General features: G+C 33.3%; 70 protein-coding genes and 1 tRNA gene (2 of these 71 only partly in view). 27 read left to right on the top strand and 44 right to left on the bottom strand.

The genetic code is table 11. From position 1 onward, the window contains the following. The 5 genes from OLM52_RS08375 to OLM52_RS08355 all read left to right on the top strand — a co-directional run. Positions 1-384, top strand: the 3' end of a protein-coding gene (locus OLM52_RS08375) for a sensor histidine kinase (RefSeq protein WP_264548085.1). The gene continues 810 nt to the left of window position 1, outside the view; 384 of the gene's 1,194 nt are visible here — the last part of the coding sequence; its start codon lies off the left edge, out of view; the stop codon is at positions 382-384. Positions 385-458: 74 nt separating this feature from the next. After that, positions 459-659 carry a hypothetical protein gene (locus tag OLM52_RS08370; RefSeq protein WP_264548084.1) on the top strand — a complete coding sequence of 67 codons (201 nt, stop codon included), beginning with the start codon at positions 459-461 and terminating at the stop codon, positions 657-659. After that, on the top strand, positions 646-1,215 hold the full coding sequence (locus tag OLM52_RS08365; protein ID WP_264548083.1) for a LytR/AlgR family response regulator transcription factor: 570 nt from the start codon (positions 646-648) through the stop codon (positions 1,213-1,215). The genes OLM52_RS08370 and OLM52_RS08365 overlap by 14 nt, the downstream gene beginning before the upstream one ends. A gap of 20 nt (positions 1,216-1,235) precedes the next feature. Next, positions 1,236-1,628 carry a response regulator gene (locus tag OLM52_RS08360; protein WP_264548082.1) on the top strand — a complete coding sequence of 131 codons (393 nt, stop codon included), beginning with the start codon at positions 1,236-1,238 and terminating at the stop codon, positions 1,626-1,628. A 245-nt stretch (positions 1,629-1,873) separates the two neighbouring features. Beyond that, the gene (locus tag OLM52_RS08355; protein ID WP_264548081.1) at positions 1,874-3,019 is read left to right on the top strand and encodes a glycosyltransferase family 4 protein; all 1,146 of its coding nucleotides are present in this window, start codon (positions 1,874-1,876) and stop codon (positions 3,017-3,019) included. A gap of 148 nt (positions 3,020-3,167) precedes the next feature. Here the strand turns inward: OLM52_RS08355 and OLM52_RS08350 are convergent, their stop codons facing one another. Further along, positions 3,168-3,917 (bottom strand): hypothetical protein, encoded by a 750-nt coding sequence (locus tag OLM52_RS08350; RefSeq protein ID WP_264548080.1) that lies wholly within the window; start codon positions 3,915-3,917, stop codon positions 3,168-3,170. Between the two features lie 873 nt (positions 3,918-4,790). Between OLM52_RS08350 and OLM52_RS08345 the strand changes: the two genes are divergently transcribed. From OLM52_RS08345 to OLM52_RS08315, 7 genes are all read left to right on the top strand, one after another. After that, entirely contained in the window at positions 4,791-4,997 is a 207-nt protein-coding gene (locus OLM52_RS08345; protein WP_264548079.1) for a hypothetical protein, read from the top strand. A 52-nt stretch (positions 4,998-5,049) separates the two neighbouring features. Next, entirely contained in the window at positions 5,050-5,601 is a 552-nt protein-coding gene (locus tag OLM52_RS08340; protein WP_264548078.1) for a serine O-acetyltransferase, read from the top strand. A gap of 1 nt (position 5,602) precedes the next feature. Beyond that, the gene (locus OLM52_RS08335) at positions 5,603-6,742 is read left to right on the top strand and encodes a glycosyltransferase family 4 protein (RefSeq protein WP_264548077.1); all 1,140 of its coding nucleotides are present in this window, start codon (positions 5,603-5,605) and stop codon (positions 6,740-6,742) included. 86 nt (positions 6,743-6,828) lie between these two features. Continuing rightward, a complete protein-coding gene (locus tag OLM52_RS08330) occupies positions 6,829-7,920 on the top strand; it encodes a glycosyltransferase (RefSeq protein WP_264548076.1) in 1,092 nt (363 codons plus the stop codon). Next, positions 7,917-9,278 (top strand): O-antigen ligase family protein, encoded by a 1,362-nt coding sequence (locus OLM52_RS08325; protein ID WP_264548075.1) that lies wholly within the window; start codon positions 7,917-7,919, stop codon positions 9,276-9,278. Before OLM52_RS08330 ends, OLM52_RS08325 begins: the two co-directional genes overlap by 4 nt. Next, positions 9,238-10,251, top strand: coding sequence for a glycosyltransferase family 4 protein (locus OLM52_RS08320; RefSeq protein WP_264548074.1), 1,014 nt, complete (start codon positions 9,238-9,240; stop codon positions 10,249-10,251). The genes OLM52_RS08325 and OLM52_RS08320 overlap by 41 nt, the downstream gene beginning before the upstream one ends. Before the next feature lie 66 nt (positions 10,252-10,317). Next, the gene (locus OLM52_RS08315; RefSeq protein WP_264548073.1) at positions 10,318-11,700 is read left to right on the top strand and encodes an exopolysaccharide biosynthesis polyprenyl glycosylphosphotransferase; all 1,383 of its coding nucleotides are present in this window, start codon (positions 10,318-10,320) and stop codon (positions 11,698-11,700) included. Positions 11,701-11,820: 120 nt separating this feature from the next. Here OLM52_RS08315 and OLM52_RS08310 read toward each other — a convergent pair whose 3' ends face one another. Further along, positions 11,821-12,942, bottom strand: a complete 1,122-nt coding sequence (locus tag OLM52_RS08310) for a DUF4105 domain-containing protein (protein WP_264548072.1) — start codon at positions 12,940-12,942, stop codon at positions 11,821-11,823. A 46-nt stretch (positions 12,943-12,988) separates the two neighbouring features. Next, complete coding sequence (locus tag OLM52_RS08305; protein ID WP_264550531.1) at positions 12,989-13,978, bottom strand: PorV/PorQ family protein; 990 nt, start codon at positions 13,976-13,978, stop codon at positions 12,989-12,991. 211 nt (positions 13,979-14,189) lie between these two features. On the opposite strand from OLM52_RS08305, the gene OLM52_RS08300 reads away from it, so the two are divergent. Beyond that, positions 14,190-14,933, top strand: a complete 744-nt coding sequence (locus tag OLM52_RS08300) for a CDP-alcohol phosphatidyltransferase family protein (protein WP_264548071.1) — start codon at positions 14,190-14,192, stop codon at positions 14,931-14,933. Then, complete coding sequence (locus OLM52_RS08295) at positions 14,933-15,784, top strand: glycoside hydrolase family 25 protein (protein WP_264548070.1); 852 nt, start codon at positions 14,933-14,935, stop codon at positions 15,782-15,784. Before OLM52_RS08300 ends, OLM52_RS08295 begins: the two co-directional genes overlap by 1 nt. A 176-nt stretch (positions 15,785-15,960) precedes the next feature. Here OLM52_RS08295 and lptB read toward each other — a convergent pair whose 3' ends face one another. The 4 genes from lptB to OLM52_RS08275 form a co-directional block, all read right to left on the bottom strand. Continuing rightward, positions 15,961-16,758, bottom strand: coding sequence for an LPS export ABC transporter ATP-binding protein (gene lptB, locus OLM52_RS08290; RefSeq protein WP_264548069.1), 798 nt, complete (start codon positions 16,756-16,758; stop codon positions 15,961-15,963). A gap of 121 nt (positions 16,759-16,879) precedes the next feature. Then, positions 16,880-17,230, bottom strand: coding sequence for a carboxymuconolactone decarboxylase family protein (locus OLM52_RS08285; protein WP_153207643.1), 351 nt, complete (start codon positions 17,228-17,230; stop codon positions 16,880-16,882). Between the two features lie 3 nt (positions 17,231-17,233). Beyond that, complete coding sequence (gene tatC, locus OLM52_RS08280) at positions 17,234-18,055, bottom strand: twin-arginine translocase subunit TatC (protein ID WP_264548068.1); 822 nt, start codon at positions 18,053-18,055, stop codon at positions 17,234-17,236. Next, the gene (locus OLM52_RS08275) at positions 18,055-19,020 is read right to left on the bottom strand and encodes a KpsF/GutQ family sugar-phosphate isomerase (RefSeq protein ID WP_264548067.1); all 966 of its coding nucleotides are present in this window, start codon (positions 19,018-19,020) and stop codon (positions 18,055-18,057) included. Before OLM52_RS08275 ends, tatC begins: the two co-directional genes overlap by 1 nt. 85 nt (positions 19,021-19,105) lie before the next feature. Between OLM52_RS08275 and recQ the strand changes: the two genes are divergently transcribed. Both recQ and OLM52_RS08265 read left to right on the top strand, forming a co-directional pair. After that, a complete protein-coding gene (gene recQ / locus OLM52_RS08270) occupies positions 19,106-21,301 on the top strand; it encodes a DNA helicase RecQ (RefSeq protein ID WP_264548066.1) in 2,196 nt (731 codons plus the stop codon). Positions 21,302-21,360: 59 nt separating this feature from the next. Further along, positions 21,361-21,867, top strand: coding sequence for a hypothetical protein (locus tag OLM52_RS08265; RefSeq protein ID WP_264548065.1), 507 nt, complete (start codon positions 21,361-21,363; stop codon positions 21,865-21,867). A gap of 8 nt (positions 21,868-21,875) precedes the next feature. Here the strand turns inward: OLM52_RS08265 and OLM52_RS08260 are convergent, their stop codons facing one another. Further along, positions 21,876-22,238: a DUF983 domain-containing protein gene (locus OLM52_RS08260; RefSeq protein ID WP_264548064.1), complete on the bottom strand. Its 363-nt coding sequence runs from the start codon at positions 22,236-22,238 to the stop codon at positions 21,876-21,878. 65 nt (positions 22,239-22,303) lie between these two features. Between OLM52_RS08260 and OLM52_RS08255 the strand changes: the two genes are divergently transcribed. After that, on the top strand, positions 22,304-23,185 hold the full coding sequence (locus tag OLM52_RS08255) for an AraC family transcriptional regulator (protein WP_264548063.1): 882 nt from the start codon (positions 22,304-22,306) through the stop codon (positions 23,183-23,185). On the opposite strand, the gene OLM52_RS08250 is transcribed toward OLM52_RS08255, so the two are convergent. After that, entirely contained in the window at positions 23,182-23,418 is a 237-nt protein-coding gene (locus OLM52_RS08250) for a hypothetical protein (protein WP_264548062.1), read from the bottom strand. The genes OLM52_RS08255 and OLM52_RS08250 overlap by 4 nt on opposite strands. Before the next feature lie 86 nt (positions 23,419-23,504). Here OLM52_RS08250 and OLM52_RS08245 point away from each other — a divergent pair, with 86 nt between their 5' ends. Next, a complete protein-coding gene (locus OLM52_RS08245) occupies positions 23,505-25,070 on the top strand; it encodes an NAD(P)/FAD-dependent oxidoreductase (RefSeq protein WP_264548061.1) in 1,566 nt (521 codons plus the stop codon). A 2-nt stretch (positions 25,071-25,072) separates the two neighbouring features. Here the strand turns inward: OLM52_RS08245 and OLM52_RS08240 are convergent, their stop codons facing one another. Together OLM52_RS08240 and OLM52_RS08235 are read right to left on the bottom strand one after the other, a co-directional pair. Next, on the bottom strand, positions 25,073-25,954 hold the full coding sequence (locus tag OLM52_RS08240; RefSeq protein ID WP_264548060.1) for a phospholipase A: 882 nt from the start codon (positions 25,952-25,954) through the stop codon (positions 25,073-25,075). 101 nt (positions 25,955-26,055) lie between these two features. Further along, positions 26,056-26,502 carry a cold shock domain-containing protein gene (locus OLM52_RS08235; RefSeq protein ID WP_264548059.1) on the bottom strand — a complete coding sequence of 149 codons (447 nt, stop codon included), beginning with the start codon at positions 26,500-26,502 and terminating at the stop codon, positions 26,056-26,058. A gap of 298 nt (positions 26,503-26,800) precedes the next feature. Between OLM52_RS08235 and idi the strand changes: the two genes are divergently transcribed. From idi to OLM52_RS08205, 6 genes are all read left to right on the top strand, one after another. After that, complete coding sequence (gene idi / locus OLM52_RS08230) at positions 26,801-27,328, top strand: isopentenyl-diphosphate Delta-isomerase (protein ID WP_264548058.1); 528 nt, start codon at positions 26,801-26,803, stop codon at positions 27,326-27,328. Positions 27,329-27,400: 72 nt separating this feature from the next. Next, positions 27,401-27,811: a 6-pyruvoyl trahydropterin synthase family protein gene (locus OLM52_RS08225; RefSeq protein WP_264548057.1), complete on the top strand. Its 411-nt coding sequence runs from the start codon at positions 27,401-27,403 to the stop codon at positions 27,809-27,811. Between the two features lie 2 nt (positions 27,812-27,813). Next, a complete protein-coding gene (locus OLM52_RS08220) occupies positions 27,814-28,266 on the top strand; it encodes a peroxiredoxin (protein WP_264548056.1) in 453 nt (150 codons plus the stop codon). Positions 28,267-28,341: 75 nt separating this feature from the next. After that, the gene (locus tag OLM52_RS08215; RefSeq protein ID WP_264550530.1) at positions 28,342-29,307 is read left to right on the top strand and encodes a type I phosphomannose isomerase catalytic subunit; all 966 of its coding nucleotides are present in this window, start codon (positions 28,342-28,344) and stop codon (positions 29,305-29,307) included. A 57-nt stretch (positions 29,308-29,364) separates the two neighbouring features. Then, positions 29,365-29,634 carry a hypothetical protein gene (locus OLM52_RS08210; RefSeq protein WP_262318776.1) on the top strand — a complete coding sequence of 90 codons (270 nt, stop codon included), beginning with the start codon at positions 29,365-29,367 and terminating at the stop codon, positions 29,632-29,634. Positions 29,635-29,711: 77 nt separating this feature from the next. After that, a tRNA-Thr gene (locus tag OLM52_RS08205) sits at positions 29,712-29,785 on the top strand. A gap of 105 nt (positions 29,786-29,890) precedes the next feature. Here OLM52_RS08205 and OLM52_RS08200 read toward each other — a convergent pair. The 7 genes from OLM52_RS08200 to OLM52_RS08170 form a co-directional block, all read right to left on the bottom strand. Continuing rightward, on the bottom strand, positions 29,891-30,610 hold the full coding sequence (locus OLM52_RS08200) for a DUF4369 domain-containing protein (protein ID WP_264548055.1): 720 nt from the start codon (positions 30,608-30,610) through the stop codon (positions 29,891-29,893). Between the two features lie 165 nt (positions 30,611-30,775). Continuing rightward, positions 30,776-32,638, bottom strand: a complete 1,863-nt coding sequence (locus OLM52_RS08195; RefSeq protein ID WP_264548054.1) for a peptidase M61 — start codon at positions 32,636-32,638, stop codon at positions 30,776-30,778. A gap of 53 nt (positions 32,639-32,691) precedes the next feature. Further along, positions 32,692-32,931, bottom strand: coding sequence for a TIGR03643 family protein (locus tag OLM52_RS08190; RefSeq protein WP_413614426.1), 240 nt, complete (start codon positions 32,929-32,931; stop codon positions 32,692-32,694). Between the two features lie 81 nt (positions 32,932-33,012). After that, positions 33,013-33,294, bottom strand: a complete 282-nt coding sequence (locus tag OLM52_RS08185) for a TIGR03643 family protein (protein ID WP_264548053.1) — start codon at positions 33,292-33,294, stop codon at positions 33,013-33,015. Between the two features lie 206 nt (positions 33,295-33,500). Then, positions 33,501-34,103 carry an alpha-ketoglutarate-dependent dioxygenase AlkB family protein gene (locus OLM52_RS08180; protein ID WP_264548052.1) on the bottom strand — a complete coding sequence of 201 codons (603 nt, stop codon included), beginning with the start codon at positions 34,101-34,103 and terminating at the stop codon, positions 33,501-33,503. Positions 34,104-34,152: 49 nt separating this feature from the next. After that, complete coding sequence (gene aqpZ, locus OLM52_RS08175; RefSeq protein WP_264548051.1) at positions 34,153-34,878, bottom strand: aquaporin Z; 726 nt, start codon at positions 34,876-34,878, stop codon at positions 34,153-34,155. A gap of 114 nt (positions 34,879-34,992) precedes the next feature. Further along, positions 34,993-35,898: a DMT family transporter gene (locus OLM52_RS08170; protein ID WP_264548050.1), complete on the bottom strand. Its 906-nt coding sequence runs from the start codon at positions 35,896-35,898 to the stop codon at positions 34,993-34,995. A 135-nt stretch (positions 35,899-36,033) separates the two neighbouring features. On the opposite strand from OLM52_RS08170, the gene OLM52_RS08165 reads away from it, so the two are divergent. After that, positions 36,034-36,630, top strand: a complete 597-nt coding sequence (locus OLM52_RS08165; protein WP_264548049.1) for a murein L,D-transpeptidase catalytic domain family protein — start codon at positions 36,034-36,036, stop codon at positions 36,628-36,630. A 4-nt stretch (positions 36,631-36,634) separates the two neighbouring features. On the opposite strand, the gene OLM52_RS08160 is transcribed toward OLM52_RS08165, so the two are convergent. The 3 genes from OLM52_RS08160 to htpG all read right to left on the bottom strand — a co-directional run bounded on the left by OLM52_RS08160 (position 36,635) and on the right by htpG (position 39,898). Then, positions 36,635-37,033, bottom strand: a complete 399-nt coding sequence (locus tag OLM52_RS08160) for a DUF2721 domain-containing protein (protein ID WP_264548048.1) — start codon at positions 37,031-37,033, stop codon at positions 36,635-36,637. Between the two features lie 145 nt (positions 37,034-37,178). After that, a complete protein-coding gene (locus OLM52_RS08155; RefSeq protein WP_264548047.1) occupies positions 37,179-37,910 on the bottom strand; it encodes a hypothetical protein in 732 nt (243 codons plus the stop codon). Between the two features lie 104 nt (positions 37,911-38,014). Further along, positions 38,015-39,898, bottom strand: a complete 1,884-nt coding sequence (gene htpG / locus OLM52_RS08150) for a molecular chaperone HtpG (protein ID WP_264548046.1) — start codon at positions 39,896-39,898, stop codon at positions 38,015-38,017. A gap of 167 nt (positions 39,899-40,065) precedes the next feature. Between htpG and OLM52_RS08145 the strand changes: the two genes are divergently transcribed. Together OLM52_RS08145 and OLM52_RS08140 are read left to right on the top strand one after the other, a co-directional pair. Next, a complete protein-coding gene (locus tag OLM52_RS08145; RefSeq protein WP_264548045.1) occupies positions 40,066-40,533 on the top strand; it encodes a lipocalin family protein in 468 nt (155 codons plus the stop codon). An 11-nt stretch (positions 40,534-40,544) separates the two neighbouring features. Beyond that, entirely contained in the window at positions 40,545-41,243 is a 699-nt protein-coding gene (locus OLM52_RS08140) for an OmpA family protein (RefSeq protein WP_264548044.1), read from the top strand. 135 nt (positions 41,244-41,378) lie between these two features. Here OLM52_RS08140 and OLM52_RS08135 read toward each other — a convergent pair whose 3' ends face one another. The 23 genes from OLM52_RS08135 to OLM52_RS08025 form a co-directional block, all read right to left on the bottom strand. Continuing rightward, the gene (locus OLM52_RS08135; protein ID WP_264548043.1) at positions 41,379-42,047 is read right to left on the bottom strand and encodes a formyltransferase family protein; all 669 of its coding nucleotides are present in this window, start codon (positions 42,045-42,047) and stop codon (positions 41,379-41,381) included. After that, on the bottom strand, positions 42,044-42,526 hold the full coding sequence (locus OLM52_RS08130) for a GNAT family N-acetyltransferase (protein ID WP_264550528.1): 483 nt from the start codon (positions 42,524-42,526) through the stop codon (positions 42,044-42,046). Before OLM52_RS08130 ends, OLM52_RS08135 begins: the two co-directional genes overlap by 4 nt. Further along, positions 42,472-43,167 (bottom strand): hypothetical protein, encoded by a 696-nt coding sequence (locus tag OLM52_RS08125; RefSeq protein WP_264548042.1) that lies wholly within the window; start codon positions 43,165-43,167, stop codon positions 42,472-42,474. The genes OLM52_RS08130 and OLM52_RS08125 overlap by 55 nt, the downstream gene beginning before the upstream one ends. Beyond that, positions 43,164-43,292: a hypothetical protein gene (locus OLM52_RS08120; RefSeq protein ID WP_264548041.1), complete on the bottom strand. Its 129-nt coding sequence runs from the start codon at positions 43,290-43,292 to the stop codon at positions 43,164-43,166. Before OLM52_RS08120 ends, OLM52_RS08125 begins: the two co-directional genes overlap by 4 nt. Positions 43,293-43,463: 171 nt before the next feature. After that, complete coding sequence (locus tag OLM52_RS08115) at positions 43,464-43,805, bottom strand: hypothetical protein (protein WP_264548040.1); 342 nt, start codon at positions 43,803-43,805, stop codon at positions 43,464-43,466. A 3-nt stretch (positions 43,806-43,808) separates the two neighbouring features. Then, positions 43,809-44,258 carry a hypothetical protein gene (locus OLM52_RS08110; RefSeq protein ID WP_264548039.1) on the bottom strand — a complete coding sequence of 150 codons (450 nt, stop codon included), beginning with the start codon at positions 44,256-44,258 and terminating at the stop codon, positions 43,809-43,811. Further along, positions 44,255-45,091, bottom strand: a complete 837-nt coding sequence (locus OLM52_RS08105) for a hypothetical protein (RefSeq protein ID WP_264548038.1) — start codon at positions 45,089-45,091, stop codon at positions 44,255-44,257. Before OLM52_RS08105 ends, OLM52_RS08110 begins: the two co-directional genes overlap by 4 nt. A 2-nt stretch (positions 45,092-45,093) precedes the next feature. Beyond that, complete coding sequence (locus OLM52_RS08100) at positions 45,094-45,579, bottom strand: hypothetical protein (protein WP_264548037.1); 486 nt, start codon at positions 45,577-45,579, stop codon at positions 45,094-45,096. Between the two features lie 3 nt (positions 45,580-45,582). Beyond that, the gene (locus OLM52_RS08095) at positions 45,583-46,383 is read right to left on the bottom strand and encodes a hypothetical protein (protein WP_264548036.1); all 801 of its coding nucleotides are present in this window, start codon (positions 46,381-46,383) and stop codon (positions 45,583-45,585) included. Between the two features lie 3 nt (positions 46,384-46,386). Further along, positions 46,387-46,851 carry a hypothetical protein gene (locus OLM52_RS08090; protein WP_264548035.1) on the bottom strand — a complete coding sequence of 155 codons (465 nt, stop codon included), beginning with the start codon at positions 46,849-46,851 and terminating at the stop codon, positions 46,387-46,389. Next, positions 46,838-47,689, bottom strand: a complete 852-nt coding sequence (locus OLM52_RS08085; protein WP_264548034.1) for a hypothetical protein — start codon at positions 47,687-47,689, stop codon at positions 46,838-46,840. The genes OLM52_RS08090 and OLM52_RS08085 overlap by 14 nt, the downstream gene beginning before the upstream one ends. Before the next feature lie 3 nt (positions 47,690-47,692). Beyond that, complete coding sequence (locus OLM52_RS08080; protein ID WP_264548033.1) at positions 47,693-47,974, bottom strand: hypothetical protein; 282 nt, start codon at positions 47,972-47,974, stop codon at positions 47,693-47,695. Next, entirely contained in the window at positions 47,967-48,305 is a 339-nt protein-coding gene (locus tag OLM52_RS08075; protein WP_264548032.1) for a hypothetical protein, read from the bottom strand. The genes OLM52_RS08080 and OLM52_RS08075 overlap by 8 nt, the downstream gene beginning before the upstream one ends. 3 nt (positions 48,306-48,308) lie before the next feature. Next, a complete protein-coding gene (locus tag OLM52_RS08070; protein ID WP_264548031.1) occupies positions 48,309-48,818 on the bottom strand; it encodes a hypothetical protein in 510 nt (169 codons plus the stop codon). After that, a complete protein-coding gene (locus tag OLM52_RS08065; protein ID WP_264548030.1) occupies positions 48,818-49,789 on the bottom strand; it encodes a hypothetical protein in 972 nt (323 codons plus the stop codon). Before OLM52_RS08065 ends, OLM52_RS08070 begins: the two co-directional genes overlap by 1 nt. Before the next feature lie 133 nt (positions 49,790-49,922). After that, positions 49,923-50,351 (bottom strand): hypothetical protein, encoded by a 429-nt coding sequence (locus tag OLM52_RS08060; protein WP_264548029.1) that lies wholly within the window; start codon positions 50,349-50,351, stop codon positions 49,923-49,925. Between the two features lie 3 nt (positions 50,352-50,354). After that, positions 50,355-51,023, bottom strand: coding sequence for a DUF6046 domain-containing protein (locus tag OLM52_RS08055; protein WP_264548028.1), 669 nt, complete (start codon positions 51,021-51,023; stop codon positions 50,355-50,357). A gap of 1 nt (position 51,024) precedes the next feature. Next, positions 51,025-52,980, bottom strand: coding sequence for a phage tail tape measure protein (locus tag OLM52_RS08050; RefSeq protein WP_264548027.1), 1,956 nt, complete (start codon positions 52,978-52,980; stop codon positions 51,025-51,027). A gap of 153 nt (positions 52,981-53,133) precedes the next feature. Continuing rightward, positions 53,134-53,439 carry a hypothetical protein gene (locus OLM52_RS08045; RefSeq protein ID WP_264548026.1) on the bottom strand — a complete coding sequence of 102 codons (306 nt, stop codon included), beginning with the start codon at positions 53,437-53,439 and terminating at the stop codon, positions 53,134-53,136. Between the two features lie 47 nt (positions 53,440-53,486). After that, on the bottom strand, positions 53,487-53,900 hold the full coding sequence (locus OLM52_RS08040; RefSeq protein ID WP_264548025.1) for a hypothetical protein: 414 nt from the start codon (positions 53,898-53,900) through the stop codon (positions 53,487-53,489). A 4-nt stretch (positions 53,901-53,904) separates the two neighbouring features. Further along, positions 53,905-55,098 (bottom strand): DUF2586 domain-containing protein, encoded by a 1,194-nt coding sequence (locus tag OLM52_RS08035; protein WP_264548024.1) that lies wholly within the window; start codon positions 55,096-55,098, stop codon positions 53,905-53,907. Beyond that, entirely contained in the window at positions 55,098-55,568 is a 471-nt protein-coding gene (locus OLM52_RS08030) for a hypothetical protein (protein ID WP_264548023.1), read from the bottom strand. Before OLM52_RS08030 ends, OLM52_RS08035 begins: the two co-directional genes overlap by 1 nt. A gap of 1 nt (position 55,569) precedes the next feature. Continuing rightward, positions 55,570-55,614 carry the 3' portion of a hypothetical protein gene (locus tag OLM52_RS08025; RefSeq protein WP_264548022.1) on the bottom strand. 447 nt of this gene lie beyond the right edge of the window, so the window shows 45 of its 492 coding nt (coding positions 448-492); its start codon lies off the right edge, out of view — the gene reads right to left on this strand; the stop codon is at positions 55,570-55,572.

The raw sequence follows: 55,614 nt of genomic DNA, 5'->3' as shown, positions 1-55,614 counted from the left end.
CATTCTACTTCACCACAGCTTGTAAAACATAATTTACCAGTGCTTTCTACATCAAAAGTGGCTATCCATATGATTTTTAATAATCTTATAGACAATGCTTTAAAATATCAAAAAGAAGGTCATGCAGCAGTAATTACTGTTAATTATCAAGAGGAGCCTCAAGCACATGTTTTTGAAGTAATTGATAATGGTATTGGTATTGAAACCGAATTCTTAGAATTGATTTTTAAGCCATTTAAACGTTTACACACTCAAGCTGCTTATCCTGGAAGTGGATTAGGTTTGGCAGCCGTTATGAAGATGATTGAAAGTATAAATGGAACCATTACAGTGCGCTCAACTCCCGATGAAGGATCTGTCTTTGTGTTTTCGATTCCAAAATAAATACGTTGTAATAGTTTTTTTATTACATTTATGCTTTATTTGAGCAAAATATTTTACAATCGCAATACGCAACAATGAAGTTAATCAAGGCCCTACTCATAGATAACGATTTAGAAACAATACAGCAAATTAAGCGATTTAGTGATGAAAATGCTGTAATTATTTTTTTTAGTGGGTATTCAAATTCACTTCAAGAAAGTATTCCTTTGTTACAAGAAATGCGTCCCGAGCTGGTTTTTTTTAAATCCAACAGAGGACAATATGGCTCATTTTAATTTAATTAAAGAATTGGATTTTAATATTCCTAAGTTTATTTTTATTTCAAAAGACGAGCGCGATGCCTTTACGGCTTATCGCCATAATGCTGTTGATTTTTTAAGAAAGCCACTGGATTTTAATGATTTAATTATTTCCATCTACAAAGTGATTAAAACTATTGAAATGGAAATTAGTTTTCAGGATCAAAAATTAAACCAAATTCAATCGATTAATTTAAACCAACAAAACAATGGTTATTTAGCAATATCATCAGCTGATAAAATCGAATTGATAAAAGTAGATGATATCGTATATTGTAGAGCCGATGGAAAATATACCGAATTTGTATTGAATAATGGTACCAAAATATTATCGAGTAAGAACCTTGGTGAATATAATAGTGTGTTAACGCATACTTATTTTTTTAGAATTCATCATTCTTATGTAGTAAATATCAAGCATATAGTAAAAATTTCTAAAAAAGACGGACTCTATTGTGAGTTTACAAATGGTGTTGCTTTGCCTATTGCTAAACGCAGACAAGAAGAGTTTATCAAATTTATTAAATTGTAATTAATACCCCTAATGATCCTATGTTACAGAACATAAAAAAAATAATGATAGTTGATGACAATGAATTCGATTGTTACATCACTTCAAAATTAATAATGAGTCACGATGATTCCATAGAAATTATGGAATTTAATTCATCATTAACCGCTATTCAATACCTTGAAGAGTATCAAGATGATCTAGAAAAATTACCAAAATTAATTTTTCTAGATATTTATATGCCTATTTTAGATGGATTTGAATTTATTGAAAAGTTTAATACACTTTCAGATACTGTAAAAAGTTTTACTAAAATTTGTGTGTTGTCTACCACAGTTGATGATTTTTATATTCACAAAGCTAAAGAAAACGAAAACATTTTTTTTACCAGTAAACCCATTACCATGGAATTCATACAAAGTTTAAAAGCCTAATGTGATTTTGTATTTTTTAATTCCCTGCTTTTTATTAAATGTGTTAATTTTGTGTCATTATCTATACTCATGAAATTAGCCATTATTACACACGTACAGCATATTAAGCATGGAAATCATTATTATGGTTATGCGCCTTATATACGTGAAATGAAAGATAGATATTTTGAGGACTACGTACAAAATCTAAATTTCATTAAGAATACTTCAGAAAACTTTAATCATAAGGGTTTAATTTTATAGCTATGCACATTTGTTTTCTTACCAGCGAATACCCTAAAGAAGGCTTCCCGCATGGCGGTTTAGGTAGTTTTACAAAAACCATGGCCGAAGCATTAACACAAAAAGGAATACAGGTTTCGGTTGTGGGTTTAAATTATAATGCAATTAATGAAACACAACAGCTGAATGGTGTTACAATTATTCGGGTAAAAAAAAGTAAAGTAAAGGGGTTGGCTTGGTTTTTTAATTCAATAGCAATAGCAACAACGATTGCAAATTTGCATAAAAAAAAGCCAATTAATAGTATTGAAGGTGCTGAACTCTCTTTCGCATTTTTACCTAAAATAAAAGATATAAAGTATGTAATTCGTTTGCATGGTGGGCATCATTTTTTTGCTGAAGCTGAAAACAGAGAAATTAATAAATGGAAAGGTTTTCAAGAAAAACGTTCGTTTAAAAAAGCCGATGCTTTTATTTCCGTTTCAAACTATGTAAAAACCCATACGGCAAACTATTTAAGTTATCATAATAAACCAATTGAAGTAATTTTTAACCCAATCAGTAGTCTGTTGTTTCAACCTCAAAAGAGTGAAATAGAAAAAAATAATATAACTTTTGCAGGAACCATTTGTGAGAAAAAAGGAGTGCGTCAGCTAATTCAAGCCTTTCCATTCATAAAAGAAAAATTCCCAAATGCCATTTTAAATATTTATGGAAGAGATTGGTTTTTTCCGGATGGAAGTTCTTATGTGAAAATGTTGCAAGAGACCGAATTGCCACAATTGGGAGATGTATCAAAAGATGTTATTTTTCATGGAGTTTTATCTTATGAAAAAATTCACAATGCGTATGCAAAAGCTGCCGTTTGTGTGTTTCCATCACACATGGAAACACTAGGTTTAGTTGCTCCTGAGGCAATGGCAATGGAAAAGGCTGTAGTATTCACAAAATTAGGGCCAGGACCTGAAGTAATTACGCATAACGAAACAGGTTTGTTGTGCAATCCACACGAGCCAACTGATATAGCCAACAAAGTTATTCAAATTCTAGATAATGAAGATTTAGCACATCAGCTAGGAAAAAAAGCAAGGATTAAAGTGTTAGAACAATTTGATATTAAGACCATCGTTGAAGAAAATATAAAGTTTTATACTAAAATTTTAACATAAGTTTCCTCTTCGAGAGGGGTTAGAAAGGTGTAAAATTCAATAATACAAGTATAAACTTTTTAGTCTTATTACTTTTTATATTTTACTTGCGGTTAAATAAAGAGCCTCAACAAAATGTTGAGGCTCTTTTTAATGAAAAGGATTAAACTCAAACAATATCAATCAAGTTTAAAACATTAAACGCACCATTACGTAAAGGATACTGTAGTCCATTAACTTCTTGGAAAAATTCAATCAAAAGCAAATGCAATTGAGTTCCTGATCCTGAAGGTATCGCTACAGGAGTTAACGTAATAGTAGTTGAATTCATGTCCAACACTCTATTAACAATTGGGCTGTACTGTGTGTCAAATGTCCCGTTTGTAAAATCTAAATTGATAAATGCACTGCGGAAAGAAACATGACTAGCTCCTTCTGGAATTTGTAACTGGTCTAATGGAACAAAATCTGCAATGGTGATAACTCCTGTAGCAGTGTCCAAATTAAAAGGAGCATGGAACACAGCTTGCAAAGCCGCTCGATTGTTGAAATCAAATCCCTTTAATAATTGCTTGCCACTGGAGGTTGAAATTCCCTCACTAACAACGCGTTCCCCTCGTGAAGAACTAGCATCTAATTGTCTAACTTTACTCAAAACCCCCATCATCCGACTACTCATACGCGGGTCTTTAGCTCGATTAAGCATTGTACCAATGGCATTGCGTAATAATTTACCCGACTGAGCTGTATTGCCAAATTCTGCAATATTTTCTCGTGTTCTGATGTAAGCAGGATCATTCATAATTCTACTTTTTGAAACACCACCTTTGGTGCGCACTAAGTGCCCGTCTACACTCTTATAAAATGTTAGACCATCTAGCGTTCCCGCTACTTTTAGGAAAGACTTTTGCTTTGCCATAATTTCTGTAATTTAATGATTAAAAAATATACTATTTGAATCAGGCGCCTTGATTTCGATTTCAAAACTATAACTGTCTTGATTAGCAAACAAATAGAACGTTCCGTAAGTACTCAATAGAAGCGTTTTGTTCCATTTTAGTTCAAGAGTACCACCATTTTAATCATAAAAAGCAAAGAGTGTAATAATAAAGCAAAGCAGATAAAAGCATTAATTTTTACCAGTATCCCAATTTAAAGAGCCAATTCTTTGTAAATCTATTTTCGCACAAACTATTTCAAAAAAAAGGAAGTAATACTGTTAAAACAATTCGCAACTTTCTAATGCAAAAAAAGATGTCAACATCTGTGTTTCGCTTTTGCGAATTCGTTTTATATGACTCAACATCCATTTGCCGTACTTATCCCATACATACCCCATACATATCCCGTAGAAATGCGTTAAACCAAAGTCAAAAATTAAACAAGACTTTTTTTCTGGAAATAGGATGTAATGCTTAAAGTTATCAACAACAAAAATGATAACTTTTTGCTTTTTTGAGGCAAATCCGCAAACCCAAAATTTACAGATCACCACATTTTACAACATATCGCCACAGATGTAAATTAGAGTAATTTTCCAAATAAAATTATAAACATATTAAAAATAGTATGGTTTTTTTTAGTAAAGATGATTAGAAGTAAATTAGTATCAAACATCTCAAATTGAACTGTCCTATTTTTTTTAAAGTGTTGATTTTACATTTGTTTCATGAAATTTTAATAATGTAAGTTTTCACGTAACACATTTTATTTTGAACATGTTTTTATTTTGAAAAATAATTTGAAAGGGATTCAAATAAGTAAAAAAATAGTAATTATAAATACAAAAATTATGTCACGATTAATCATTAAGCCAAAAGATGTCGAAGTTATTTTAAGAGTAAGCTCGAGCTATGCAAGAAGAGTTGTAAGGGTAATTAAAAGAAAAAATCATAAAGAAAAGCATCAAAAAATTACAGTAAAAGAGTTTTGTAGAGACCAAGGCTTAGAAGTAAATGATGTGATTTTAGAATTAAAAGAATTTTACAAGAGAAAATAAGACATTTATAGGTGTAAATTGTATATTTACTTTTTAAAATGAATAAAAGTAAATGGGCTGTTGGAATCTTGTATTTTTGGATTATAAAAAATATAAAAAATATGGTGGTAATTTTGTTACAATTATATTTTTAACGCAAGGATTTTGGGCTGTTTTTCAGTACCGAATTGCACATGCTGTATATAAAACACCTGTTCCAATTGTAAAACAAGTATTGCGAATTTTGTGTTTGTTTTGGCAAAAAGCAATTGAAGTGCTAACAGGAATTTCGATACCCGCTTCTGCACAAATTGGACATTCTTTTTATATAGGACATTTTGGAGGAATTATTCTAAATGCAAAGACAGTTATTGGAAACAATTGTAATATTTCGCAAGGAGTAACAATTGGTGTTTCTGGGCATGGTGAAAAAAGAGGTGTTCCAAAAATTGGGAACAATGTTTATATTGGTGCAAATGCTGTTGTGGCTGGAAATATTGTCGTGGAAGACAATGTTTTGATAGCTGCTTGTTCATTAGTAAATAGTAATGTCGCTTACAACAGTGTGATGCTTGGTGTTCCAGCTATTAAAGTATCAGAAAAAAGTTCGGAGGGCTACATTTAAAATGAAGTTAGTTGTAATTTCTTCAGCACCCATAGTTCAAAAAGACGGAAAAAACCAACTTTATGCGCCTTACGAAAAGGAAATGCAATTATGGGCCAAACATACTAATTCAATTCAGTTTTGTTGTCCTATTTGGAATGAAGATAAAAAGTTATTAATAGCTCCAATTTCTTTTGAAATAGCTCCAACTATCGAGTTGGAAGAATTTGATATTACTTCTTTTTCTAATATTTTACAAGCAATTCCAAAGGCTTTAATCGATTTATATCGAATATTTAAAGCGATGAAAAAAGCGGACCATATTCACTTGCGTTGTCCAGGAAACATATCATTATTGGCATTAATTGTTCAAATACTTTTTCCTAAAAAAATAAAAACAGCTAAATATGCTGGCAATTGGGATCCAAAAGCAAAACAGCCTCTTACCTACAAATTACAACGTTGGATTTTAAGCAATACATTCTTAACTAAGAACATGCAAGTCTTGGTATATGGTGATTGGGAAAATCAAACAAAAAATATAAAGCCTTTTTTTACTGCTACCTATGATGAAATAGACGTTCAACATTCAAAATATAATATTCAACGTTCAAAATTTACAGCACCTTATCGTTTTCTTTTTGTAGGTACATTGTCTAAAGGGAAACAACCTTTGTATGCGGTTCAACTTGTAGAAGAGTTGTGTAAAAAAGGAGAAAAAGTTATCTTTGATTTATATGGTGAAGGTGTTTTAAGAACAGAAATAGAACACTATATATCTCAAAATAATTTGAGTGAATTAATTAAACTAAAAGGAAACCAACCTAAAGAAACGATTTTAGAAGCCTACCAAACAAGTCATTTTCTTATTTTACCCTCTAAAAGTGAAGGATGGCCAAAAGTAATTGCTGAAGCGATGTTTTGGGGTTGTGTTCCAATAGCTTCGCCTGTTTCTTGTGTTACTTATATGATGGGAAATGGAAGTAGAGGTATTATTTTACGTGAAAAATTATGCGAAGATGCTAACCAAATTACAGAAGTTATAAATAATCAAGTGCTGTGTCAAAAAATGGTTTCGGAAGGACAATCGTGGTCTCAACAATTCACAACCAATATGTTTGAAACTGAAATAAGTAAGTTGCTAAAAGGAGAATTAATTTAGCTATTATTTTAAATACAATTTGTAATTCAACTTCTCCTGTGCTTACCTTTCTTTTTCTATATTTACACAATTATTAATTTCTACGAGTGAAATCAGTTCAAGATATTAGAGTAATTCAGTTAATTGATAGTTTAGAGCCAGGTGGCGCTGAACGAATGGCAGTTACTATTGCAAATACTTTTGGAAATGAACTTTCTTTTTCTGGATTAGTGGTTACTCGTTTAGAAGGTAGTTTAAAAGAGAGCATCAACTCAAAAGTAGATTATCTTTTTTTAGAAAAGGAAAAAGCATTAGATTTTTCAGCATTATTGCGGTTAAGAAAGTTTGTAATAAAGAACAAGGTTTTAGTTGTTCATGCACACGGTAGTTCGTATTTTTTTGCTGTTTTATTAAAAATGACTATTCCATCAATAAAAATATTTTGGCATGATCATTTTGGAAATAGAGTTGAAAATAGTAAGGCAAATTTTTTTATAAAAATCTCTTCCTATTTTTTTAGTGGTGTTTTTACAGTGAATCAAGAACTTCAATCTTGGGCTTTAAAGCATTTAAAAACAATCAACATTCATTTTATTCCAAATTATATTGAAGAAAAGGCAACAGAAAAAGCTGTTACTTTTTTAAAAGGAGAAGAAGGAAAAAGAATCGTTTTGTTGGCTAATTTAAGAACGCCTAAAAATCATCTTTTAGCAGTTTCTGCTTTTTCTCAAAGCAAAATGGCTTCTTTGGGATGGACATTACATTTTATCGGAAAAGACAACTCAGATCAATATTCAAATCATTTAAAGAAGAAAATTGAAACTGAAAATTTAATGCATGCTGTTTTTATTTATGGTGCTTGTACAGATGTTCAACATATTTTAAATCAATCAAACGTGGGTCTTTTAACTTCCACTTATGAAGGTTTTCCAGTTACTTTATTGGAATATGGGAGAGCAAATGTTTTAGTAGTTTGTTCAAATGTAGGTTATTGTAGTCAAATTATTAGAAATGATGAAACAGGATTCTGTTTTGAGTCGGAAGATGAAAATGCATTAGTCCATGTTTTAAAACAAATTACAAATAAACCATTCGAAAATAAGCGATTGGCTTCTAATTTGAATATTTTTGTAAATCAAAATTATTCAGCTAAACAAGTAATGAATAAAATGCTGGTTGCCTATCAAAAAACATTATGACAACAAACGAATCAAATCAATATATTAAGTTTGTACTCATCCATTTAGTAATTGGACTACTAATTTATTTTGTGCCTTTCGTATCAAAATTATATGCTATTTCAATAATTTTAGTAGGATATCGTTATGTTATATTACGTAAAAACACCAATAATGAAGCGCTTTATGTAGCAGCCTATATAGTAGGGGCCGAAGTATTTTTGCGGATGACAGAAGGTAATTTTTTTGAACAATATGCAAAATATGGGGTAATGGGGGTTTTGTTAATTGGGATGTTTTTTAAAGGTTTTTCCAAAAATGCCATTCTGTATTGGATTTTCGGAATGCTTTTGTTGCCAAGTATTTTTTTGTCGTTTTTTACTTTGAATTTTGAAACAGATATTAGAAAAGCCATCACATTTAATATAATTGGGCCTATTACACTGATGGTTTGTTCAATTTATTGCTATCAACGCAAAATTACTTTTGAACAAATAAAAAAAATACTAGACATGTTAGCTTATCCATTGATGGCTACTCTAGTTTATATGTATTTGTATACTCCAAGTGTTAAAGATGTTGTAACTAATACGGAATCAAATTTTGAAACTTCTGGTGGCTTTGGTCCCAATCAAGTGTCAACAATATTAGGTTTAGGTATTTTTCTTTTTTTTGTTAAGATTGTTTTAAGTTCTAAAACAACATTAATTAGAAATATTAATATTTTATTTTTTATCATCATTACTTTTAGAGGAATAGTTACATTTTCAAGAGGGGGAGTGATCACCGGTTTTGTGATGATTTTGGTAGTAGTGTTTTTACTTTTGTATTATACCAAGGCTGAAGCAAAATCGAAAGTTGTAATGTTGGTTGTTTTTGGAGCATTTGCGCTAGGAGGTATATGGTTATATAGCTCAATCCAAACTAGTGGATTAATTGATAAACGTTATGCTAATCAAGACGCAAGAGGAAGAGAAAAACTAAGTAAACTTACTGGTAGAGAACAATTGATAGAATCAGAGTTTAATATGTTTTTGGAAAATCCTATATTTGGGGTAGGGGTTGGTAAAAATAAAGAATATCGATTAGAGACTACAGGTCTTGATGCTGCATCACATAATGAAATTACCAGAATGTTAGCTGAACATGGAATGTTCGGTCTTTTTGCATTGATAATATTATTAATAACACCATTTTTACTATACCTGAATAATCAACAAAATATTTTTGTCTTTTCATTTGTTATATTCTGGCTTTTAACCATCAATCATGCCGCAATGCGAATTGCAGCTCCTGCTTTTATTTATGCCTTATCACTTTTAAAAGTTTCATTTATCAATGAAGAAGCACCTGTTGTACATAGGGAATCAACTGTCTAAACACGGTTATAACAAAACTACTATAGAAACGCTAGGCCAACAATTGGAGCAAGAGCACTATTTGGTTGTTTATGCTTCTGATAAAAAATCATTTCCTTTTCGAATGTTGGATATGGTGTGTGCCGTTTTTAAGTATAGCAATAAAGTTTCTTATTTATTGATAGATACTTACAGCACTAAAGCGTTTTGGTATGCTTTTGTGTGTAGTCAGTTTGCACGAATTTTAAGCATCAAATACATTCCTATTTTGCATGGTGGTGATTTACCAAATCGGTTAAAAAGGAATCCTAGATTATGTCGGTTGGTTTTTGCTAATGCTTATTGCAATGTGGCTCCTTCAGGTTATTTAAAACAAGCTTTTGAGCAAGAAGGATACGGTAATGTTCTTCATATTCCGAATACTATTGCTCTTGAAAGTTACACGTTTAAACAAAGAGTACAATTTGCTCCAAAGTTGCTTTGGGTGCGCGCCTTTGCTTCCATTTATAATCCTATGATGGCTGTAAAAGTATTAGTGGATTTGCAAAAAAAATATCCAAAAGCTACACTCACTATGGTGGGGCCCGATAAAGATGGTAGTTTGCTAACTACCAAAACTTATGCCTCTGATGCATCTGTACCCGTTACTTTTACTGGGAAATTGTCTAAAGAGGATTGGTGGCAGTTGGCTTCAACACACGATATTTTTATGAATACCACACATTTTGATAATACTCCAGTAAGTGTTATGGAAGCCATGGCACTTGGTTTGCCGGTTGTGAGTACCAATGTAGGTGGAATTCCATTTTTACTAACACATGAAGTAGATGCTTTGTTAGTTGATGATACTGATGTTTCTGGAATGGTAGAGGCAATCCAACGATTGTTAGCGCATCCAGAAGAAACACAACAAATGATACTAAACGCAAAACATTTAGTAGCACAAATGGATTGGCAAGTGGTTAAAAAACAATGGATTAATTTGTTGGATTAGAAAAAATATTTTTTTTTATAAGTTCTCACAATTATTTGTTACTTTGCATCAATTTCGCCCCAGATTATGCACAACAAAAAAAGAATTCATTTTGAAATTTCTGAACGTAAAATCCTTTTGCGTACAATGGATGTGCTTTTTATAGTGTTAATTTTAGCATTAATTGGGCATTTTCTTCAATTCGATTATTTTAAAGTTTCAAGGACAAATTTCTACTGGACTATCGTTTTAGCCGTTTACATTAATTTTTTTGGAACTATTTTCGAAATGTATAATTTACAAACAGCTAGTAATCGCTTTCAAGTTTCAAAAAGTATTGTACTTACAACCGCTTTGACAACGCTTTTGTATTTGTTAACGCCTCTGTATACTCCAGTTTTGCCTTCCAATCGATTGCAAATTATTTTGTTTTTCTTTGCCATATTCTTCGCTTTATTGATTTGGCGTAATTTGTATATTGTTTTTTTAGCTTCCAATCGATTTGTAAAAAAAGTACTTTTCATAGGGAGCAGCAAAGAAATTGATGATTTAGTTGCCGAATTATTTACAGTTAATCCTCACTACAAAGTTGTAGGTTATGTTGCTACAGATGAGGTTCCTCAAAAAACAAGAATTCATTTGGTAGACGAAGCCCATTTAGAAAATTTTATTTATAAAAATTATGTGTCAGAAATTGTAGTTTCGCAAATAAAAAACAAAAGTAACTCGGTTGAATTATACGCTGAGTTATTGCGTTATTTGGAGCGCGGATTAGTCATACGACAATACAAAGAAGTATACGAAAATAGCACTTACAGATTGCCGATTAACTTTGAGAGTAAAGAATTGTATAAGTTTTTTCCTTTTAGTCGTAGCAATCAAAATAAGTTATATGTCTATTTCAGCCGAATTTTTGATATAGGTTTTTCGGTTTTGGGTTTGCTCGGGTTCTTTTCAATTGCACCCATTTTGTGGTTGGTAAATCTTATAGCCAACCGTGGAAGCTTTTTTTATTCGCAAGAACGAGTAGGAAAAAACGGAATCCCTTTTACAATTTACAAATTGCGAACAATGGTTCAAGATGCAGAGAAAAATGGTGCTGTTTTTGCAACTGTTGGTGATGCTAGGATAACTCCATTTGGTAAGTTTCTTCGAAAAACGCGTTTAGACGAATTGCCTCAATTTATTAATGTGCTAAAAGGTGAAATGGCAATCATTGGTCCACGACCAGAACGCCCAGTTTTTGTTACTGAAATTTCGGCTATAATTCCCTTGTATCAAACTAGACACGTAATTAAGCCAGGACTTACGGGTTGGGCTCAAGTGAATTATTCGTATGGTTCTAATCTAGAAGATAGTTTGATGAAATTGCGCTACGATTTATATTACATTAAACACCGAAGTTTGTTTTTGGATATCAATATCGTTTTAAAAACAATGAGTACTATTTTGTTTTTTAGAGGACAATAATCAGTGTGCAGTATTCAGTTTACAGTGATCAGTGTTTCGTAGTCAGTTTTAGGAAATACATGATGAAAAATCAAGTGATAAAAATTTATTTACCCAGCGTTTCGCCTCAGAGAATCCGTTTTATCCGCGAACTATATTACATTTTTTATTCTGTAAAACAATTTTTGCTATCCAGTAAAAATGTAATACGATAAAAGGCCACACAATTTCTAAATGTATTTTGTTTAACATATAAACAAAATATGCTAGTAGAAACCCAAGACAAATTTTTCCAAAAAGCACAATTTTTGCACAATTACCTTTCCAATAATACCATGTAAAAAATAACACTAAAGGATTGAATAATAGAATGTTATAATTCCATAATATTTCTTCATGTAGCGAGTATAATCCTACTAAAGAAAAGAAAACTCCTAATAATCCAGCAAAGATAAAATAACTAATTTTTAGCCACTTTTTACCTAAAATAACTAAAAGTAAAAGCGCTCCAATTAAAGAATAAATCGAATTTAACCAATTGAATGGAAGATCCGTTTTTCTAGCTTCTAAGATGGTTTTGTTTGATTGTTCAATACCGCTTCCGTTTACTTTTGTATCCGAAATTGCTTTTTTGAATTCATAAGGTAAAAATAGGCGAGTAGCAGGTTCATCTACTTTTGCACCAAAAATCAATTGAATGCCTAATTTCATATAAAAATCAGTCATGTAGGGATACAAGATTTCTCTATACGATTGATTTGTTGTGGCCGATTTTATGTATTCACTGCCTAATGTGCTATTGATTTTATCCACAACCATTGTAGTACAATTTCTATCAATAAATTTATAGGTATAGAATCGATCATCACTATAAACAGAGGCATTTAGTTGCTGAAACAATTGATTGATTTGTGTCGAAGAAAGTGCCAGATTTTGTTCGATAATTTCACGATTTTCAGCTTGATAATTGTAGTAAAAATCGATATAACTTCCATTTGTTACAAAATATTGTAAATCACCTTTTATAAATTTCCCGATGAAGTTAGGGGTATTAAAATCAAACGCGCCATAATTGTAAACTACATCAATTTGTTGGGCTGTATCCTGAATTCGAATTCCCGTATGTCCATACATTGCATATGATTCTGGTCCAGTGCCACAGGTTAAAATACTTACTTTCGCTTGGTTTGAAAGGGATATATTTTGGGAAAATCCATGAAAAGAAATTAAAATAAGTAGCGTGAAAAGTAGTTTTTTTATCATTTTATTTAAAGTCTTTCTTCTAGTTTCTTTGCTCTTTTTTCTTAAATTATCTAAACAATTCCCAATCTACTTTTATCGAAAAAATATTCGAATACAAAGCGGCACTTTGATCACCTAAGTCGGTTAGTGCATAATCAACATGAATTCCTTTATATTTGAATCCGATACCAATATTGGGTTGAAAGCTCAGTTTTTTAGAATCGTCTATTTGGGTAATTTGTTGAAAATTTCCAACTCCACCTCGCAAATAAACTAAATTTATATAACCAAATTCAAATCCTAAAGCAGGGTCAATACTCACTGTATTGGTAGAAATAATATCGTTTGTTCTGGCAAATTGCATGTTTAAATTAGCTGCAGCAACTAAACTATAATCGTAGCGAATAATCCACTTTTTAGACATACCCAATTGCGCTTTTGGTAAGGTAATTTCGCTCGTTTCTGGCAATTCTTGATTTTCACCGGGTACGGCATCTGCAATTTCCTGGTATTTTTCTTCGTCGATTGTCCACGTATTGTATGTAGTTGTAATATCTCTAATCATTAACCCAAATTTCCAATCTTCGTCTTCGCTGATATATTGGATTCCTAAATCCAATCCAAATCCCCACGAATTAGCAAAATCACCTATAACTCTTCGAATTACCTTGGCATTCACGCCATAATTTAATCCTTCGATGGGTAAACTTCTCGCATAGGAAACGGTTAAACCGTAATCGGCGGTTGAAAATAATGAAATTCTGTTGTAATCTATATTTCCTTCGCTGTCAATTAGTTGTGTGGTATTTAAAATGTCATCTACTCCAAAACGAATTAACGAAATTCCAACGGCACTTCGGTTGTCAATTGGCATCGCAAAAGCAGCATAATCATATTGGGCAATATTTGCAAAATAACTCGCATGCATTAACGAAAATTGTTTGTCTTCTAATTTTAGTAAACCTGCAGGATTCCAGTAGCCCGAATTTACATCACTCGTATGAGAAACTACTGCATTAGACATTCCCAAAGCAGCAGCATCCACCCCAATATTCATAAACTCATTCGAGTATTTTCGAACTGTTTGCGCATAGTTTAGGGCAGTTATTCCAACGAATAGAATTAAAAAGATCTTTTTCAATGCCAAATTTTTTACAAAGATGAAATAAATTTCTCAAATACTAAACTCTAAAAGTATTAACTTATTGTATTACATTTGCTGTAAATTAGTAACGTTGCTTCTTTTGACCATTTTTAAACGTATTTGTATGCAAATTAAAAAACACATTCCAAACACCATTACTTTATTAAACCTTGCAAGTGGCTTATTAGCAATTATTGCTATTTTTAAAGGGTATTATGATGAAGCTTTTATCTTTGTTAGCTTAGGTATCTTTTTTGATTTTTGGGACGGTTTTTTTGCTAGAAAGTTTAACGTTTCAGGCGAATTAGGTTTGCAATTGGATTCTCTTGCCGATGTGGTTACTAGTGGTGTTGTGCCAGGATTAATGCTTTTTAAATTGTTCCAAGATATTCAAGAAGATGATACGTCTAAATATTTTTTGACAGAAGAGTTTTACTACATGGGATTTGTGCCTTATTTGGGCTTCATAGTCACGCTAGCTTCTGCTTATCGTTTAGCAAAATTTAATATAGACACGCGTCAAACAGATTCTTTTATTGGGTTACCTACACCTGCAAATGCATTATTGATTATGAGTATTCCGATGATTCAATATGCGGGAACACATGAATGGTTGGTTGATGCTTTGTACAATCCGTTTGTTTTACTTGGAATCGCTATATTAAGTGCTTATATGTTGAATGCAGAAATTCCTTTATTTTCATTAAAAATGAAAGATTTTAGTTGGGAAAAAAATAAGCTACAAGTGCTCTTTTTAGTATTATCGGTTGTTTTATTGTTTGTATTAGGATTTACAGCTTTGCCTATAATAATTTTACTTTATGTTGCGTTATCGGTTATAAACAATACTGTTTTGGCTAAAAAATAATGGCACAACCAATTCGAAGAAAAAGAACTGTTAAGAAAAGTAAACCCCGTTTTTTTGGAAAGTGGTTTTTGGTTGTTTTTTCTTTTTTTCTGATACTAATTATTGCGATTAGTATTTATAAATTTCGAGATGGATTTCTGTATTATTTAGGTTTTAAAACCGATAAATATGCCAACGAATTATCTGCCGATGAACGAAAATTAGCCGATATCAGAATCTACGAAGTACTTCATAAACACGATAATAAAGCCATTGGTTTTGATGTTTCAGAATATCAAAGCGAAATCGATTGGGAGCAAACCTACCATATTGATGAAGCGTTTGAACTATCGTTTGTTTTTATTCGTTCCACCGCTGGAAAAGATAAAATTGATTCCAAATTTAAAGAGAATTGGAAAGCTGCAAAAGAGCGTCAATTGATTCGAGGTGCTTATCATTATTATCGTCCCAACGAAAATTCGATTGAACAAGCCGAAAATTTTATCAAAACCGTAAGATTGCAAAAAGGTGATTTGCCTCCTGTTCTAGACATTGAAAAATTACCCAAATCACAATCGATTGATAGCTTAAAAGTTGGTTTACGACGTTGGTTAAATAAAGTTGAAAAGCATTACAAAGTAAAACCCATCATTTATTCGGGAGAAAGTTATTATACCGATTTCTTAAAAGAAGAATTTTCAGAATATCCACTTTGGATTGCCAATTATAATTTTTGGCGAAATGATTTAGAATCTGATTGGCAGTTTTGGCAATTCACCGAAAAAGCTCAGATCGAAGGAATTAAAGGAATGGTGGATGTCAATATTTTTAATGGCGATAAGAATAAATTGCTGTTGAAGTGTATTCGATGATTTTTAACCACAAGGAACACAAGGAAGGCACAAAGAGCACTAATTTTTTAGAAGCATATAGCTACAATAGATTTACTTTGTGTTGATAGTCGTTTCACTTTGCATGAATCACATTAAACTATACCCTTAGTTTATTTTGCTGTCAGTAATTTTTGAAACGGTAATAAACAAAAAAACTACTCTTTGTTTGAGTTTAATTCTCCTTTTCCGTGAATGATAGTTGTTTTAGGTGCTTCGAAGTCAATTTTAGTTTTACGCAATTCGAAGTTTTGTCCAAGATAAACACGTCTTACCATTTCGTCTGCTACTAATTCTTCTGGTTTTCCGGCTTTTAGAATACCACCTTCAAACATTAAGTAGGTTTTATCGGTAATTGCTAATGTTTCTTGTACGTTGTGGTCTGTAATTAAAATTCCGATGTTTTTATTTTTTAATTGCGCTACAATTCGTTGAATATCTTCTACTGCTACAGGGTCAACGCCTGCAAAAGGTTCGTCCAAAAGAATGAATTTTGGATCAGTTGCTAAAGCACGTGCAATTTCGGTACGACGACGTTCTCCACCTGAAAGTAAATCTCCACGATTGGTACGAATATGTTCTAAAGCAAACTCAGCAATTAATTCTTCCATTTTAGCTTCTTGTGCTTCTTTTGAAAGGGTAGTTAATTGTAGTACGCTCAATATGTTATCTTCGATACTTAGTTTTCTAAAAACAGAAGCTTCTTGCGCCAAATAACCAATTCCGTTTTGTGCACGTTTATACATTGGATAATTGGTGATGTCCATATCATCCAGATAAATATTGCCGCTATTTGGTTTTACTAAACCTACAATCATGTAGAACGAAGTGGTTTTTCCGGCACCATTTGGACCTAATAAACCTACGATTTCCCCTTGATTTACTTCAACGGAAATTCCTTTTACTACACTTCTTTTTTTATAGGTTTTAACTAAATTTTCTGCTCTTAATTTCATTTTGGTAATGTGTCAATTAGTCAATTCGGCAATGAGCCAATTTTTTGTAAAAGTATAAATTTTATTTAATGCTAAAACTTACTTTAATTTTGTTTTAACTTATACTGATTACTGTTACTGATTACTGAACACTTTCTTCAAGTGCTTCCCAAAATTCGTATGCTCGTCTTAAATGAGGTATTACAATGGTTCCGCCCACTAAAGTAGCAATTCCCATACTTTCCATCATTTCTTCTTTTGTAACGCCATTTTTGTAAGCGGTTTCTAAATGATATTTAATGCAATCGTCACAACGCAATACAGCAGAAGCTACTAATCCTAGAAGTTCTTTAGTTTTTACATCTAAAGCACCTTCCATGTAAGCATTTGTATCTACATTGAAAATTCTTTTGATGACTTTGTTGTTATCGGCTAATAATTTTTCGTTCATTTTTGAACGGTAATCATTGAATTCTTTTACTAAATCTGACATAGTTTATGCTTTTAATTTTTCTTTTTCTTGATTTTTAACCACAATTGCACTGATTAAAATGCTGACTTCATATAAAATCATAATAGGAATGGTTACAATTACCTGGCTAATCACATCGGGTGGTGTTATAATTGCAGCAACTATCAAAACAATCACCAAAGTGTATTTTCGGTATTTTCTTAAAAACGTTGGATTTACTAAACCAATTTTTGTTAAGAAATAAATTATGATGGGCAATTCAAATAATAAACCACTTGCTATAGCTGAAGTTTTCATTAAGCTAACGTAGGAGTCGATATCAATAGCATTACTGATTTCTGGACTTAGAATATAACTAGCAAAAAATTGAACCGATAAAGGTGCAATTAAATAATAGCCAAATAAAACACCTACAAAAAATAATATTGATGAAACAATGATGAACGAAATGGCATATTTTTTTTCATTATCATATAAAGCAGGACTGATGAATTTCCAAATTTCCCACAATACAAAAGGAAAAGAGAGTATAAATCCAACGGTAATAGACGTCCACATATGCATTGAAAATTGTCCTCCCATTTCTCTGTTTTGGATAGGAAGATTGATTTCGGTAATACACATCGTGTCTGCCATATCAAATTGTTTACCCAATTCACAGAAAAATTGATAGGTTACAAAATCGGGACTTTTTGGTCCAAAAATAATTTCACTAAAAATAAAATCACTGAAGAAAAAAGCCACAACGGCGCAAACTAAAATAGCAATTGTGCTTCGGACTAATAACCAACGTAATTCTTCGAGATGATCTAAAAACGACATCTCTTTTATGTTTTTTTTCGCCATTATACGATGCCTTCTTTTAAAATGTCGTGTAAATGTAAAATTCCTTTGTATTCATTATTATCAATTACAACTAATTGGGTAATGGAGTTGTTTTCTAAAATATCCAATGCTTCCGAAACCAAAATACTCGAGTTGATGTTTTTTGGATTTTTCGTCATAATATCTTGTGCTGTTACATCGGCAAAAGTATCTCGGTTGTTCAGCATTCTACGAATATCTCCATCGGTTACAATACCAATTACTTGATTATTTTCGATTACTGCAGTTACTCCTAAACGTTTTTCAGAAATCTCCATAATTACTTTTTTGATGGAAGCATCTGGAGTTACCATTGGTTTGTGTGTAGTATCTAACATATCTTTTACACGAAGTAATAATTTTTTACCTAAAGCACCACCTGGATGATACACTGCAAAATCATCACTTTTAAAATTACGCAATTCCATTAAACAAACTGCTAAAGCATCTCCAAGTACCAATTGAGCTGTTGTACTATTTGTAGGTGCTAAGTTATTAGGACAAGCTTCACTTTCAACATAAGCATGCAAAATATAATGGGATTCTTTTCCTAAGAAAGAGTTTTTGTCCGCTGTCATTCCAATTAAAGTATTGCCAAAACGTTTTAGTAATGGTGCTAGTACTTTTATTTCTGGACTGTTTCCACTTTTTGATATACAAATTACAATATCTTCGGGTTGTACCATTCCTAAATCGCCATGAACAGCCTCAGCAGCATGTAAAAACATAGAAGGTGTTCCAGTTGAATTTAAAGTGGCAACAATCTTTTGAGCGATTAATGCGCTTTTTCCAATTCCGGTTACCACCAATCTTCCTTTGGTATTGTATATTTCGGTAACACTTTTTGCAAAGTCATCGTCCAAGTAATTTACTAGGTTTTCAATGCTTTTACTTTCAGATAAAAGTGTTTTTTTTGCGGTTGCTAAAATGGTTTCAATTGTGCTCAAAATAGAAATATTAAAAAATTTGTGTGTATTAAAGAAAATCGTATCTTTATGTTTGCAAATTTAGGTAAAATCATATTAATAGAGAATGAATCCACACGAAATTGATTTACATAAAGAATTAAAGAAATATTTTGGTTTTAACCAATTCAAAGGTCTTCAAGAACAAGTAGTTAAGAGTATCATCACAGGCAATAATACCTTTGTGATTATGCCTACTGGTGGCGGAAAATCATTGTGTTATCAATTGCCAGCGTTGGTATTAGAAGGAACTGCAATCGTAGTTTCGCCGCTTATTGCTTTAATGAAAAACCAAGTTGATGCCATTCGAAGCTTAAGTTCGGAGTATGGTATTGCTCATGTATTGAACTCTTCTTTAAATAAAACCGAAGTAAATCAAGTTAAAAAAGACATCACTTCGGGTATTACAAAACTGTTATATGTAGCACCGGAATCGCTTACAAAAGAAGAATATATTCATTTCTTACAATCGGTAAAGGTTTCTTTTGTAGCTATTGACGAGGCACATTGTATTTCTGAATGGGGACATGATTTTAGACCCGAATATAGAAATTTAAGAAATATTGTGCGTCAGTTAGGCGACGTTCCTATGATTGGATTAACAGCAACGGCAACGCCAAAAGTGCAAGAAGATATCTTGAAAAACTTGGATATGCCAAATGCAAATACATTCAAGGCTTCATTTAATCGTCCTAATTTATATTACGAAGTACGTACAAAAACTAAAAATATAGAATCGGATATTATTCGATTTATCAAACAACATAAAGGAAAATCAGGTGTTATTTATTGTTTAAGTCGTAAAAAAGTGGAAGAAATTGCACAAGTTTTACAAGTAAACGGAATTAGCGCTGTGCCTTATCATGCGGGATTAGATGCAAAAACGCGTGCCAAACACCAAGACATGTTTCTAATGGAAGATGTGGAAGTTGTTGTAGCAACTATTGCTTTCGGTATGGGAATTGATAAACCCGATGTGCGTTTTGTAATTCACCATGATATTCCAAAGTCATTAGAAAGTTATTATCAAGAAACGGGTCGTGCTGGTCGTGATGGGGGAGAAGGTCATTGTTTAGCGTATTATTCATATAAAGACATTGAAAAGTTAGAAAAATTTCTTTCTGGAAAACCAGTTGCTGAGCAAGAAATTGGATTTGCGTTGTTGCAAGAAGTTGTTGCTTATGCTGAAACTTCAATGTCACGTCGTAAATTTCTATTGCACTATTTTGGTGAAGAATTTGATGATGTTACAGGTGATGGAGCTGATATGGATGACAATGTTCGTAACCCAAAATCTAAAGTAGAAGCCCAAGATCAAGTGGTTACTTTGTTGAAAGTGGTGCGAGATACAAAGCAATTATTCAAATCTAAAGAAGTGATTTTTGCTTTAGTGGGCAAAATCAATGCGGTGATAAAAGCTCAGAAAATAGATACACATCCTTATTTTGGCAGTGGCTCAAAATTTGATGAAAAATATTGGATGGCATTAATTCGTCAAGTATTAGTAGATGGGTTATTGTCAAAAGATATCGAAACCTATGGAGTTTTAAAATTAGCGCCAAAAGGTGAGGCATTTATTAAAAAACCAACTTCGTTTATGATGTCGGAAGACCATGAATACAATGAAGAAGAAGATGAAGCTATTGTAACGGCTGCAAAATCTACAGGTGTTGCTGATGAGGCTTTGATGGGAATGTTGCGTGATTTGCGTAAAAAAGTAGCCAAAAAACTTGGAATTCCACCGTTTGTAGTGTTTCAAGATCCTTCGTTGGAAGATATGGCTTTGAAATATCCAATTACAATTGATGAATTAAGCAATGTGCATGGAGTAGGTGAAGGAAAAGCTAAAAAATACGGAAAAGAGTTTGTTGATCTAATTGCGCGCTACGTAGAAGATAACGATATTATTCGTCCTGATGATTTGGTGGTTAAATCTACTGGAGCAAATTCGGGATTAAAATTATATATCATCCAAAATGTTGACCGAAAATTAGCCTTAGATGATATTTCGAAAGCAAAAGGGTTATCCATGGACGATTTGTTAAAAGAAATGGAACAAATTGTGTATTCGGGAACTAAATTAAACATTAGTTATTGGATTGACGAAATTTTAGACGAAGACCAACAAGAGGAAATTCATGAGTATTTCATGGATTCAGAATCGGATAATATTAAAGATGCACTAAAAGAATTTGATGGCGATTACGATATTGAAGAACTTCGTTTGATGCGAATTAAATTTATTAGTGAAGTGGCAAATTAAGTTTGTTAATTTACATAAAGAAATCCTCAATGAAAGTTGAGGATTTTAATTTTAAAATTATGAAACAATTATTTTTTTTGTTTTTTATCATCTTGGTTGGTTGTAAATCAACTCAAATAAAAATGCCTGTTGATAATGCGTTTCTTTCGGCAGAAAGGATTGAGATTTGGTCTTATCCTAACAGAGAAATTTGGCATAGAGAAGGAGTAGATAATACGGGTGCTTTAAAAGAGTTGAAAATTGAAAATGGAAAAGTAAATATTGAAAAGAATAATATTAAAGAAAAAATTATTTTATCAAAAGAACAGATAGAGAAAACATATCAAACCCTATATGACAATAAAATTTGTGATTATGAGTCTATAGCTACATGTTATCAGCCTAGACATTTAATCGTTTTTTTTAATTCTGAAGATGAGGTTTTTAATGTTTTGGAAATTTGTCTTAGTTGTACTCAAATACAGTCCATAAATAAATTTAATTATCCAGATTTATGTGATAAAAAAATGGATAAATTAGAAGGAGTGTTCAAGTCTTTCGGAATAAAGTATTTTGATGAAAAGTAATAATGTTTCTACACCGAATAATTCTTAAATATATAAATCCAAATTAATCGTGAAAGTTTGAGATTTACGATGGCAAGACTAAGGATAACTAAGCCAATAATTGGAAAAATGCGTAAGTCAAAAGTTTCATCAAAAAAAGGGGCAACAATAAAGTAAGTAGCTAAAGCTTCAGCACAACCAAGGCCATAGTTTACAAACATAGCACCAAAAAAATAACCAGGTTCTTTTTCGAATTTTGTATTACAATTTCGACAATATTCATTCATCATTGGGAACCCAAAACCAAAATTAATTAATCCATTTTTAAAAACTTTTCCTTTTTCGCAATTTGGGCAATTATTTTTAAAAATGTTTATTAGTGTGTTTTTCATTGAAATTAATTTCAGCAAAGATAATTTAACTTTTACCTTTTAAGATTTTGTATCTTCGCTAAAACATGTACAAAAAAGACATTAGCATGGATCATCCTGTATACGAAATTAAAAATTTTGATCGAAATATTTTAAATAGTCTATATGTAAACTCATTAAAAAAACATTTGTTTAAGCACCATTTTATAGAAACGATGCACCGTCATAATTTTTATTTATTGGTTTTGTTTACAAGTGGAAATGGCGAGCATGTTATTGATTTTGATAAATTTACAATTTGTTCAGGGAGTTTGTTTTTTATGCAACCAGGGCAAATTCATTCATGGAAACTTTCTCAAGATGTTGAAGGATACATTGTTTTTTGTTCGAAAGAGATTTTTAATCTGTATTTTAAGACTAAAAAGATAGAAGAATATTCTTATTTTCAATCGTTTAAAAATAGCCCAGAATTACTTCTTTCCAATCAACAAATGAATCAAATTATACCTTATTTTGAGTTACTGATTCAAGAATATGATTTGAATTTAATGTATAAAAACGATAAAATGCTCAATCTTTTGGATACTATTTTTATCGAAATCACTAGATTATATTCGGCTGTTAATACAATTAATCAACCTGTTTATAATTACAAATTGAAACAGTTTGAAACAGAATTAGAAGCTTATTTCAAAACAGAAAAATCACCTTCGTTTTATGCGGGTAAATTGGCGATTACCTTAAAACACTTAAATAGAATTACAAAATCTATTTTAAATAAAACGGTAACAGAATTGATTACACAGCGATTGTTATTAGAAAGTAAGCGCTTAATGGTTGAACGAAACCTGAACACTAGTCAAATTTCTTATGCTTTAGGGTTTTCAAGTCCAAGCTACTTCATGAAATTATTTAAAAAACACACTGGAGAAACCACAAAAGATTTTATTAATAGACTTAAAAACTAACTTAAATAAACCTCACCTCGATGGGGTTTTAATGCATCTCTAAAAGTTATCATGTCTTTTTCTTCAACTACTATGTAAGCAATGGCATGCATTTCATTGACAACTTCAAATCCTGTTTTTTCTAAAGTAATATTCTCTTTCTCTAAATATTCGTTTAGATGAATGTCGTGGTGTTCTGCTGTTTTTGCGGCGGCTTCTCCTCTAAAATCCCAAATTAACTTTATTTTTCGCATTGTATAAGTTTCGATGGTACAAAGTTACAAAGTCAATTTTCAAATTACTATTTTTGCAACTGAATAATCTTAAATTCATTTTTAAAATGCCACGCGAATTTCAATTTCAAGTTTCACCAGAAGTAGCTGCAAACGAAAGTTTGTTAGCCCAACATGTTGCTAAGTTATTTCAGGTCAGTCCAAAAGAAATTCAAAAAGTGGTGGTTTTAAAACGTTCTATCGATGCGCGTCAAAAAGCTATAAAAATGAACATTAAAGCAAATGTTTATTTGATTGGCGAAGACTATGTTGCTTCTAAAATCGAATTACCCGATTATCCAAATGTAGCTAACAAACAAGAAGTAATTGTTGTTGGTGCAGGCCCAGCTGGATTATTTGCTGCTTTGCAACTAATCGAACTAGGTTTGAAGCCCATCGTTTTAGAACGAGGAAAAGATGTGCGTGGTCGTCGTCGCGATTTAAAAGCAATTAATGTAGATGGAATTGTAAATGAAGATTCTAATTATTGTTTTGGTGAAGGTGGTGCTGGAACTTATTCCGATGGAAAGTTATATACGCGTTCTAAAAAACGTGGCGATGTGGATCGAATTTTAGAACTTTTAGTAGGTTTTGGAGCCACACCTGATATTTTGGTAGAAGCGCATCCACACATTGGAACCAATAAATTACCACAGATAATTCAAGACATCAGAGAAAAAATCCTCGCTTGTGGCGGTCAAGTACTATTTGAAACTCGAGTAACTGATTTTGTAGTAAAAAATAACGAAATGCAAGGTGTTGTTATTCAAAATGGGGATATTATTTCAGCAAATAAAGTCATTTTAGCTACCGGACATTCGGCTCGTGATATTTTCGAGTTACTGCATAAAAAAAATATTCTTATCGAGGCCAAACCTTTCGCTTTAGGCGTTCGAGCAGAACATCCACAGGAATTAATTGACCAAATTCAATATTCGTGCGATTTTAGAGGTGATTATTTGCCTCCAGCACCCTATTCAATTGTAAAACAAGTCAATGGTCGTGGAATGTATTCGTTTTGTATGTGTCCTGGAGGTGTAATTGCGCCTTGTGCTACTGCTCCGGGCGAAGTAGTTACGAATGGTTGGTCGCCTTCAAAACGTGATCAAGCGACGGCAAATTCTGGAATTGTAGTCGAATTAAAATTGGAGGATTTTAAACCGTATGAAAAATTTGGCCCGTTAGCCGGAATGGAATTTCAAAAAGCTATTGAACAAAAAGCATGGTATTTAGCTGGACAAACTCAAAAAGTTCCAGCACAACGCATGGTTGATTTTACGCAAAATAAAATTTCGGCGGCTATTCCAAAAACATCGTATGTTCCCGGAACTACTTCGGTGGAAATGGGACAAGTTTTTCCTGGATTTTTAGCTCAAATTATGCGAGAAGGTTTTGTTCAATTTGGAAAATCAATGAAAGGCTACATGACTAATGAAGCTATTTTACACGCTCCAGAAAGTAGAACGTCATCACCCGTGCGCATTCCCAGAGATAATTTTTCATTGGAACACATTCAAATTAAAGGATTGTATCCTTGCGGTGAAGGAGCTGGTTTTGCTGGAGGCATTATTTCTGCAGCAATAGATGGTGAGAAATGTGCCTTAAAAATTGCTGAAAGTTTACAAGTTGTTTAAGATTACCAATCTGCAAAAGAAATTCCGACTCCCAATGTAGTTTGTCTGTGATTATAATCAATCATGGTTTCTCCATACCCTTCAAACACTTGGACTTGACCCCGTAAATGTCCTTTTATTGGGAAAACATAATTCAATTGAATACTTCCGCCTTCAAAACTAGAAAATGGGTGAGTGATAATAGTATAAAATTGATGTTTGTTGTATGTATATGCTACATTTAGTTCTCCATTTCCAATGTATTTGGTTATTTTAGGATTTTCATCTTCATCATCTGCTAATCGTATCCAAGGGTTTAATGTGATGATCCAATTGTCTATTTCATATCCTGTATGAAAAATAATTCGGTTCCAACTTCTGGAAGTAGGTAGGTTTTTTCCATTTGACTGATGGTTAAAGGAGGCTCCGATTGATTTGAATTGTCCGCCAAGAAAATTAATTTGTAATGGATATTTAAAAATAAGTTCGGGTTCGTAATTTAATTCTCTAAATGCTCTAGAAATTTCGGTATTGTAAATTTGCCAATGTGCTTTTTGTGTATATCCTATCCAAATATCTCCTTTTCCCCATAATAAGTCTTGGATTACTTTTGTTTTAAAACTCAATTGAAATTTTGCTTCTATATTATTATAAGGGTTACTTTCGGATGCTGAATAATCTGGATTTTCGCTTTTTGGTAATTTATTTGGGTTGCTTGAAATTCTACCTGCTGTCAAATAAATGGGTTTGTATGACATAAGTCTAAAAGTTCCTTTTTTTACAGCATCATTCAATTCCCATCTTTGTGAATAGGTTTTTACTATTATTGTAGTGTCCTTCATTTTTTCTTGGCCATATACTAAGACAAATGATGTTAAAAAAAGCAACAATGAGAATTTATACATGTTTAATTTTATTTAGCGTATGGAAATTTACAAATAAAAGTCGTTTTAAAACACAAAAATCACAGCTTTCACTGTGATTTTGTTTATATATCTTACAAGAATTATATTTTTTTAACTCTAACGGCATTCATTCCTTTAGCTCCTTTTTCTAATTCATAGGTTACTAAGTTTCCTTCTTTTACATCGTCTAAAAGACCACTGATGTGAACGAAATATTTTTCACCTGTTTCAATTTCTTTAATGAAACCAAAACCTTTAGATTCGTTGAAAAAATCAATTGTTCCTCTTCTATCTACAGGTGCTTCTTCAGCAGCTGTTCTTCTAGAAGTATTGATTTCAATGCTTTCTACGTCTACAATGATTTTTTTAGAAGGATCTGGCGGTGTGTTTGTTAAGTGTCCATTTTCATCGACATACACATAGATATCCTCTCCCGATAATTTTGGATTTGCTTTGCGAGCTTCCTTTTTTTCTTGTTTTTCTTTCTTTTTCTTAGCTCTAAGTTTCTCTTGTTCTTTTTTGTTAAAAGTTTCCTGTGGTCTAGCCATTAAATGTAAACGTAATTAAATTAATATTATTTAAAAGTATAAGGATAAAAACACACAAGCTAAATAAACAAAAATGTATAAAGTACTTTGAGTCAAAGTTTTGCAAGAAGAAATTATTATCATTACCAATGATACAAAAGTAGTCAAAATATTTTATATTTTTTCATTTTAGTGATTTCTTTTCCCATTTACTTTTAAAAAGGGATTGTAATTCAACAGACGTTAAACTTTTCACAAACAAAAAAACAGCGCTTTAGTCCTAACTTTTTTCGTATTTTTGACAAGTATATTAAAAGCTATGAAAGAAGAACAAGTGATATTGGTAAACGAAAATGATGAGCCAATTGGACTGATGAATAAGATGGAAGCGCATGAAAAAGCAGTTTTACACAGAGCGTTTTCTGTTTTTATTTTAAACGATAAGAATGAAGTTATGTTGCAACAACGCGCTCATCATAAATATCATTCGCCGTTATTGTGGACCAATACTTGTTGTAGCCATCAAAGAGCTGGAGAAACAAATATTGAAGCTGGAAAACGTCGTTTGTTTGAGGAAATGGGTTTTGAGGCAGATTTAAAAGAATTGTTTCATTTTATATACAAAGCACCTTTTGATAATGGTTTAACCGAACACGAATTAGACCACGTTATGATTGGTTATTATAACGACAAGCCTATCATTAATGTCGACGAAGTGGAAAGTTGGAAATGGATGAAAATTGAGTCAATTAAAGAGGATATGATTCAAAATCCAGCTTTGTACACCGTTTGGTTTAAAATTATTTTCGACCAATTTTATCACTATCTAGAAGATCATAAAATTTAAGAATAAAGAATTTAGATTTAAGATTTCAGAATACTTCAGCAATCAAAAAACATTAATCAATAATCAAATCCCATGATAGTAACTGTTTCAAGAAAAGCCCATTTTAACGCCGCACATCGATTGTATCGAAAAGATTGGACTATGGAAAAAAATCAGGAAGTATTTGGTAAATGCAACAATCCAAATTTTCATGGTCATAATTACGAATTAATTGTATCAGTTACGGGTGAAGTTGATCAAGAAACAGGATATGTTATTGATACTAAAATTTTGTCTGATTTGATTAAAGAGCATATTGAAGAAGCTTTTGATCATAAAAATTTAAATGAAGATGTTCCTGAATTTGCGGCTTTGAACCCAACAGCCGAACATATAGCATACATTATTTGGAATAAACTTCGTGTTTTAATAGCACCAGATAAAGTCTTAGAAATTACATTATATGAAACGCCGAGAAACTTTGTAACGTATAAAGGAAATTAAACATGTCAATTCAAATAGGTGATAAATTGCCTCATTTTACAGCAGTTAAACAAGACGGAACAGCTTTCGATAGTCATTTTGTACAACACAAACCTGTTGTGATTTATTTTTATCCAAAAGACAATACGCCAGGTTGTACTACGCAAGCGTGTAGTTTTAGAGACGCCTATCAAGATTTCCAGGATTTGGGTGCAGAAGTTATAGGTGTAAGTGGTGATTCGGTTAGTTCGCATCAAAATTTTCAACAAAAGCATCGTTTGCCTTTTATTTTACTTTCGGATACAGATAGAAAACTACGCAAGTTATTTGGAGTTCCAACGGCGCTTTTTGGACTAGTTCCTGGTAGAGTTACCTATGTATTTGACGCTACAGGAAAAGCAATTTATATTTTTGATAATATGAGTGCTAAAAACCACATTACAAAAGCGTTAACTGCAATTAAAAATTCGAAATAAAGTATTTTATTGTAAAAACTAAGCGAATCAATTTTAGTAATTGGTTAGTTTTTTGCATCTTTGTAATTCACCATTCTGAACATGAAGTTTTATCCTTTAACCTTTATCCCTATTCTGAAAGACCGCATTTGGGGCGGAACCAAGTTAAAATCTTATCTAAACAAGCCAATCGTTTCTGAAACTACTGGTGAAAGTTGGGAGATTTCAACGGTTCCTGGGGATGTTAGTATAGTTGCAACTGGTGTTTTTGAAGGAAAAAACATTAATGAAATTATTGATTTATATCCACTAGAAATTTTAGGAAAATCTGTAATTGCTCGTTTTGGAAAACAATTCCCATTATTGTTTAAATTTATTGATGCTAAAGAAGATTTGTCGATACAGTTGCATCCCAATGACGAATTAGCAAAAGAACGCCATAATTCATTTGGAAAAACTGAAATGTGGTATGTAATGCAAGCCGACGAAGCAGCTCGTTTAGTAGTAGGTTTTAAAAATGATTCCAATCCGGAAGAATATTTAGAAAAATTAGAAAGCAAGAATTTAGTCTCTTTATTAAATGAATATCCCGTAAAAAAAGGCGATGTTTTCTTTTTAGAAACTGGTACTATTCATGCAATTGGAGCAGGAGTTGTAGTTGCAGAAATTCAGCAGACCAGTGATGTTACTTATCGAATTTACGATTGGGATAGAGTTGATGCTAACGGAATAGGAAGAGAACTGCATACCGAGTTAGCCTTGGAAGCCATTAATTACAATACTACTGATTCAAAAATTGAATATTCTGAATTACCAAATCATTCTTCGTCTGTGGTGGATTGTTCTTATTTTAAAACGAATATTATTGCCCTACAAGATTGTTTTCTGTGGAAAAAATCCAAAGACGCTTTTACTGTTTTTATGTGTACCAATGGACAATTTGAATTGGTTTTAAATGGTGAAATTATGCGTTATCAAATGGGTGATACGATTTTGATTCCTGCAATTATAGATCATTTAACACTCAAAGGAAAAGCTACTTTATTAGAAATTTCGATATAATTTGCTGAGAACAAAATATATTATGTAATTTTGTACCAAATTTTAAATTTATAAAAAATGGCAAGCGTTAAAAACTTGAAAAAAGAAATCAATTACGTTTATGGTGATATCTTAAACATTGTATATGTTTGGGAAATGACTAACGGTGGAAGACCAACGGAAGCTTCTGAAAAATTAGAGGACGAAATCTACGAAACTTTTGATTCTTTAATGACGAAAGCAAATCAAAGAGATGTTGAAAATAAAAAAGCACATTTCAAACAAATTCGTAAAGAATACGAAGCGGCTGCTAATCAATTTGTTGCAAAAATAAACGAATTAAATTAAAAAAATCAATAAAAAAAGTGCAAAAAATATTTGGAAATTAAAAATTCACCCTTATATTTGCACTCGAAATTTGAGTTGCCAGCGTAGCTCAGCTGGCTAGAGCAGCTGATTTGTAATCAGCAGGTCGTGGGTTCGAGTCCCTCCGCCGGCTCAAATTAAAACCATCACTTAACAGTGATGGTTTTTTCGTTTTTAGGAGTTTTAGTAAACAAAAAACCACAACTTATTTGTTGTGGTTTCTAGTAATATTACTTTATTATTTTTCAGTAGCTTTTCTTTCTTTTACATATTCGGTAAGCATCTTACCATATTTTGATTTAGCTACATCGGGTTTCATACTTTTTTGAATAGTATCCAAATAGGGCATATTGATGTTTGCAATTTCAGAAAGCGCTAAATAAGGCGCTATGGCTGCATCTCCATGTGTGGTTGCAAAATGTGCCGTGTATCTGTATTTTCTCTTTAAAAGCTTCTCGTAGGCTGCTTCAATACTATCTGTAGATGATGGATTTGGTTTTAATTCGTTTTGTAAACGTTTTTCCATTAAAACTAAATTTTCGTCATTAAATCGGTCGTTGATTTTTTTGAATTCCATCCATAAATCATGGTTTTTTGAACCTTTAACTTTTGCATCAGCAAAAAAATGTTTTAAAGTAGTTTCAATGGTAATGTTTCCTGGTTCAGCAAAAAATGCTAAACTGTTGTCAATAGAATTGGTTTTTCCTCTATCTAAAAAAAGATATAACATTTCTGGACTATCTAATTTAACGTGACTTTCAAATTTAGAATCGCCATTAATTAGTATACTGTCAATAATTACTAAAGTAGTATCTTCTATTTTTTGTAAATATAATTTTCCTTGGCTTAAACCATCAACATTTACTGTAATGTGAACGTTTGCATCTTCAACGGTTTCTTTCTTTTCGCAAGAAATAAAAGATATAACTGTAAGCAACGCTAAAACTATTTTCTTCATTTTGAAATTTTTATTTTGAGTTCGCAAAGTAAATAAAAAAATCCTCAAAATACTATGTACTTTGAGGATTCTATTTCAATTTCAAGAACAAATTTAATTTCTAAATTTAATTTCAAGTTCTAAAGTAATCAAAATTCAAAAATCATTATTCTTTAATCTTCAATTTTAACCTCTTAACCAAGCTTCACGAATAGTTTTTTTAGAGTCGTCTGTTGATTGATAGCCATCTTGTTTTTCTTTAGGCATTACAATTTTTCCTTTCACTGTTTGCTCTTTTCCGTCTCTTTTGATTTTTACAGTAATAGCTTCACCATCTTTCCAGTTCATACTAGCCATAATCATATCGTAGATATTGTCAAGATTATAGGCTGTTTCATTAATGGCAAGAATTTTATCATTATTTTTTAATCCTAAAGTAGTCATAAAAGAATTCAATTCAATTTCAGGTAAAATCATGATTTCTTTTGTATTTGGATCAACTGTAATATAAGGTTGAGTTTGTCCTTTTAAGAATGGATTTCCTGCTACTTCAATTGTTGTTTCAGACACACCCATTTTTGCAAAATATTGTTCGTATGGAATTGGCGTTTCTCCAGCAACATGTTTGTTTAAAAATTCTCCTACCGCAGGATAGGTTAATGCTGTAATTTTTCCGAATAATTCTTCGTCTTTGAATGCTTTTGTAGTTCCATATTCTTTAGATAATTCTTGCATCAGATTTAAAATTCCTTTTTTACCGTTGCTATTTTCTCTAATAATGATATCCATACACATAGCAATTAATGCCCCTTTTTGGTATACATTTAAATATTGCTCTTTGTAAGGTGGGTTTAATACGTTTTTACTCATTTTAGTAAAACTCATATTGTCATTCATTTGGCGCGATTGTGCAATTTTACCTGCCATTCTTTCATAGAAAGCTGCCTCGTCAATTAAACCTTGGTTTACTTGGAATAAATTTGCAAAATATTCTGTTACTCCTTCATACATCCATAAATGTTCAGACATTTCAGGTTTGTTGAAATCAAAATTTTGGATTTCGTTTGAATGAATGGTTAAAGGGGTTACAATATGAAAAAACTCGTGTGAAACTACATCTTTCAATTGTTCTTGTAACATTTCTAATCCCATTACTTCAGGCATTACAACTACTGTTGAAGTTGGGTGTTCTAGTGCACCAAATCCTTTTGCATCTTTAGCAGCTACATCTGATAAATAAAGTAAAATTGCATATTTTTTTGTTGAGTCGATTGGGCCTAAAAATCGTTTTTGTGCCTTCATCATCGTTTCCATGTTTGGCGTAATTTGTTTTGCCGTATATTTTCCTGTTGGAGAATACACACTGATGATGATTTCCATGTCATCAACCATAAATGAAGTATAATCTGGTTTTGAATACATGATTGGCATTTCTACCAAACTAGCATATTTTGGCATTACAAAAACATCAGAAGTATCACTATTATCTGCGTCAATCATTGCAGATACGCCTAATAAATTAGCAGGATGTTTCACTGTTAATTTGTATGGAGTTTCTTCTTTTCCTTTGAAATATCCGATAAAACCGTGTGTATTTAGCATGAAATTTACACCTGCATTAATGTTTGTTCCTGATGGAGAAAATATGTCTTCGCTCTCACCAAATCCAGCACCACCTTCGGTATCGAAAGAGTCATTTACTAAATAAGTAATTTTAGCCAATTTTGTTGCTTCTGAAATGGTATATGAATTTTCATCTGTTTTAGCCACTTTAAGCACATTTCCTTTAGCATCAAATGCTTTTACTTGTTCTACAAAACGACCGTAATCATCTTCAGAGTAAGTACCAGGAACCGTTTTTGGAATGTGAAACGAAGTCGTTTCTGTTGTGAAAGTTGGGGTTTTAATGGTTACCATTACTTTGTCGTCTTTTACATTGACTAAATCAATAGTAACATCAACTTCGTTTTTTGTTGAGGTTACATTTTGGGTTGAAGTACAACTCCAAAGAAAACTCACCATTGCTAGTGAAAGAATTATTTTTTTCATTTTAATCTTAGTTTATTAACATAAGTATGTAAAATGAATAAAATGTTACAATTTTATCGTTTAGATATTTTGTTGTGAGTTATTTGTCTTTGTAATTTGCATTTGAATCGGTCGATTCCATTTGTTCTAAGTTTCGCATGCTTGGTTGTTCTTCTTTGAACCCGTTTGCGCCAGATTCTAAAGCTAGAAGTTTTCATTTCGCAACACATAATTTCAAATGTTTCTTGTTCAGAAATACCAAATTGAAATGTTATTGCTTCAAAAGGGGGTCGGTCTTCCCAAGTCATTTCAATTATTAGGTCGACCTGAATTTCGTTAAACTTTTTTTCTAAAAAAATTGAAAAAAAAACTCTTGCTGAACAAGAGTTGAAAATTTAATCAAATTTATTTTTAAAGTAATATTTACTATCTAAATCATCGTCTTCCAATTCGTTGTATTTAATTGGTTTAGGTTTAGGTTTAGTTGCTGTAACTTTCTTTTTCCAAAGTTCAAAATTGTCTTTAGATAAACGTTTTCGCATCAATTCAGTCACTTCGTTTTCTGACACGCCAAATTCTTCTTTTAAAACTTCAAAAGGTTTTTTTTCCTCTTGGGCCATCGCAACAACTCTATTTAGGGTTTCGTTGTCGAATTCTGAAATTTTCTTCTTTTTCATTAGTTTAAACACTTTTTTTCATCGGTAACAAATGGAATCACTTTTTATTCTTTGTTTTCGCGATTTCATCAAATGAATGCTATTTTATCTTTTTTATTGGTTTGTAGTTCAATATTAGTAAAAAAATAAATTCAAAAAATGGGTCAATTGTTTTTTTAGGAATTTTTAAAAATAGAATGATTTAAAACTTGTTTTTTGAAAAATAGTTATAAAATCGTCCGAAATGTTAAATTTATTCTATTATTCTTTGGTTGTGATGCTTTTGGAATTTGGTGTTTGTAATGAATTTGACTGCCTTCTTTCATTAGTAATAAACTTCCGTGGGTTAAATCGAGGGATAATTTTATGTTGTTGTCCGAAATATGTTTCAATTGAAACTTTCGTTCTTCTCCAAAACTTACCGATGCAATTATCGGATTTCTACCTAATTCACGTTCGTTATCGGCATGCCAACCGTTGCTGTCTTTTTCGTTTCTATATAAATTTGCTAAAACGGTTGTGAAGTTTTCATTGCAATTGGCTTCAACTTCATTTTTTATGTGCATAATCGTGCTATTCCAAGGTTTTGGTTGCATTGTTAAACCAGAATAGGAATAGGGTTTTCCTTCATTTCCAAAAAGACAAGTGAGTCTAGGCTGCAAAATTTTTTTTCCAAAAATGGTAATTTCATCATGTTGCCAAGGTGTCTCTAATCGTAGTTTTTCAAACAAGATATCTGCTTCTTCATGGTGGAAGAAATTTGGATAAAATTCAAAAACCGCATCGGGTAATGGCAATATTATTTTTTCTTTGGGAAACAAATTCAGCATAAAAAAAGCGATGTTAAAACACCGCTAATTTAATTCTTTAAAGTCAATTTTATTTGTTGTCTTGTAATAAATTTTTGTAAATATATCCAGCTGCAATGGCACCAGCAATTGGAGCTACCCAAAATAACCATAATTGACTTATTGCTTCGCCTTGCACAAATAAGGCTTGTGAAGTAGAACGTGCGGGATTTACAGAAGTATTTGTGATTGGAATACTAATTAGGTGAATTAATGTTAGTGCTAAACCAATTGCAATCCCAGCAAATTTTCCGTTGGCAAATCTGTCGGTTGCTCCTAGAATGATAATTAAAAAAAACATTGTTAATATGAATTCAGCTAAAAAAGCGGCTTCCATTGAAAATCCAACACCGTTATAATATGTTTTTGTATCAAATGCATTAGATTCATAGAAATTTGATGCAAAAGCACCTGCCGAATCTGCTGCAAAATCTGTTCCACCTCCACCATTTAAAATTAGGTATAAAACTCCTGCTGCAGCTGTAGCGCCTAAAACTTGTGATACAACATAGGGTAAAATTTCTTTTTCAGAAAAACGACCACTTGCCCACAATCCTAAAGTAACTGCGGGATTGAAATGACCACCAGAAATATGACCTACAGCATACGCCATAGTTAAAACGGTTAGTCCAAATGCTAATGAAACTCCTACTAATCCAATTCCAATATTTGGAATTCCAGCAGCAAAAACGGCAGCACCACATCCACCAAATACCAACCAAAAGGTTCCGAAAAATTCAGCTAATAATTTTCTCATCTTTAAAATAGTTTATTTACAATTTCTTGTAATGGTTATTATTTCTAAAGTATGAAAAAAAATTATTGAATTAAATAGTTGAAAATAAACTTATTAACACAAAAAAAGATGTGGTTATTTTTTGTGAAATTGAATATTCATTATTACAATGGCAAAAATTATTAACACAATGCCAATCCATTGAATCAATAAAACACTTTCATTTAATAAGAAAAAAGCCATTAATACCGAAACAGGTAGTTCTAATGAAGAAACAATACTTCCTAATCCAATACCTGTGTGCGGAAAACCGGCATTTAGCAACATTGGTGGAATAATGGTTCCAAAAAGCGCTAAAATAATTCCCCATTTGGTAAAAATTTCGAAATTAAAGGGTGCTGTTTGTGTATATACACTAAAGCCAAAAACAATTACTGCTCCACCTAAAAGCATGTATAAACTTCTTTGTGCCGATGAAATTCCTAGTGCAACTTTGTTTGCAGTAAACATAGTTGTAGTAAATGATGCAGCTGCTAAAATTCCCCAAAAAATTCCGTTAGACCAATTGATGGTTGTGTCATTGAAATCAATTTTAAAAATATTTATCGCTAAGGCAGTTCCAATTAAAACAATAAGTACGGCAATTATTTTTTGGAAAGAAGGCGCTTTTTTATCTAAAAACCATTCTAATAAAACACCCATCCATACCGTTTGCATTAATAATACAATTCCAATAGAAACGGGTATGTATTTTACCGCTAAATAATAAAAAACACTTGTCATTCCTAATGAAGTTCCAGCCAACATTAAGTGCATAATGTTTTTCGAAGTTGCTTTTACAGCAGTGTTTTTATTTTTTGTTCTTTGAAACAGATTAATGATTAAAACGCCAATAATTCCATAGATAAATTGAGAGGAAGTTACTTCAGCAGTTGTAAAATTTTCTTGATACGCTAGTTTTACGAAAGTAGCTAACATTCCATAACTGGTAGCACCTAATGCAACAAGAAAAACGCCTTTAATAATATTGTTGTTTGACATAGCCTAAATTTTTAAGGGGCGCAAATATAACGAATTTGAAATTAGAATTCAGAATTCAGAAATTTAGTATGAATTTAACAATCTTGGTTTAAATAAAAAAAATAAAATGGAGTTATAGTTTTTAAACCCATTTGTATGAAACACTTTTTTCTTGTTATGATTCTTAGTTTTTTATGTTGCAATGATGCCGAAAATAACGTAGAAGCTTCAAAAGACTATTCTAAAATTCACACAGAAGCATTAGCATTTTGTCAGAAAGAAGGGTTTGATGAAAATTATTACTTTTTAGTCGATTTAAGTATTCATTCAGGCAAGAATCGTTTTTTTATTTATGATTTTAAAACAAAAAAAGTAGTGGACAAAAATTTAGTTACTCATGGCAGTTGTGACCAATTTGAAGAAAATCCAACTAAATGGGAAAAAGTAAGGTTTGATAACAGAGTTGATAGCCATTGCTCCATGAAAGGAAAATATAAAATTGGCAACCGCGATTATAGTTCTTGGGGAATCAATGTGAAATATTGGCTATACGGTTTGGAAGAAAGTAATAAAAGTGCGGTCAAAAGAGTTGTGGTTTTACACTCTTGGAATGCTGTGAAAAATAATGAAGTGTATCCAAAATTTGCGCCATTGAGTTGGGGTTGTCCAGCAGTTTCAAATGAATTTATGGAAAAATTAGATACACGTTTGCAAAAATCAGAAAAACCAGTTTTGTTGTGGATTGTAGAATAATAATTTATTCAATGTCTTCTGACAAATCTTTTAAATGAACACGAAGTGCGTTTACCGAAATACTAATTTCCCAAAAAGAAATGCCTAACGAAAGCAATAAACAAAGTAAACTAGCTCCAAAAAAATAAATTCCAAAATTTTCTTGATTGACATAAAGCAATAACATTGCAAAAACCGATAAGAACAAACACATTACTCCAAAAAGTTGCATGTAACGTATTAGCGTTAATCTAAGATTTAGGTTTTTGATTTCCAATAAAATACTTTTGTTATGATTGTCGTCGTAGTTTTTCTTTAAGCTTCGTACAATTTGAGCGATTGTTAAGAAACGGTTGGTATATGCTAATAGGATTAAAGAAGTAGCAGAGAATAATAAAGCGGGTGTTTCTAAAGAAAGTGTCATAATATATTTGGTAAAACGTAAATTTACAAAAAAAAACCTGACTGCATTTGAAACCTGTCAGGATTAAACGCAATAATTCTTTGTTCTATGGTATTAAACTAGGTTTTGACTCTTTTTTTTGACTTTTTAAAAGGTAGTTTTATGGTTAATTTTTAAAAAATTTTCTTCTCTCAATTAGGGTTTCTTTGCCCTCTACAATCCAATATTTTTTTATCCAAAGTCCGTCTTTATTATAGATATATCTGTAGTATTCCTTTTTATAATGTGCTCTTCCTCCAACATAGATGACCGGGAATTCAACCGGATAGTTAAATTCACGATTGACTTCAATTACATTATTAAATTTGTCGTATTTGTAGGTAATGGTTTCAGTTTTAGTTTTTTCAGGATATTCATATATTTTTTCTTCAATGATATTATTTAGAGAATCATATTTATATTCATATTTTACAAAAATTGAATCATCATATGTTATTAAATTTCCTTCAGCGTTATAATCACCTTCTTTTTTTATGATTTCTCTATTGGTATAAATTTCATTTATTTCATTTGTTACTAAATCAATTTCTTTCATAAAAATTGAATCATTTTTGTAACCTTTTTCTTTACTAAATAATTCAATGGTGTGTTGTATGTTGTTTAACGTGTCATATAAGTGGGTACATTTATAAACCAATTGTTTTTTTGCATAGTTATCTTGTTGAGTTATATAACCATTTTTTAGCTTATACTTATAAGTCCAATTATATTTTGATTTGGGATTTATTACAACTTTATAGCCGTTGTATTTCTTTAACTTCTCAAATTCTTTATTTTTTTGTGAATAAGAAAAACTAAAAATTAATAGTAATAATGTTATTTGGAAGTGAAATTTCATTTATTTTGAATTAACTCATCCAAATATAAAAAAATCCTGACAGGTTTCAAAAACCTGTCAGGATTAAATTAGATTCTGAAACAAGTTCAGAATGACAATTTGGATTACTTTAAAGTTTCAAAACTTCGCTTTACAAAAGCCGTTAGTTCTTCGCCTTTTAGTAATCCTTGTGATAGTTTTGCTAAATCTAAGGCTTGTTTTACTAAGTCTTTTTGTGCATCTTCTGTGCTGTTTAAAATCGTAGTTGCTAATTCTGAATTTGTGTTTACTACTAAATTATACATATCTGGAAAATTACCCATACCAAACATTCCACCACCGCCAGATGCACTCATTTCTTTCATTCTTCGCATAAATTCAGGCTGCGTTATCATGAAGGGAGCTGCATTGCTGTCTAAATTTTCCAATTGAACTGTATAGTTTTCTTTCGGAACTACTGTTTCTAAAGTTTCTTTTAGCTTATTTTTTTCTTCATCTGATAACTTAGAAATCGTTTCTTCTTCTTTCTGAATTAATTTATCGATATGATCTGCATCTACACGAGCAAAGGATATATTTTCATTATCAGCTTCTAATTTTTGAATTAAATGTGAAACAATTGGAGAATCTAATAACAACACTTGATAGCCTTTTTCTTTTGCAATATCAATATAACTGTGTTGTGCGTCTTTATTTGAAGCGTATAAAACTACTAGTTTTCCGTTTTTATCGGTTTGATTTGGAGCAATAGCTTCTTTTAATTCGGCTAAAGTGTAATATTTGTTATCTGTAGTTGGATACAATACAAAATCACCAGCTTTATCATAAAATTTTGGTTCCGAAAGCATTCCGTATTCCAACACAATTTTGATGTCGTTCCATTTTTGTTCGAAATCTTCACGGTTTTCGTTGAATAACGATTTTAATTTATCAGCTACTTTACGAGTGATATAGTTTGAAATTTTCTTTACATTTCCATCCGCTTGTAAATACGAACGCGAAACGTTTAACGGAATATCTGGTGAATCAATCACACCTTTCAACATTCCTAAAAATTCAGGAACTATTCCTTCCACATTGTCAGTCACATATACTTGATTTTGGTACAATTGAATTTTATCTTTTTGCAATTGTAAATCAGCGCCCATTTTTGGGAAATATAAAATTCCAGTCAAGTTGAATGGATAATCCACATTTAAGTGTATGTTGAATAACGGCTCTTCAAATTGCATTGGATACAATTCGTGATAGAATTTTTTGTAATCTTCATCCGTTAAATCTACCGGTTGTTTTGTCCAAGCCGGATTTGGATTATTGATGATGTTATCTACTTCAAGGTATTCCGTTTTGTAATCATCGCCTGCATCTTCAGGTTTTGGAAGCGCTTCTTGTTTGGTTCCAAATTTAATCGGAACAGGCATAAATTTATTGTACTTGGTTAACAATTCACGGATTTTAAATTCTTCTAAAAATTCTAAAGAATCTTCAGCAATATGTAAGATGATTTCCGAACCTCTTTCCGTTTTGTCATGAGGTACTAAAGTAAATTCCGGACTTCCATCGCATGTCCAATGCGCTGCAGGTTCGTCTTTATATGATTTAGTAATGATTTCTACCTTTTCAGCCACCATAAAAGCCGAGTAAAAACCTAATCCAAAGTGGCCAATAATTCCTGAATCTTTAGCCGAATCTTTATATTTTTCTAAGAATTCTTCTGCGCCAGAAAAAGCTACTTGATTGATGTATTTTTCTACTTCATCAGCGGTCATTCCTAAACCTTGGTCAATGATGTGTAGTTTTTTGCCTTCTTTGTCGATTTTTACTTCGATTATTGGATTGCCATATTCTACTTTAGCTTCACCAATACTGGTTAAATGTTTTAATTTTAAAGTAGCGTCGGTAGCATTCGATACTAATTCACGAAGAAAAATTTCGTGGTCGCTGTACAAAAACTTTTTAATTAAGGGAAAGATGTTTTCTACTGAAACATTAATTTTTCCTGATGCCATATTTTAAAATTTTTTAGTTAAACAATTGATTTTACTTGTATTTCAAAATGGATACCATTTTTAGTTTTATGACAAATTGTCTGGTGGTCAAATTGGGTTATAATTAACGTTTGCTGGGATTATAAGGGTTACCTTTGTAGATATAATCTTCTGTAAAACAATTTATTATGAAAAGTGTAATTATTTTTGGTTTGTTTTTTTTGATTGTCTCATGCAAAACTAATCCTGTTACAAAATTAGACAATAAGACAGCGGTAGGTTTAAAAGGAAATTGGAAACTCACATCGGTTTCGTATCCAAATTCTTCTTATATCAAGATTAATTCTTTTGGTGTGGCTGATTCTCAGTGTTTTGAGGCGAGTGAGTGGCGTTTTGTTTCCAATAATAATGAAGGAGAAATGGCCTTAAAAAAACCGGGTTGTCCTTCGTTTTCTAGTGAAATTACATGGTATGTAAATCAAGAAGGAAATCTTGTTTTAAAATTTATTGGTGCTGATGCAAAGGCTAAAAGGGTAAAAGAAGGGTACATTTTAAAAGTGGCTAATTTAACAGAAAATTCATTTGAGCTATTAGATAATGTAGAAGTTGCAGGAAAAATCACCACTTTGGTTTATGAATTTAACAGATTAAATTAAAAAAAGAAATTATGAAAAAAAAGTATATCGCATTTAGTATGATTACAATTGTTTTGTTTTCTACTTCATTTGTGGGTTGTGAAGCTATAAAAAACGCAAACAATACCCAAAAAGGAGTTGCTATTGGTACCACCTCAGGTGCAGTAATTGGAGGAATTTTAGGGAACAACTTAGGAAAAGGAGGCAATACGCCTTTAGGTGCTGTTATTGGTGGGGTAGTTGGAGGAACAATTGGCGGTTTGATTGGAAATAAAATGGATAAACAAGCTCGAGAAATTGAAACAGCTTTACCAGGAACTCAAGTACAAAGAGTTGGTGAGGGAATTCATTTAGTATTGGGAGAAAATTCTGTTAATTTTGAATTCAATAAATCGGCTTTAACACTAACCGCTAAGCAAAATTTAGATAAATTGGTGCCCGTTTTTAAAGAATATTCTGATACAGATATAAAAATTTATGGCTACACCGATAGTAAAGGTTCTCAAAGTTATAATTTAAATTTATCTTCAGAAAGAGCGGCTGCTGTTAAATCATATCTATCGGGTAAAGGATTGTCTCCTGCGCGTTTTTCAGTAGTTGGTATGGGAGAAGCAGAACCAATCGAAACAAATGATTCGGAAACGGGTAGAAGTTTAAATAGACGTGTAGAATTTGCTATCGTTGCCAATCAAAAAATGATTGATGACGCAGAAAAAGAAGCTGGAAATTAAAAAAATATTTTTTTTTATATAATCGCAAAAATGAATTGTGCATAAATAAAAAATGAATTGTGCACTTTCAGAGCAAATATATAACATTTAATCAATGTTTAAACACTATTTAAAAAGCCCTTAATAGGGCTTTTATTATTTGCTATCAGATGCATATTGCTCCAACATCAATAAGTCTGGCTTAAATATATCCTTGACGTCAGTGCTTGGCTCAAAGGTGCTAAACTCCTTACGCTGTGGCTTCTTTATAATAACTCCGTTACTTATATCAATCAGCGCCTGTCGAATCAACTTTAATCCTAAGTCCTGAAGCTCATGCTCCCACAACAACTTTGCTGCCTTCTTTGTGTCCATTGCGTACATTTTCGGATCTATGAAGCAAATCTCCTGATATGCAATATCACCTCGATCAATTCCAGCATTTAACCAAAACACTGTTCCGCCTGTAATTGCATCCCGCATTTTGATAGCCCATTCAATAGACGAACGCCCACGATGACGTGGTAACAAACTCGGGTGATAACCTATCCAACCAATATTAGGCTTATATCTTGTGCGTACGCCGATATAATCAAATGAGTGCGCCGTAATACCAATATCTACATTATTGGGCATTGTATCGGCGTTTAATGCGCCCGCAGGCACAACTGGAATATTAAACTTTCTTGCGGTTTTACCGATGTACTTATCATCGAGCGGAGCGCAAACTCCTACAATTTCGATAAAGTCAAGGCTTTGGCACAAGCTAAACACTTGCTCTCCAAAATACTTTTGACCACTTATAAAAACTCTTAATTTTTTCATTTTCCTATATATTTAAAACTTTGAATAGCTCTAAAATGTCCGCCATATCCACAGCCTGTAATAGTTCCCTTTTTCCCAGTCTTAACGATACTAGCGTTGCTTCTTGTTTTATTAGAGCCATATAGCATTGCGCCTGTTTGTATCCAAACTTTTGCACTTCTTAAATAAGATGCTAATTGCGGGTGGCTAGTGTGAAAGAACGTCGGGAACTTATGCCCGCATCTGCCGTTACCTTCTAAATGGTATTGCATAACCTCATTTAAAAATGCGGTTCCAACTCCAGCACCTTGCCACTCGGGCATAACAACTAAACGAGTTGCCCTGTAAGCCTTAGCCGTAAACAAAGGACAAACAGCAACGTGTGCCACAAGTTCCCCGTTTACAACTCCAACAAAGTATTCGGCTGCAGGCGGATGTGGTAGGTCTAAATAGTAATGCTCTTTAAAATACTTCCAGTAAGTTCCGTTGACCTTCCAAATGTCGATTTTAATCTCTGGTCGGTTGCCGAGTTCAATTTTTTTTTTAATACTTTGGTATTTACATCATATACCCAGTCTGGTTGTAACCATTCGATAATATCATAGTGGCAAGATAATAGCACTACTTTTTTTCCTTTATTTCGCCTCCAGTTCTTTGCAAAGGCTAGCGCACCAATTTTGGCAATTTGTCTGTCCACTACACTGGTAAACTCATCAACAACAACCTCGTCGGGTGCTTCAGTAACTAACCGAGCTAAACCCGCTCTAAATTGTTGACCATTTGATAATGCGTGAAAAGGTCGCAACCAACTTGGAACATCTCCAAGACCTACAGCCGCCAAGGCTCCTGTAGCTGTGTTGAAATCTCCATCAGGCAAAATACAGTCTACAATTGGTTTGTCATGTTCCCAACCCGCATAAAGATTGCAAATTTTATCCTCTCCAAAGAATTGCTTACCAATGGAAGTCTTACCAGAACCACTCGCCCCAACAATTAAACCAATGCCCCAATCCATGTCGTCAATTTCAATATTAAAATCTTGTGTAAATTGTGAGCCGTCCTCTGCATTAAATAAAGATTTTACCCTTTGAGCTCTATAGCTTTCAAAGTCTTTAGTTTTGTTCTCAATTTTTACTATCATGTTGTTACTACTTTAAGTTTTAAACCTTTAGCCTTTAGCTCCTCGAACATCTTAATTTGCTCCTCTTCCGTTTCACAAATAACAATAACACCGTACTGCTGTTTGTAGTTAAATTGTTTTGCCATATTTATAATTTTAGATTACTTTTGTTGCTCTCAGGGATTTATATAACGCACAAAAGCCAACCAGAAGACTTTTGTCCTCCGATCGGCTTTGGTGTCGTAATTTTAAATAAATCCCTGAGAAAGATTTTTAAATGTCGGAGGACTTTTTTTTACTTCATTCCTCCCTGAAGTTTAAACGTTTTCGTTTATTGATTTTTCACAATGGTCTTTTTCTATTTTGTCCAGTACAAAACAGATTCCTATTCCAAACCAGCTAAGCGTTTTATCTCTTTGGTTTTTACCTAATGCGCTACTAATAGTTTCATTGACGTTGCCAAACTTATAACCATTTTTTAACCGCATTGATGCGTTTAAGAACGTTCTAAAATTGCGGTTGCCAAACTTATCAATATCAATTGCCGTTTCAGTAAAATAACCATTACTTAAACCGTGTTTAAACGATACAATTACCCAGTTAATTGGGGTAATTAAAATCCATAGGATTGTTGCGATGATGTAGAGTAAAATTCCCATAACTTATAAATTGCCATTAATAAAAATTTCGTCAACTTGCTGTTGAGTTAAACCTTCCATTGTTGCTACAAAGTTTAATTCTCCATTTGTTCGTTCAAAACTTGTGGCTGTTTTATACTTAATTTTAGCTTTTTCTTTATCAGTGATTGAAAACATAAATTCTGGTATGGAATCAATATCTTCAAATATATCCTCGTCAGTAATCCCCATATCAAACAATTGAAGCTTTAAGCGCATTGCTGATATTGTTTGTGGAACTATTGGATTGTTTGCTTCTGCTATTTCTTCGGGTGTTGCACCTTCTACAAAAGCAGTTCCATTCCAAATTGGACTTAAAAAACTTCCATTGTACAAAATTGGGCAAACTTCATACCCTTTCGAAGTATAAAAATCTATTAAGTCCTCTCTATCCGATGTAAAAATCGGCTTACTATTTTCTAAAAATTGTATCATATCTCTTCAAATTCTAAGTAAAAATCACTAATTAAAGCACCAGCCGTCAAAGCCTGCAAACCTCTCATTATTGGCGTAATTACGTCCCCGGCTTGTAAAGTCAAATTGTTATTTGTAAAACAACTTGAAGGATAAACATAGTTAGTAGGCATGTTAAATCCTGTGCTATCAAACTCACCCTGTAAAACTGGATTGTTCAAAGTTGTTGTCCCATTAGGTGTGTGTGTATGAAATCTTAATCTAAAATTAGCGGGACTAACTGCTGAAAAAGGAGATACTCCGTTTCTAATATGAAAATATTTTATCTTGCAATTATAAGGTATAACACGTGCTGGAGATTGAGGGCTTGGTAATCCACCAGTACCAACTGGAGTCTGAAATATAGTTCCATTTGTTCCGCCTAATAATCCGAAAGTACTTGCACTTGTTGCATTTAAACCTGACCAGTTACCATTACCTGAATTCCCATCAAAATATAAAACCCCCGTCCAAGCAACCATCCATGTTCTTTTACCAACACCAATCTGAACATAAGCAGAACCACTCCAGCGATAAGTCTTATTCGTATCTAAAGCCAAATAAATTTTACCCGTTTCGCCTGTAACTGGAAATGAAGCTAAATCAGTAAACTCTAAAACATCGTCTACATAAGAAGGTAATTGTTCTGCAGGAACTTTACCCCCCACTAAATCCGCTTTACTTGCTTCTAGCTCGTCGCTTTTTTGCACTATTTGGTTAAACTCCTCGGCAAACAAATAATTTTCTGTTGGTTTACCAGAAACCGCTGCTAACTTATCTGGGCTATCTACTTTTGTTTCTATTCCTAGTGGCATAATTATACAAGTGGTTTTGAAAGTTCTCTTAATTGTGAAAAGTACGCATCCATAAAGGCATCAATATTTTCAACAGGCAATGTATACAATGCGCCCGCAGTCGTCATACACTTCACTCCAACAGTGCCTCTAGCTCTGTCAAATGCTTGATAGAAAATACGCGAACGTTCATCCATTGGAAATGTTTGAGTGTCGTAGGTAAAACTCCCTTCATTTACCTGATTAATAATTAATTTATTGTTGCGCAAAAATTCGGACTGAATCCACTGCGATTCAAATGCAGTCATTTCTGCGGGAGTTCTAGACACCAAAGCGCCCTCAACAATTTTTAAAGGGCATACGCCAAATTCTGTAGAAGGAACGTCCTCCTCGTCTAAAACTAATGGATGCTCAAAATATTCGCTTTCTGGATTCTCATACGCACCATCTGGAATAGACGACCATACAATGAATGGCTTTTCTGGGAGGCTTATTGCTATATATTTCATAATCTATGGATTTGGAATAATAAAATAACTAAAGGTTAATTGTTGATTGTGATTTTCGTACTCATCAAAAGAAATTTTGAAAGAGGTTGCGGTTTGCTGACCAATAACATAGGTAACATCGTTATCTAGTCCTAAATTAGAGTTACTACCGTTTAATACACCTAGAACAGAGTATTGAGTGGTTCCAACATCAGGAAAAGAAATAGGAATTTCAGTACCAGAACCAATATTGCCAATTATAACTCTACCTCTCCACAAATATGTCATTAAATCGCCCGTTGGTTTTCCAACCAAAAAGGCATCAGATAATGGATTGGTTTCATTCCAGTTGGTTTGAACGTTAACCTCTGCGCCAGAAGCTATGCTATTCAGTTTTGCCAATAGTACAGCCGTGAAATTATTGTCGGTGTGAACATAATTAGCGTCTTGAACAAAATAAAATCTTGTAAAGTTTTGTAGCTCGGTTCCCGCCGCATTAACAACCGCTATCGTTTCAATAAAAACGGGCGGGTTTGTTCCATTTTCAAATGGAGCGGTTACTGTATTAGTTTGCTTTTGTATTTTAGTTGTTGCAGTTCCTACAGCTCCAGCAAAAGGGCAAAGCTCTCCATCAATATACATGATACCAGGAGTAATATTTGCACCCGATATAGTACACCCAGAAATAATAAAATTTCCTGTATCGGCACAGCCTAAATGCTTAACAAATGCCTCTAAAACTAATAAAGTTCCTGACTGCATTCTCTTTAGTACGGGTTGCTCTAATGGGAAACCACCCGTGTAATCAAAATTTATTGTTTTCATACGTTAATACGTTTCTATTAAATATCTTTTTCCCGCCAATTTGTAAAAATCAATTAATGCTCTCAATCTTGCCTCATTAAATGATATTGAAACTGGTATTTTCACAATAAAATGATATTGATCTAAAGCAATTTCTCTATCCAAGTAAACCAAGCCTAAATAAACAGGGTTTGTTTCTTCAGGTTGATAAATATAATTTTTGACCGCTTGTGGCGCATCTTCAATATAAATCTGCCTTGTGGCAATATGGCTATTTGGGTTATACGTTGAAATTGCAAAATATTCATTCAATACCTTTTCCAAATAAATAACGGTGCTATCATGTTGCATTTGGTAAAGTGTCGTATCAGCTAATGTTTGCAATGGTTTAGCAAAAACGCCTAAGAAAGCCTCAAACCTTTCGCCCCTAAAAAATGTGGGTGATAGGTCTAAAAATTGCTGTTTAAAATTGGTGCTAATCCAAAACATAAGGCAAATAGTTAATTGTTAAATCTGCTGGTTCAATTTTAAAGTAACCCGCTTCTGGAACTTTCCACTCACCAATGGTCTCAAATGGGAAAGTAGCATACTGCCATTCTAAACCTTGAATAAGAGGAAGTTTAACTCCTGAGGCTTTTTGAATTTCATTCTTTAAAAACTCTTTTACTAATGCCCCATTAAATTCAAGATTTGACAAATAGTTATCAATTGCTTCCTTAACTGGATAAACAACATCGTCAGTATTTAGAAGTTGTCCTGTAGATAAATCAATTATTGAAACATCAACATAAACATCCAATGTTAGTTTCAATTTATCTGCCTCTTGGTTGATAATTCTAATGCGATTTCCCGCATCTTTAATCAACTGCAGATAATTTGTAAATCGAACTAACTGCGGTGCGCTTAATGGCTCAATATTTCCTGCGTTATCTGTGGCAACTTTAACCACTAGCTCTCCATTTGACGACTCCAAAACGGCAACTCTATCAATTATTTTTCTTTCCTCTGCATCCAGAACCGAAGTTAAGTCATATTGAAATTGTCCGTCTAACCAAACCAACTCCAAACCATCGTGAAAGTTTTTACATTTTTCTAAGTACCAGGACAAATTGTGCGGTCGAGAGTTAAGGGCATTTGTAGCCACAATTTGCTCATGCTCATAAATGGCTAAAGAAATATTATCAAACCAAACATTTTCAACAGAAACCAAAGAGAACTGCTCCTCAAATGTTTGACCACTTACTAAACCATACAAAGCAATAATTAAGGGGTTAGACATAAATGTATCTGTCAACTCTTTTTTAATCGTTTTTCTATCTCTTGCCATAATTTAAAAACTAAAAGGAAACTCTCCTGGTATCAAATAATTTTCAGTTGCCTCCACAATTATATTTTCTTTTAATGTTGCGGGTCTATTTACCTCAGTAAAAAAATCAACGACTTCAAAGTCGGTAACTTCGCTTACTTTTAAAACCTCTCCAACTTGTAACCTTTCGGTTGTTGATGTCTTTTTATTTAATAATAACATAGCGAAGGCGTTTTCAATATCGCCCGTACATTCGACCACTTTGTTATAAAATGATTGTCCGCTGTATGTTACTTCCTTACTCATAATTAGCCTCTATCTGTAAAGGTTTATTCTCTGATAATTCAACTCTTTTAACTACTAATCCATCCTTTGCAAAATGTTCACGAATGCGGTGTCGGAATCTTAAATAATCGTTATCCAATATCAGCTCGTCAATGGCTACCCCAATTTTAGGATTAAAAGGAAACTCTCCTGGATTAGCAATTAAGATAACCGCCTGATTTTGGGCAAGCGTTCTACCAACAGCCAAACCACTTATTATTTTATCGTCAACACCTTTAACAATTACAACTTTTAAATCGATGTTCTCAACTGCATTTGTGCTATCCTTTAATTGAATCCCTATATCTTTCATCGTTTAAACGTTATTTAAAATCAAATTAAACTTAGATTTAATGACATTTAGTTGTGCTATAACTGTTGGCTGTAAAGCTCCAGTTGTCATATCTGAATTAATCGTTTGCATTCCAGAAATTGCGTCAATAAAATCATTAATCAATTGCCCAAAGTTTGCACCCGATTTCTTCAAAGTAACTTTACCCGTTGTTCCGTCAATTACAAATTCAAAATCTGCCTTAGAATAATGTATTGATTCTACTGCGTCAACTTTCACAATAAACAAGCCGTCAAGCTTTCCAGTTTGGCTCATTGCAATTACTTCGCTACCTACTTTTGGTTTAATAACCATCATATCGGCGTCATCGCTTATCGTGGCACAAAGGCGAACATCCGTCAGAACCAACTCGCTAGCTAACTTAATAGAGCAAGTGCTTCCATTAACTGAAACCACGGTTGCAGTAATAGCCAAATTGGGATTGATTCCCAAAGCTTCACGCAATGCCTTTTTTATTTCTGCCGATGTATCCATTATACGCTTACTTTAATTCCAAGTTTAACCGTTCGTTTTCCTCCGCTTTCACTAACTGAAGTATTAACCCCAACTACATAATATTTGCCGTCCTTTTCAGGATAATCCTCGTCTTTTATTTTTGCTGTGTATGTAGGTTGCACAAATGGAATTAACCACGTATCGATTGCTCCCTCGTACATATCAGCACTTCTACGGATAAGCTCCGCATCGGCTATCTTTTTTAAATCGACTTTAGAAACAGAGCCAACCTTTAAAGTTACTTTGTCGCCTCCAGTTGTTCCAGCCGTATAGCTTTCAATCTTGCCCGCTACGTTTGTACTTTCAACGGTTACTTCAACCTTTCTATCAAGTGCCTTTTTGAATTCCAAAGAGCTTTTCTCTACATTTCTTTGCATCGAATAAATTACCTCTCCGCCTTTTTCTAAATAGGGAGCGTGTATGTGCAATTCCTTTTTTTCAGTATTGAAATAAATATTAGCTTTTGTTTCCTCAGCTAATTTTTTCAAAACATCAAAAGCGGTTGCCTGATGGATGACAAACTTTTCGTATGAAATATCATAATCGCAAACCAACTTAAAAGAAGGATCTATTTGTTTGACTAAATAGTCTGCAATTTTGGAAACATTTGTATTCTTCAGCTCCACATCTTTAACCGCCTTTCTAAAAATGAAGAGCGCATCTTCGCACATAATTTTTAAAGAGCTGTCGTTTGAAGCAACATCAAGAACATAGCCTACAAATTCAGCTTGTAGCGTTTTATCGTAGCCCGCTTTTATTACAACCTCCGAACCTCGTGCGACTTCATTTCCAATATTTAACACTTGATTCATAACCGCCTCTGGAAGTGTAATAACTGCCGTATCGGCTAAATTGTCAACGCTGCATTCAATATCAATAGAAGACACAGTTTGGAGCGAGTAAATCGTTCCATTAGTTTTAAATTTTATGTCCCAAATGATGTTGTACATTGTTTTCTAATTTGTGGGTTGCGTGGAATCGAACCACATCTTTTGAATTACTTCAAACGCATTATCCCAGTAATGCTATCACCCGTTTAAAAAAGCCATCCATTTAACACGAATGGCTTTGATTTATTTTTATCTAATAATACCGTTTTATTAAGAACGTGGGCGAGTTGTCAAATGGATTATCACGTATTCGATGTTCCGGCACAACCTTATTCAATTTGTTCTTATAATTGTAATTATCAATGAGCTTTTCTTTATATGGAATGTCTTTATTTCGCTCCTGATAATTCCTCCAACCTACGTCTGAAATGACGGCTACAATGTTTGGGTTAAAGACTTTTTTCGTGACAAAATTTGTACTTTCCGTACTTGCATAATTCTCAGTAATTAAAACCGAGCTTTCAAATGATACAACACTTACAAACTCAGGAGCAACCACTTTAAAAGCCGTTACAACATGTTTGTCTTTTGAATTTTGCTTCAGGTCGGTAGTTGTAGAACCGAATCCCGTGCTGAATGTCACCAACATTAACAGCATCAAAAGCGAACGAACGAATCGCATAATTTAAAATTCTTCTTTTATCAATAAATTGTAGGCAAAGTCACTTGTTAGTTTAAGGTCATAAGCCTGTACGTTTTCTCCTTTTGTAAATGGGAAGCTATAATCTTCCACAACTACTTTTGTTATTCCTAAAATCTCCAAAGGGTGGCAGTAAATAAAGAACTCTTTTGAATGCTTCAGGAACTCAAATAACCGTTCCATTTGTTCTCTTGGAAATGTATCCTCAGGTAAACCTTTTAACATACTTCCCATTAACACTCCTGTAACTTGTATGTCAAAGTCCTTTCTGCTCCAACGCTCTTTTATAGTTCCAATTAGCTTTTCTCCTTGTTTGGCTACGTTGCGTTTAATGATATTATTCCCTGATGAAATGTTAATCATTGGCTCAAACGGAAATAACCATTTTTGCCCGCCTTCAGTAAAGCTAAACGACATAGGAAAGAACTGCGAACCTTCAGGAGTACTATCATTAGTTTGCCAATTATTTTCAAAACTAAAATCCGACGCCTTTTCAATTTGGGTTTCATTTTTTAGGGGCAAAAAAGGTATTGGAGGCAATACACGCTTTGACAACTCATTTTGTAATAAGTTCGAGCGTTGAATAAGTGCAACCGCTTGGCTACCCATTAAACTTGCAAATAATATGTCTCTACTATCTAATACGTTTCCCATTTTATCCTGTGGCTGTTCCTGCCATTGCTATAACTCTTAATAATTCGTCTGCCACTTCGGTTCCCGCTTTTGTTGCCGCATCTTTCCCACTAACAACAACATCTTTTAAACCGTTTAACTCTTTGATGGTTATTGTAATATAATTGTGTTTTGTGCCTCCAGTTGCAACTGCCTGATTAGATTTTTTGACCGACTCATCGTCTTTAGTTCCTCCAGTTCCTCCGCCTTCCGTCTCCTTAACTCCTGGTACTTTTGGCTCTTTTATAACCGCTTTATCTGCGGCTTCTTTACCTTTAGTTACTTTTTCTCCTTGTGTTACCAAGTTGTTAGCCGTTCTGAAAGCCTTGATTTTGTCAAGTCCTTTTTGTGCGAGACCTGTTGGATCTACTTTTGCAACAACCTCTAAAATTTGTTGCAATGGTTTCATTACTGCATCTAATAACACAAGTCCAATACGTTTAAGACCTCCAACAATTCCATCCGATTTAAAGGCGTTTACGATAGAGTCCCAATGGTCTTTTACGCTCATGATAATATTTATCAATATTCCGAAAGGACCTAGTAAGAAAAGAACCGCAGACCCCCACTGGTCATAATGTTTAATTGCGGAATAAACTAAAGCCACAAGAGCTCCAATTGCTACCACTAAAAGTCCAATTGGATTAGCGGTCATAATTGTATTTAAAACCATTTGAGCACCCGACCATATAGAAGTTGCGGTTGTTGTTATTCCAGACCATAACGCTTGCATCTTTGTTGCACTGGTTAAAGTTGAAAGCACAGTTCCCGCACCCGATAAAATAGGCATAAGGTTACCAACATCTCTGGCAACGTTTCCAATTTCTGAAGCGTAACCAATTAAACCATTTGTGCCGTTAAACAACGATATTTTAAAGTCATCAACTTGCGCCTTTAATCGCTTATTCTTTTCTAATGGGCTTTCCATTATAATTGCAGCCTGTTCGTATGCAGTATTAGTTCCGCTAACTGCCTCAGTTAATCGGTTTGCCTCATCGGTATTGGAAATCATAGCTATTGCGGCATTACTGTTTTCTTTGCCGAAAAGTTTAGTTACCAACGCCTGGTCGTTCATAATACCCTTTAAAGGTTTCAATCTGTCCGAAAGCGAAAGCGAGCTATCCGTTAATGTATCGATGTTTACTCCTGCAGCTGCTAACTCGGCTTTGGTGTCTTTTGGCAAAAATCTACCTTGTGCCAAAGTTGCCATTACGTTACGCAATGCAACTCCGCCTTCAGCTCCTTTTTTTCCGTTTTTGTCTAGTACCTGAATAAATGCGTTTGTTTCTTCAAAAGATACTCCCGCCGTTTTAGCCGCTAATCCTGATTGCTCCAATGCCTGTGCAATTTGTGGAAGTTCCGCAGAGCCCTCTTTGGCTGAGGCTGCCATTACGTTATTCATTCGTGCCATTTCTTTAGATGCCTTAATTGGGTCTTCTAAAGAAACCTGATACTGATTCATTGCCGTTGTAAGAACGTTGGTTGCCGCAACAGTATCCCCGCCCATAAGTTTAGATGTAATCGATACCTCTTTACCCATCGACTGCAAAGCTTTTGGCATTTTTGCGATTTCAGGAGATAATTGCGACAGGATTAACTTATATGATTCTGCCGATGCCGATGCCTCACCCCCAAAGGTTTTGGCGTTTTGGCGGGCATAGCCTTCAATTTCTTTTAGCTTATCGCCAGCGACTCCAGTAATGGCTTGAAGGTCATACATATTTGTACTCAACTTCATACCAGGATCGTTTAAACTGTTTAAACCATCTGCAGCCGAATTAATGTTTTGGATCATAGCGTTAAGACTAACGCTGTTTAATTTTCTTTGAATATTATCTACACCAGTGTTTACTCCAGTAGCAAACTTATTGAATGAGGTATACACCTTATCAAAGTTGCTATTCATTTGAATAATATAACTTAGTGCTTGGCTACTCATTTTATTTGTTTTCTGATTTTCTTATGTAGATTAATTCATTGTAATAACTTGCCCACTCTTGGTCTGTTAAGTCATCAGGATTGAGATGAAAATAATATCTCAATTGGGCGTTTGCTATCCGAATCCATTCGTTTTCGTCAACTTCTGACGACTCTAAAGCTTTTTTAGCTGAGCCTTTTTGAAAGCTAAAACCTCCTCTAGTTGTGTGGAAACGGCTAAAAACAAACTATCATTTGTTTTTATTTCCTCGTCTCCCGCAAGCCAACAAACATTTAAGATATGTTCGTTAAACTTCATAGGGTCTTGGGCGCCAACTTTAGAGCCATAACTTAATTCGGTTCTGGTTGGCTTTCTCAGATAACAAACTTTGTTGTCTTCTGGAATTTCAATTTGGTAAACGTCTAGGTGTTGTTCCTTCCACGCCTTAATTTGTTCTGGGGTTGCAATGTTTGATTTCATTTGTGTTTGTTTTTTATAAAAAGCCCGCCCGAAAGCGGGCTTTTAATTTATGCTTGATTTTTTACTGATAAGGCAACGAATGGAAGTGTGATTTCCATAAACTTATCGCCTTGCTTGAATTCTTTAGCGGCTTCTGTGAAGCTAATACCAATTACTCTATCGGTAATAAGTGGGTCTCCAACTGCTGGGTTTCCATAAGCAAAAACGCCATCTAAAGAAAGTCCTAGAATAGAGCCGTTACCCGCTGTAACTAAAGCCTCGTACTCCGATTGTAGTAAAGTGATTTCTCCCTCAACCGCAATGTTTCCAGTTTGAATGCTGTGGGCAAATCTTCCTTTAGCAAACAAAGCCTCCTTTTCTGCCTTTTCAGAGTATTTGATGCCACGAATTCCCGTTACATCTCTACCTCCTAGAACAAGCGTTAAATCCGCCCATTCGTATTGTCTTGAATTAAATGCCATATTCTTATGCCGTTATATTAAACCCAATTGAAAACTCTATAAATCTTCCGTAGCCGTGAGGTCTTACTCTGATTTTTCCTTTGATTTTTGAATCTGTTGCGATAACGTTTGTAGTATCAATCAACACTTCAACTCCTGTATCATTTGCAATAGTAGTGTCTGCCGAGATTTCTCCTTTTGCAGTCATTTCCTGTACAATTACTCTTTCTACTTCAGCCTCCAATGCCTTAGCATACGTGGCTTGCATTTTGCCCTCTCCAGTTAATGGAACCGTGTCCAGGATAAAGTTTGATAGTGTAGCGTTTGCCAACACATAGGCTTTATCAATTACACGTCTACGAGTTAAAAAATGATAGTCATCTTCAACTGTACAAGCCAAATGATCATCTACAAAATAGTAACCCGACTTTCCAACGTGAGTACAAGGTGTAATGAAACCTTTGTCGTAAAGAGCGTCGATGTTTACCTGTTCAACTGGTGTGTCAAGAACATAGAAGTTAAGCGGTTTCAATGCTCCGTCTTTAACTCTTCCCACATTTACGTGCACTTGGTTTTTTGCAATTCTACCCGCAAGAACTCCAACCGCCGCACCTTTAGAAGCCGTTGCTCCCGTACGAGTTTCTGTATCTCCAATCAAAACCGCAACACGGTTGTAAGTGGTTGCCGAAAAGCCTACTAAATCTGCAGGAACTCCTGTATAGTTGTAAGCCTCAATAATGTAAACAACTGGTTGTGTTTTTTCTGTCGTGTACTCATCAGCAATTGCTTGAGCCGCCGCTAATGTTGCAGGAAAACCAGTGCGTAAACCCGCTGTTGTATCTGTATCGGCTACAGATGGAGCGTATTTAAGCGTTACAAATCTGATGCGTCTATTAGATGCTAATAGAACCGCTTCCGAGTCAGCCACTAACTGATCTAATGTTTGTGTTTTTGCAACACCATAAATCCAAAGCTCCGTTCCAGTTCCCGCTTCAGCGTAAAACTCTTTAATGGTTTTATGTAGTTCATAGTTTGCGGCAACCGTTGGGATAATTCCTAACGTTTCCGCCTCGTCTAATGAATACACCGTGTATGGTGTTTCTAAAGCAAACGAGCCATTGGCAGCGGCACTTCCTACGATAGCACAAACTCCGTCAGGGCTTGTGGCTACAACTCCAAGATTGCCGTTTTCAAATCCTATTGATACTCCTGGTCTCATTACTCTTTTTCTGTATTAGTTCCTTCTACTTTTGCCGCATTGTCACCCGCAGTAATTTCCTCTTTTGGAGCGTCAACTGCTGGAGCTTCACCTTCTGGAGCTTTACCTTCCATAGTTACGACTTTAGCATCCTCGTCTTTTTTGATTAAATCATTGATAGCCGCTAAAAGCTCTGGTTTAGCAGACTTTTCTTTTAACTCTACTTTATAATTCAATTTTGCAAACTGAACTAATTCTGCTTTTGTCATGTCCTCCAATGCTGGAGCATCGCCAGAACCTCCGTCAAGTTTTTCCTCATCAACAACTTCAATGTCGACTAAGAACGTAGGATTCATTACTAATTCAACCGTTTTGTCTTCTAATGTTTTGGCGTGCATTTTTGCATCGTTATCATTATAAAAACACTGTCCATCAGAGGTCATGTGAACCTCTTTTAAGTTTGGATTACTTTTAAAAATCTCTGTTTTCATACTATAAAAATTTTGGTTTTATACCTTTCCAAATCAGACTAACCGA

It is taken from the genome of Flavobacterium sp. N2820, assembly GCF_025947285.1.
Classification (GTDB): domain Bacteria; phylum Bacteroidota; class Bacteroidia; order Flavobacteriales; family Flavobacteriaceae; genus Flavobacterium.
This window is presented reverse-complemented; position numbering and strand designations above follow the sequence as displayed.

Excerpts from the sequence above, each read along its gene's own strand:
- OLM52_RS08370 (WP_264548084.1), top strand. The coding sequence starts at position 459 with ATGAAGTTAATCAAGGCCCTACTCATAGATAACGATTTAGAAACAATA.
- OLM52_RS08365 (WP_264548083.1), top strand. The coding sequence starts at position 646 with ATGGCTCATTTTAATTTAATTAAAGAATTGGATTTTAATATTCCTAAG.
- OLM52_RS08360 (WP_264548082.1), top strand. The coding sequence starts at position 1,236 with ATGTTACAGAACATAAAAAAAATAATGATAGTTGATGACAATGAATTC.
- OLM52_RS08355 (WP_264548081.1), top strand. The coding sequence starts at position 1,874 with ATGCACATTTGTTTTCTTACCAGCGAATACCCTAAAGAAGGCTTCCCG.
- OLM52_RS08350 (WP_264548080.1), bottom strand. The coding sequence starts at position 3,917 with ATGGCAAAGCAAAAGTCTTTCCTAAAAGTAGCGGGAACGCTAGATGGT.
- OLM52_RS08345 (WP_264548079.1), top strand. The coding sequence starts at position 4,791 with ATGTCACGATTAATCATTAAGCCAAAAGATGTCGAAGTTATTTTAAGA.
- OLM52_RS08340 (WP_264548078.1), top strand. The coding sequence starts at position 5,050 with ATGGGCTGTTGGAATCTTGTATTTTTGGATTATAAAAAATATAAAAAA.
- OLM52_RS08335 (WP_264548077.1), top strand. The coding sequence starts at position 5,603 with ATGAAGTTAGTTGTAATTTCTTCAGCACCCATAGTTCAAAAAGACGGA.
- OLM52_RS08325 (WP_264548075.1), top strand. The coding sequence starts at position 7,917 with ATGACAACAAACGAATCAAATCAATATATTAAGTTTGTACTCATCCAT.
- OLM52_RS08320 (WP_264548074.1), top strand. The coding sequence starts at position 9,238 with ATGAAGAAGCACCTGTTGTACATAGGGAATCAACTGTCTAAACACGGT.
- OLM52_RS08315 (WP_264548073.1), top strand. The coding sequence starts at position 10,318 with ATGCACAACAAAAAAAGAATTCATTTTGAAATTTCTGAACGTAAAATC.
- OLM52_RS08310 (WP_264548072.1), bottom strand. The coding sequence starts at position 12,942 with ATGATAAAAAAACTACTTTTCACGCTACTTATTTTAATTTCTTTTCAT.
- OLM52_RS08305 (WP_264550531.1), bottom strand. The coding sequence starts at position 13,978 with ATGAATATTGGGGTGGATGCTGCTGCTTTGGGAATGTCTAATGCAGTA.
- OLM52_RS08300 (WP_264548071.1), top strand. The coding sequence starts at position 14,190 with ATGCAAATTAAAAAACACATTCCAAACACCATTACTTTATTAAACCTT.
- OLM52_RS08295 (WP_264548070.1), top strand. The coding sequence starts at position 14,933 with ATGGCACAACCAATTCGAAGAAAAAGAACTGTTAAGAAAAGTAAACCC.
- lptB (WP_264548069.1), bottom strand. The coding sequence starts at position 16,758 with ATGAAATTAAGAGCAGAAAATTTAGTTAAAACCTATAAAAAAAGAAGT.
- OLM52_RS08285 (WP_153207643.1), bottom strand. The coding sequence starts at position 17,230 with ATGTCAGATTTAGTAAAAGAATTCAATGATTACCGTTCAAAAATGAAC.
- tatC (WP_264548068.1), bottom strand. The coding sequence starts at position 18,055 with ATGGCGAAAAAAAACATAAAAGAGATGTCGTTTTTAGATCATCTCGAA.
- recQ (WP_264548066.1), top strand. The coding sequence starts at position 19,106 with ATGAATCCACACGAAATTGATTTACATAAAGAATTAAAGAAATATTTT.
- OLM52_RS08265 (WP_264548065.1), top strand. The coding sequence starts at position 21,361 with ATGAAACAATTATTTTTTTTGTTTTTTATCATCTTGGTTGGTTGTAAA.
- OLM52_RS08260 (WP_264548064.1), bottom strand. The coding sequence starts at position 22,238 with ATGAAAAACACACTAATAAACATTTTTAAAAATAATTGCCCAAATTGC.
- OLM52_RS08255 (WP_264548063.1), top strand. The coding sequence starts at position 22,304 with ATGTACAAAAAAGACATTAGCATGGATCATCCTGTATACGAAATTAAA.
- OLM52_RS08250 (WP_264548062.1), bottom strand. The coding sequence starts at position 23,418 with ATGCGAAAAATAAAGTTAATTTGGGATTTTAGAGGAGAAGCCGCCGCA.
- OLM52_RS08245 (WP_264548061.1), top strand. The coding sequence starts at position 23,505 with ATGCCACGCGAATTTCAATTTCAAGTTTCACCAGAAGTAGCTGCAAAC.
- OLM52_RS08240 (WP_264548060.1), bottom strand. The coding sequence starts at position 25,954 with ATGTATAAATTCTCATTGTTGCTTTTTTTAACATCATTTGTCTTAGTA.
- OLM52_RS08235 (WP_264548059.1), bottom strand. The coding sequence starts at position 26,502 with ATGGCTAGACCACAGGAAACTTTTAACAAAAAAGAACAAGAGAAACTT.
- idi (WP_264548058.1), top strand. The coding sequence starts at position 26,801 with ATGAAAGAAGAACAAGTGATATTGGTAAACGAAAATGATGAGCCAATT.
- OLM52_RS08225 (WP_264548057.1), top strand. The coding sequence starts at position 27,401 with ATGATAGTAACTGTTTCAAGAAAAGCCCATTTTAACGCCGCACATCGA.
- OLM52_RS08220 (WP_264548056.1), top strand. The coding sequence starts at position 27,814 with ATGTCAATTCAAATAGGTGATAAATTGCCTCATTTTACAGCAGTTAAA.
- OLM52_RS08210 (WP_262318776.1), top strand. The coding sequence starts at position 29,365 with ATGGCAAGCGTTAAAAACTTGAAAAAAGAAATCAATTACGTTTATGGT.
- OLM52_RS08200 (WP_264548055.1), bottom strand. The coding sequence starts at position 30,610 with ATGAAGAAAATAGTTTTAGCGTTGCTTACAGTTATATCTTTTATTTCT.
- OLM52_RS08195 (WP_264548054.1), bottom strand. The coding sequence starts at position 32,638 with ATGAAAAAAATAATTCTTTCACTAGCAATGGTGAGTTTTCTTTGGAGT.
- OLM52_RS08185 (WP_264548053.1), bottom strand. The coding sequence starts at position 33,294 with ATGAAAAAGAAGAAAATTTCAGAATTCGACAACGAAACCCTAAATAGA.
- OLM52_RS08180 (WP_264548052.1), bottom strand. The coding sequence starts at position 34,103 with ATGCTGAATTTGTTTCCCAAAGAAAAAATAATATTGCCATTACCCGAT.
- aqpZ (WP_264548051.1), bottom strand. The coding sequence starts at position 34,878 with ATGAGAAAATTATTAGCTGAATTTTTCGGAACCTTTTGGTTGGTATTT.
- OLM52_RS08170 (WP_264548050.1), bottom strand. The coding sequence starts at position 35,898 with ATGTCAAACAACAATATTATTAAAGGCGTTTTTCTTGTTGCATTAGGT.
- OLM52_RS08165 (WP_264548049.1), top strand. The coding sequence starts at position 36,034 with ATGAAACACTTTTTTCTTGTTATGATTCTTAGTTTTTTATGTTGCAAT.
- OLM52_RS08160 (WP_264548048.1), bottom strand. The coding sequence starts at position 37,033 with ATGACACTTTCTTTAGAAACACCCGCTTTATTATTCTCTGCTACTTCT.
- OLM52_RS08155 (WP_264548047.1), bottom strand. The coding sequence starts at position 37,910 with ATGAAATTTCACTTCCAAATAACATTATTACTATTAATTTTTAGTTTT.
- htpG (WP_264548046.1), bottom strand. The coding sequence starts at position 39,898 with ATGGCATCAGGAAAAATTAATGTTTCAGTAGAAAACATCTTTCCCTTA.
- OLM52_RS08145 (WP_264548045.1), top strand. The coding sequence starts at position 40,066 with ATGAAAAGTGTAATTATTTTTGGTTTGTTTTTTTTGATTGTCTCATGC.
- OLM52_RS08140 (WP_264548044.1), top strand. The coding sequence starts at position 40,545 with ATGAAAAAAAAGTATATCGCATTTAGTATGATTACAATTGTTTTGTTT.
- OLM52_RS08135 (WP_264548043.1), bottom strand. The coding sequence starts at position 42,047 with ATGAAAAAATTAAGAGTTTTTATAAGTGGTCAAAAGTATTTTGGAGAG.
- OLM52_RS08125 (WP_264548042.1), bottom strand. The coding sequence starts at position 43,167 with ATGATAGTAAAAATTGAGAACAAAACTAAAGACTTTGAAAGCTATAGA.
- OLM52_RS08120 (WP_264548041.1), bottom strand. The coding sequence starts at position 43,292 with ATGGCAAAACAATTTAACTACAAACAGCAGTACGGTGTTATTGTTATT.
- OLM52_RS08115 (WP_264548040.1), bottom strand. The coding sequence starts at position 43,805 with ATGGGAATTTTACTCTACATCATCGCAACAATCCTATGGATTTTAATT.
- OLM52_RS08110 (WP_264548039.1), bottom strand. The coding sequence starts at position 44,258 with ATGATACAATTTTTAGAAAATAGTAAGCCGATTTTTACATCGGATAGA.
- OLM52_RS08105 (WP_264548038.1), bottom strand. The coding sequence starts at position 45,091 with ATGCCACTAGGAATAGAAACAAAAGTAGATAGCCCAGATAAGTTAGCA.
- OLM52_RS08100 (WP_264548037.1), bottom strand. The coding sequence starts at position 45,579 with ATGAAATATATAGCAATAAGCCTCCCAGAAAAGCCATTCATTGTATGG.
- OLM52_RS08095 (WP_264548036.1), bottom strand. The coding sequence starts at position 46,383 with ATGAAAACAATAAATTTTGATTACACGGGTGGTTTCCCATTAGAGCAA.
- OLM52_RS08090 (WP_264548035.1), bottom strand. The coding sequence starts at position 46,851 with ATGTTTTGGATTAGCACCAATTTTAAACAGCAATTTTTAGACCTATCA.
- OLM52_RS08085 (WP_264548034.1), bottom strand. The coding sequence starts at position 47,689 with ATGGCAAGAGATAGAAAAACGATTAAAAAAGAGTTGACAGATACATTT.
- OLM52_RS08080 (WP_264548033.1), bottom strand. The coding sequence starts at position 47,974 with ATGAGTAAGGAAGTAACATACAGCGGACAATCATTTTATAACAAAGTG.
- OLM52_RS08075 (WP_264548032.1), bottom strand. The coding sequence starts at position 48,305 with ATGAAAGATATAGGGATTCAATTAAAGGATAGCACAAATGCAGTTGAG.
- OLM52_RS08070 (WP_264548031.1), bottom strand. The coding sequence starts at position 48,818 with ATGGATACATCGGCAGAAATAAAAAAGGCATTGCGTGAAGCTTTGGGA.
- OLM52_RS08065 (WP_264548030.1), bottom strand. The coding sequence starts at position 49,789 with ATGTACAACATCATTTGGGACATAAAATTTAAAACTAATGGAACGATT.
- OLM52_RS08060 (WP_264548029.1), bottom strand. The coding sequence starts at position 50,351 with ATGCGATTCGTTCGTTCGCTTTTGATGCTGTTAATGTTGGTGACATTC.
- OLM52_RS08055 (WP_264548028.1), bottom strand. The coding sequence starts at position 51,023 with ATGGGAAACGTATTAGATAGTAGAGACATATTATTTGCAAGTTTAATG.
- OLM52_RS08050 (WP_264548027.1), bottom strand. The coding sequence starts at position 52,980 with ATGAGTAGCCAAGCACTAAGTTATATTATTCAAATGAATAGCAACTTT.
- OLM52_RS08045 (WP_264548026.1), bottom strand. The coding sequence starts at position 53,439 with ATGAAATCAAACATTGCAACCCCAGAACAAATTAAGGCGTGGAAGGAA.
- OLM52_RS08040 (WP_264548025.1), bottom strand. The coding sequence starts at position 53,900 with ATGGCATTTAATTCAAGACAATACGAATGGGCGGATTTAACGCTTGTT.
- OLM52_RS08035 (WP_264548024.1), bottom strand. The coding sequence starts at position 55,098 with ATGAGACCAGGAGTATCAATAGGATTTGAAAACGGCAATCTTGGAGTT.
- OLM52_RS08030 (WP_264548023.1), bottom strand. The coding sequence starts at position 55,568 with ATGAAAACAGAGATTTTTAAAAGTAATCCAAACTTAAAAGAGGTTCAC.